This window comes from Micromonospora sp. NPDC051925 (assembly GCF_044548625.1).
In the GTDB taxonomy this organism is placed as follows: Bacteria; Actinomycetota; Actinomycetes; order Mycobacteriales; family Micromonosporaceae; genus Micromonospora.
In genome coordinates, this window is record NZ_JBIUCH010000014.1 from 1 (window position 1) to 49,867 (window position 49,867).

Sequence of the window (49,867 nt, forward strand, 5' to 3'; positions counted from 1 at the left end):
CCAGGTTTCGCCCGCTCTGCGCAACGCCTGGCATCCACCAGGCCACCCGAAACCCGGACACCCCGGCCCCGGACGACCCGCCGGCAAACGCCGCAAACGCCGCACCCGCTACCCAGTCATCCGCCGAAACGCCCTCCACAAGGGAAAGTAACCACCCACCCCCCACAGCACCACCAAACACCCACACCACACCCAAGACCACCCTGCCCAAAAACGGTCAAAACACGAGACGGGAGGGCCGGCACCGGGCGGGTGCCGGCCCTCCCGCACTTTGTCCGGCGTCCATCGTCATGATCGACTCTTGTGGGGCGAGGTAGCGGTATCGGTCCTACCCGGACACCGCTACGTCGCCCCCGGTGAGTGGATCAATCCGGCGGGCGCGCGGGACGGTCGGCACGGCACCGCGTGGGGCCGCACCGCACCGGACGGGCGCGGCGGGGATCATCGGGACATGACCACCGCTGATCGGTACGTCGAGTTCGCCACCCGGGAGGCGCACGGCGTCTCACCGTCGTACGAGCGGCTGGCCCACGCGGTCGCCCGGGACGACGAACTGTTGGCGCTGCTCGACACCCTGCCGCCGGCCAGGCGGCAGCCGCAACTGCTCTTCGGCGTCGTCCGCTGGCGTGGCGGCCCGGTCGACGACCCGGCCGCGTTCCGCGCCCACACGGTGGCGCACTGGCCGGCGGTGCGGGCGGCGATGCTCACCCGGGCGGTGCAGACCAACGAGGCCGGACGCTGCGCGGCCCTGCTGCCGGTGCTGGCCGGGTTGCCGCAGCCGCTGGCGCTGCTGGAGGTCGGCGCGTCCGCCGGCCTGTGCCTCTTCCCCGACCGGTACGCCTACCGCTACGGCGACCACCTGCTCGGCCAGGGGGAGCCGGTCCTCGACTGCGCGCTCGCCGGGACGGCCCCACCGGTCACCCGCCCGCAGGTGGTGTGGCGGGCGGGTCTGGACCTGAACCCGCTCGACGTCACCGACCCGGCCGACGTCGACTGGCTCGACGCGCTGATCTGGCCGGAGCACGCCCACCGTCGGGACCGACTGCGGGCCGCGGCGGCGGTGGCCGCCGCCGATCCGCCGGAACTGGTCCGCGGTGACCTGGTCGACGATCTGCCGGCGTTGGCCGCACGGGCACCGGCCGGCGCGACGCTGGTGATCCTGCACACCTCCGTGCTCTACCAGGTGCCGCCGCCGCGCCGGGCGGCCTTCGTCGAGCTGGTCCGTGCCCTGCCCGCGCACTGGGTGGCCGCCGAGGCGGCCGACGTGCTCGACTGGGGTCGGCTGCCGGCCCCGCCCGACGGGGCGCTGTACAACGTGCTCGGCCTGGACGGAACTCCGCTGGCCTGGATCAACTCGCACGGCCAGGCGGTGTACTGGTTCGGCTGACCGGGGTGCGCCGGCCGCGACCGGGGCCTCGTCCACCGGCGGTGCGCCCCGGGTCATTGCCGGTCACTCCGGCCGACGTGGCGGGACTCCGTGACGGTCCGTCGACGACCATGGGGCAGCGGGTGAGATCGATCATCGTTAGGCTGGCACCCCGACGACTCCGGTGAGGTGTCATGGCGAAGCCGTCGTTGCCCCGTCCTGCCTCGTCTACCCGACCTGTCCCGTTCGCCCGGCATGCCCGGTGGGGCGGCTCCGCTCGGTGGGCCGTCGCCGTGGTGGCCCCGCTCGGCTGGGGGCTGATCGTCGGCTGGTGGACCCCGCGCGGCCCCGGCACCACCGCCGAGGCGGTGACGTCGATCCTGGTCAGCCTCGCGGTCGGCGGGCTCGCCGGCTGGTCGGGCCGGTCCCGCTGGACGATGCTCGTCGCCCCGGTGTTCTTCGCGCTCGCCGTCGAGCTGGTCCGCTGGCCGCTGCGGGGGCCCACCGTGGACGCCCCGCACCTGAGCAGCTTCGGCATCGGCGCGCTGCTGCTCGGTCGGGGCGTGCACGGGCTGCTGTCCCTGCTGCCGCTGCTGGTCGGCGCGGCGTACGGTGCGGGACTGGCTCGGCGTGCCGCCCGGATGGCGGGCCGACGCCCGGTGTGGACATGGCTGGGGCGGGCCGGGGTGGGGGTGCTCGCCGCGCTGGTCGCGCTCGTGACGGTCGGGGTGGCCCTGCCGGCCGGAACGCCCGCCGTGCCGGGTGGGATCGCCGAGCTGACCACCGTGCGAGGCGGTGGCGATCGGGAGCTGGGGGTGTTGCTGCGGGGTGCCGACCGGCACGCCCCGGTGCTGCTCTTCCTGCCCGGCGGGCCGGGCAGTTCCGAGGTGGGGGCGATCCGCCGACATCTCGCCGGCCTGGAACGGCAGTTCGTGGTGGCGACCGTGGACCGGCGGGGCGCGGCACGGTCCTGGGCGGCGTTCGCGCCCTCGTCGTCGTTGACCCTCGACAGTGAGGTCGCCGACCTGCTCGCCGTCGCCGACCGGCTGCGGCAGCGCTTCGGTCGGCCGAACGTCTACCTGGTGGCGCACTCCGGGGGGTCGCTGGTCGCGGCCGTCGCCGTGCAGCGCCGCCCGGAGCTGTTCCGGGCGTACGTCGGCGTCGGGCAGGCGGTCGACCTGCTGGACGCCGACCGCAGCCAGTACACCGACACCGTTGCCTGGGCCGGCCGCACCGGGCGGACCGATCTGGCGAAGCAGCTGACCGACCTGGGGCCACCGCCGTATCCGGAGATGTACCACTACGAGCCGCTGCTGGCCAACGAGACCGCCGCCTTCGACTTCGACCGCACCGGCAACCACGAGGGCCTGGGCGGAGCGGGGGAGAACCTCGGCGTCGTCGAGTACACCCTGCTGGAGAAGGCGCACGTGCTCGGCGGCACCCTCGACGGCTGGGACGTGCTCTACCCGAAGGTCCAGCAGGTCGACCTGCGCACCCAGGTGCGACAGCTCGCGATCCCGGTCTACCTGGTCGACGGCGCGCACGAGGTGCCGGGCCGGCTGGCCCTGACCGACCAGTGGTACGCCCAACTCCGGGCCCCGCACAAGGAGCACGTGGTGCTGGACGACGCCGGCCACCGGTCGCTCTACCAACAGCCCGGCCCCTTCGTCGACCTGCTGACCCGGGTCCGCGCCGAGACCGGCGGCGCGGGAAGCTGAGTTCGCGGCTGTTCGTACCGTGGGCTCCCGCCGTCGGGCGGCCGACCAGCGCGGCCCTGGCGCTCGGTGTCGGTGGAGAAGCGTCGGGTGACCCGCTCGTCGACCCGGGGCAACTCGGACACCTCGAGCCGTGCCTGCGGAGCCGCCGTCCCCAGCCGCCCCAGGAAGGCCGGCGACCCCGCACGGGTCGCTGTTACCCCACCGGCTGGGCCGGCACACCGCCGTTCTCACCTGCCGACGGTCAGTAGACTCGTCGCGATGAAGGGCGAACGACGTCCGTTGGCGGACCGGCTGTTGACCGAGCCGCACCCGTCCCGGCTGCCGCCCGCGCACCCGGACCGGGAGCGGATACTGGCCGCGCACGCCGCCGCGCTCGCCGCCGGGGAGGCCGGCTATTCCGACCCGACCACCGGGCTGTTCGTCCTCAGTGCCGGCTTCCTGGCCCGGCGCGGCACCTGCTGCGGGCGCGGCTGCCGACACTGCCCGTACGTCGACGACTGATCCAGGTGGCCCGGCCACCCGGCCCACCCGGGTTGGTGCGGACCGACGGGGGACCGATGACGGCGCAGTCGGCCGACGACCGGCTGCTGCGCCGGCGGGTGTGGTTCGTGGTGCGGTATCCACTGTGACCACGTGCGCGACTTTCCGCCGACCTGACCGGGCGAAAAGGGGGCGTTCGAGGTCTTCCGTCCGGCGGGCCCAACCCGTACGGTTTCCGACGGACACCCGGCGGGTCCGTCGACCGGCCACCTGGTCGGTCCGTCGACCGGGCACTCGGCGGACTCCCGTCGACGATCACGGAGGTGTGCCCGTGCACGGGCGGATCTGGCTGGCCGGCGTGGGCGTGCTGTTGACCACGGGCTGTGGCGCGTCGGAGGTCGATCCGGTGCGGCTGCCGGCGGGGGAGCCGGCTGCCGTGGAGGTGGATGCCGCCTCGTCCGGCGGGGCGTGCACGTTGCTCGACTTCGCGGTGATCGAGGAGCACACCGAGATCCGCTTCGACGTGGCGGCGGCCAGCGACCGGGGCGACACCCGTACCTGCGTGGTCCGGGCCACCGACGCCAACTGGCCGGAGCTGACCCTGACGGTCACCGACACCTCGATCGACGTGCCCACCTTCACCGCCGACGTGCTGCCCGACGGGGCGACGAAGGTGACGAAGCTGGGCCAGGCCGCCTACCGACGGACCGGCGCGAAGACCGCCGGGCACGGCCCGACGGCCGAGGTGGGCTGGCTGGCCACCGAGGATCGGCTGGCCACGCTCCGGTGGACCTGCCCGCCGGACGACGACCGGGCGACCGCCGGTGAGGTGGCCGGCCGGCTGGTCGACCTGGCCAGGAAGCTCGACACCCGGTCACTGTGACGCCCGCGCCGTCGCCCCGGGCCCGGCGCAGGGGCGACGCCGACAGGCACGCAGCCGCCGTGGAACGAGGTGTGGCGGGCCAGGGTTCAGTGGGCGGCGACGAAGACCCGGGAGGCGACCTCGCGGGGCAGCCGGACCCGTTCGCCCGACCGGTCGATGAACACCCCGTCGCGTTCCTGGGCGACGGTGACCGTGGCGCCCGGGTCCACCCCGGCGGCGTGCAGCTGACGCAGCACGTCGGCGTCGGTCTGCACGCTCTCGCAGATCCGCCGGACCACCACCTGGCCGGTCAGCCCGGGGAAGGCGAGGTTCCGTTCGGCCTCGACGGTGTCGGTGGCCTCGGCCTCCGGTGAGCCCAGCTCCTCCAGCCCCGGGATCGGGTTGCCGTACGGCGAGCGGGTGGGGCGGTTGAGCAGGTCGTAGACCCGCTTCTCCACCGCGTCGCTCATCACGTGCTCCCACCGGCAGGCCTCCTCGTGGGCCTCCTCGTAGGGCATGCCGATCACGTTGACCAGCAGCAACTCGGCGAGCCGGTGCTTGCGCATCACCGACACCGCGCTGCCCCGGCCCAGCGCGGTGAGCGCCAGGTGCCGGTCACCCTCGACGGTGAGCAGCCCGTCGCGTTCCATCCGGGCCACGGTCTGGCTGACGGTCGGCCCGCTCTGCCGCAACCGCTCGGCGATCCGGGCACGCAGCGGTGGCACCCCTTCCTCTTCCAGTTCGAGGATGGTGCGCAGGTACATTTCGGTCGTGTCGACCAGGTCATGCTTCACGTCAGCGGCCTCCCGGTGGTCGATGCTACCCCGGCACACGAAGATCGACCTGCGCCGAATCGCGAGGTCGATGCCCTGATGGTGTTGACTGGACCTCATGTCCGGTACCGACGACCCGCTGATCGAGCCGGACCGGCTCGCCGCCGAGCTGGCCCAGCCCGACCCACCGACCCTCCTGGACGTCCGCTGGCGGCTGACCGGCCCACCCGGCCGCGAGGACTACACCGCCGGACACCTGCCCGGGGCGGTCTTCGTCGACCTGGACACCGCGTTGTGCGGTCCGCCCGGTGGTGCTGGCCGGCACCCGCTGCCCGACCCGGCCGCGCTCCAGGCCGCGCTGCGGGCGGCCGGCGTCCGCGCCGGTCATCCCGTGGTCGTGTACGACGGCGGCGACGGGCTGGCCGCCGCCCGCGCCTGGTGGACGTTGCGCTGGGCCGGGCACCGGCCGGTGCGGTCGCTGGCCGGCGGCTGGCCGGCCTGGCTCGCCGCCGGGCTGCCCAGCACCGGCGAGGTGCCCACCCCGCCGGCCGGCGACGTGACCGTCCGTCCGGGTGCGCTGCCGGTGCTGGACGCCGCCGACGCGGCCCGGCTCGCGGCGGCCGACGACGGGGTGCTGCTGGACGTCCGGGCCGCGCCCCGCTACCGGGGTGAGACCGAGCCGATCGACCCGGTCGCCGGGCACGTGCCGGGCGCGGTCAACCTGCCCGCCCCGGAGTACGTCACCGAGGGGCGTTTCCCGCCCGCCGAGGTGCTGCGCGACAGGTTCGCCGCCGCCGGGGTGAGCGCCGGCCGGCCGGTGGGGGCGTACTGCGGATCGGGAGTGACCGCCGCGCAGGCCGTGCTGGCCCTGCACCTGGCCGGTCGGCCGGACGCCGCGCTCTACGTCGGATCGTGGAGCGGGTGGGTCGCCGACCCGTCCCGTCCGGTGGCCACCGGCCCGACACCGGGCGGCTGACCAGCGCGTGCGGTGGGCGACCGGTGACTCACATGCGACGATGACCCCATGTCGGACGACACGCTGGTGGTGTGGGACGAGTCCCTGCTCGACTACGACATGGGGGAGCACCCGCTCGACCCGGTCCGGGTCGAGCTGACCGTGGCGCTGGCCCGGGAGCTGGGCGTCCTGGACCGGCCCGGGGTACGGCTGCTCAAGCCCGAGCCGGCCGACGACGCGACGCTGACCCGGGTGCACCTGCCGGACTACCTGGCGGCGGTCCGGCGCGCTCCCCGCGACCCGCTCTTCGCCGGCTACGGGCTGGGCACCTCGGACAATCCGGTGTTCGACGGGATGCACGACTCCAGCGCGTTGGTCACCGGGGCGAGTGTGGCCGCCGCCGAGGCGGTCTGGCGGGGCGAGGCCCGGCGCGCGGTCAACGTGGCCGGTGGGTTGCACCACGCCATGCCCGACCGGGCCGCCGGGTTCTGCGTCTACAACGATCCGGCGGTGGCCATCGCCCGCCTGCTCGACCTGGGCGCCGAACGGGTCGCCTACGTCGACGTGGACGTGCACCACGGCGACGGGGTGCAGGAGATCTTCTACCACGACCCCCGGGTGCTCACGGTGAGCCTGCACGAGACCCCGCTCGCGCTCTTCCCCGGCACCGGGTTCCCCGACGAGACGGGCGGGCCGGGGGCGCAGGGCAGCGCGGTCAACGTGCCGCTGCCGCCGGGTACCGACGACAGCGGCTGGCAGCGCGCCTTTCACGCGATCGTGCCGTCGGTGCTGCGGGCGTTCCGGCCGCAGATCCTGGTCACCCAGTGCGGCGCCGACGGGCACCGGATCGACCCGCTGGCGGACCTGCACCTGTCGGTGGACGGGCAGCGGGCCACCTACCTGACGTTGCGGGCACTCGCCGACGAGTTGTGCGACGGCCGCTGGGTGGCCACCGGCGGCGGCGGGTACGCCCTGGTGGAGGTGGTGCCCCGGGCCTGGACGCACCTGCTCGCGGTGGCCGCCGGCACCCCGATCGACCCGGCCACCCTCACCCCGCCCGGCTGGCGGGCCCTGGCCGCCCAACGGCTGCCCGGCCGGGACGTCCCGCTGCGGATGACCGACGACGTCGACCCGGACTACCAGCCGTGGCAGCCGACCGGTGAGCCGAACTCGGTGGACCGGGCCGTGGCGGCCACCCGCAAGGCGGTGTTCCCGCTGCTCGGGCTGGACCCGTACGATCCGCGCGACTGAGCCCGGCGACCTGGGGAGGGGACCGGACCCGGTGACCACTGTCGACCAACCGGTGGACGTGCTGCTCAGCGACGGCAGCACCGTCAGCCTGCGACCGATCCGGCCGCAGGACGCGCCGGAGATCGTCTCGATGCACGGGCGCTTCTCCGAGCGCACCCGCTACCTGCGGTACTTCTCGCCGTACCCACGGATTCCGGAGCGGGACCTGCACCGGTTCGTCCACGTCGACCACCGGGACCGGGAGGCGTTCGTGGTGCTGGCCGGCGCCCGGATCGTCGCCGTCGGCCGGTACGAGCGGCTGGGGCCGGCGGCCCCGGAGGCCGAGGTGGCCTTCGTGGTGGAGGACGCCTACCAGGGGCGGGGGATCGGCTCGGTGCTGCTGGAGCACCTGGCCGACGCGGCCCGCCGGGCCGGCATCGGGCACTTCGTCGCCGAGGTGCTGCCCACCAACGGCGTGATGCTGCGGGTCTTCTCCGACTTCGGCTACCAGGTGCGACGTCAGTTCGCCGACGGGGTGGTGCACCTGACCTTCCCGATCGCACCGACCGAGGCGACCCTGGCGGTGCAGCGCGGCCGGGAGCACCGTACCGAGGCCCGTTCCATCGCCCGGCTGCTCGCTCCGCGCGGGGTGGCCGTCTACGGGGCCAGCGCCACCGGGCAGGGCGTCGGCGCGGCCGTCCTCGGGCACCTGCGCGACGGCGGCTACCCGGGGGCGATCGTGCCGGTGCATCCGGGCGCGCGCACGGTGGCGGGGCTGCCCGCGTTCCCGTCGGCGGCGGATGCGGGCGTGCCGGTCGACCTGGCGGTCGTGGCGGTGCCCCCCGACGCGGCACCCGGGGTGGTGGCCGACGCGGCCCTCGCCGGCGCGCACGGCCTGGTGATCATCTCCGCCGGCTTCGCCGAGGCCGGGCCGGCGGGCGCGGCGGCCCAGCGGGCCCTGGTCCGGGCGGCGCACGCCGCCGGCATGCGGGTCGTCGGCCCGAACTGCCTGGGCGTGGCGAACAGCGACGCGCGGGTACGGCTCAACGCCACCCTGGCCCCGGTGTTGCCGGCCCCCGGCCGGGTGGGTTTCTTCAGCCAGTCCGGGGCGTTCGGGGTGGCGCTGCTGGCCGAGGCACAGCGCCGAGGGCTGGGCCTGTCCAGTTTCGTGTCGGCCGGCAACCGGGCCGACGTCTCCGGCAACGACCTGCTCCAGTACTGGCAGGACGACCCCGGCACCGACGTGGTCCTCCTCTACCTGGAGACCTTCGGCAATCCGCGCAAGTTCGCCCGGTTGGTCCGCCGGATCGGCCGGGACAAACCGGTGGTGGCGCTGGCCTCGCTGGCCCGCCCGGCCGGGCCCGGCGCCGGCCCGACACTCGACGAGGCCGCCGTCAGCGCGCTCTTCGCCCAGTCCGGGGTGATCCGGGTGGACACCGTCGCCGAACTGCTCGATGTCGGGGCACTGCTGGCCAACCAGCCGTTGCCCACCGGTGGCCGGGTCGGGGTGGTCGGCAACTCGTCGGCGCTGACCGGGCTGGCCGCCACCGCCTGCGCCGGGCAGGGCCTCACCGTCGCCGACGGTTATCCCCGCGACGTCGGCCCGCACGCCGGTGCCGCCGAGTTCACCGCCGCCCTGGCCGGGGCCGCCGCCGACGACGGGGTGGACGCGCTGGTCGCGGTCTTCGCCCCACCGCTGCCGGGGCAGCTCACCGTCGAGGAGGCCGACTTCACCGCGGCCCTGCCGGCGGCGTTGGCCGGCGGCAAGCCCACCGTGGTCACCTTTCTCGCCGGCCGGGTGCCGGTCGGGCTGCCCGCGTACCCGAGCGTGGAGGAGGCGGTCCGGGCGCTGGGCCGGGTCAGCCGGTACGCCGGTTGGCTGCGTCGGGATCCGGGCACGCTGCCCGAGTTGCCCCGGGTCGACCGGCTCGCCGGGCAGGCCGCGCTGCGTGGTGATGCCGCCGACCCGACCGCGTTGCTCGCCGCGTACGGCGTCGAGGTGGTCGAGTCGACGCCGGCCGGCACCCTCGACGAGGCGCTCGCCGCCGCCGGGCGGTGGGGTTGGCCGGTGGCGTTGAAGGCCGCCGCGCCCGGCCTGCGACACCGCCTCGACCTGGGCGCCGTCCGCCTCGACCTGACCGACCCGGTCGCGCTGCGCCGGGCGTACGCGGACCTGACGGCGGACTTCGGCGCGGACGTCCTGGTCCAGCCGATGGTGTCGCCCGGGGTGGCCTGCGTGGTGGAGCTGCGTGAGGACCCGGCGTTCGGGCCGGTGGTCGGCTTCGGGCTGGGCGGTGTCGCCACGGAACTGCTCGGTGACCGAGCCTGGCGGGCGGTGCCGTTGACCGACCGGGACGCCGTCGAACTGGTCGACGAGCCCCGGGCGGCGCCGTTGCTGCGCGGGCACCGGGGTGCCGCCCCGGTGGACCGGGCGGCCCTGGCCGACCTGCTGCTGCGGGTGGGTCGGCTCGCCGACGAGCAGCCCCGGGTGCGGTCGCTCACCCTCAACCCGGTGCTGGCCCGGCCGGACGGCATCTCGGTGCTGCACGTCGCGGTGGGCGTCGGTACGGCGGACGCCCGCCCGGACACCGGCCCGCGCCGGCTCTAGCGACGCGCAGGCCCCCGGCGAACCGCCGAGGGCCTGCCCCACCCGATCCCGCTCAGCAGGCGTACGCCTCCAGCCGCTGCGCCCGCTCCGGGTCGCGCAGCTTGAGCAGGGTGACCTTCTCGATCTGCCGGATCCGCTCCCGGGACAGGCCGAACTCCTTGCCGACCTCGTCGAGGGTGCGCTGCCGACCGTCGTCCAGGCCGAACCGGAGCCGGATCACCGCCTGCTCCCGCTGGGAGAGGGTGGCCAGCACGATCCGTACCTCGTTGCGCAGTTCGCCGTTGGCGGCGGCGTCGCCCGGCTCGGTGCGCGGGTCCACCGAGGCGACGAAGTCGCCGAGCGCGCTCTCGCCGTCCTCGCCGACGGCCTGGTCGAGGCTGACCGGCTCCCGGTCGTACGAGATCAGCTCGATGACCTGGAACTCGGGGATCTCCATCGCCCGCGCCACCTCGGAGACGATGGGCTCGCGGCCCAGCGTGACCGACAGCTCCCGGCGGACCCGGACCATCCGGTTGACCTGCTCGACCATGTGCACCGGGATGCGGATGGTGCGGGCCTGGTCGGCCATCGCCCGGGTGATCGCCTGCCGGATCCACCAGGTGGCGTACGTGGAGAACTTGTAACCCTTGGCGTAGTCGAACTTCTCGACCGCGCGGATCAGGCCGAGGTTGCCCTCCTGGATCAGGTCGAGGAAGGCCATCCCCCGCCCGGTGTACCGCTTGGCGATGCTGACCACCAGCCGCAGGTTCGCCTCCAGCAGGTGGTCCTTGGCGGCGCGGCCCTGCCGGGCGATCAGTGCGAGGTCGGCGTGCAGGTCGCCGGAGACGGGGGTGCACGTCGACAGCTTCTCCTCGGCGAACAGCCCGGCCTCGATCCGTTTGGCCAGCTCCACCTCCTGGGCCGCGGTCAGCAGCTTCGTCCGGCCGATGCCGTTGAGGTAGGCCCGGACCAGGTCGGTGGAGATCCCGCGCTCGTCGGTGGCGTCCAGGTCGGTGAGGGCGTCGGTGCCGTGCTCGGCGTCGGTGGTGGTGGCCGGGCGCGTCTGGTTATCGATCATCTGCAGGGCCATCTCTGTGTCTCCCCGTGTCCGCTTCCTGTGCCGCGTACCGGTGCCATCGGCTCCGGTGATGAACAGCTTTCCAATCAGGGCGTGAAACGGGGGTGAGGCGATCGGGGACCCGACAGCAGTTCGGTCGGGGTCGGGGTGTCGGCCGCCGCTGGTCTTGCCGGGTCCGGCTACCGTGCCAGCGGTCGACCACTCGGGTCGGCACGCGACAGGCAACGGAGGACGTGGTGGTCTTCAAACGGCTCATGCAGTCGATGGGGGTGGGCGGTCCGTCGGTGGAAACCGTGCTCGCCAACCCGAACTGCCGTCCCGGCGGGGTGCTGGAGGGGCGGGTCCACGTGGCCGGCGGCGACCACGCCGCCGACATCGAGTACGTGGCGCTCGGCCTGGTCACCCGGGTCGAGGTGGAGGGTGCCGACTCCGAGTACGAGACCACCCAGGAGTTCGCCCGGCAGCAGATCACCGGCCCGTTCCGGCTGGCGGCCGGACAGCGGTACGACATCCCGTTCCGGTTCGCCGTGCCGTGGGAGACCCCGCTGACCGACCTGTACGGCCACCGCCTGCACGGGATGACGATGGGGCTGCGTACCGAGCTGGAGGTGGCCCGCGCGGTCGACAAGGGTGACCTGGACGCGGTCTCGGTGCATCCGCTGCCGGCGCAGGAACGGCTGCTGGAGGCGCTGCTGCGGCTGGGCTTCCGGTTCGCCCGCGCCGACGTCGAGCGGGGCCACATCTACGGCGTACGGCAGAGCCTGCCGTTCTACCAGGAGATCGAGTTCTACCCCGCCCCGCAGTACGCCGGGGCGATCAACCAACTGGAGGTCACCTTCGTCACCGACCCCCAGCAGGTGCAGGTGGTGCTGGAGATGGACAAGCGCGGCGGCCTGTTCACCGAGGGCCGGGACGCCTTCGGCCGCTTCACCGTCGACCACGCCACCGTCGACCGCACCGACTGGGCCGCCCAACTCGACGGCTGGCTCCGCCAGTCCCTCCACCGCCGAGGCCTCTTCTCCTAACCCCACCCCAACCCCCTCCCCCCCCCGCTCCCCTCCCTGTGTCCGGTGATCAAGAGGTTTGCGTCAACCTGAAGATCGAACTTGACGCAAACCTCTTGATCACCGGGGCGGGAGGGAGCGCGGGGGAGAGGGGGACAGGGTTAGAGGTCTAGGAGGAGGGTGCGGGGGCCGGTGTTGGTGCTTTCGACGAGCATGTGGGTGCGGAAGCGGCCGGTCTCGACCTTTGCTCCCCGGGTGCGGAGCGCCTCGACGACGGCGGTGACCAGGGGTTCGGCCAGCTCGGCGGGGGCGGCGGCGATCCAGCTGGGGCGGCGGCCCTTGCGGGTGTCGCCGTAGAGGGTGAACTGGCTGACCACCAGGATCGGGGCGCCGGTGTCGGCGGCGCTGCGTTCGTCGTCGAGGATGCGCAGCTCGTGCACCTTGCGGGCCATCGTCCGGGCCACCTCGGGGGTGTCGGTGTGGGTCACGCCCAGCAGCACCAGCAGGCCGTCGGTGATCGCGCCGACCACCTCGCCGTCGACGGTGACGCTGGCCCGGCCGACCGTCTGCACCACCGCCCGCATCAGTCGGTCACCGGTTCGATGATGCCCCGCTCGACCAGGTGCGCCACGACCGGGCCGGCCGCCTCGGCCAACTCGTCCGGGGTGACGTCGTGCGCGGCGGCGAGCAGGGCGAGCTGGTCGCGCAGCGGCAGCCGTCCGTCACAGCCGCCGACCAGGGCGAGCACCAGCGGCTCGATCTCCTCGCTCCAGCGCAGCCCGTGCGGCATCGTCAGGACCTGCCGGTCCACCGCCCAACCCTCGTCGCCGATCGTCGCCTCCTGCCGCAGTTGCAACCCCCGGGCCGCCCGGTAGCGCGTGGCGAGCAGGCCGTCGGTGCCCCGGGCACGCAGGAAGTCCTGCCGGTCGAACCAGGCGGTGACCTGGTCGCCCAGCGGGGGCTCGATCCGCTGGCGCAGATCCTCCACCCGGATGGTCGGGTCGGCGTGGCCGCCCCGGCGCAGCGAGACGATGCCGAAGCCGATCGCCTCGACCTTGTGCGCGTCGAACCAGTCCAGCCAGGCCGCCATCCGATGTGGGTCGGCCGCCTCGCCGACGTCGGTCAGCCACAGGTTCACGTACGCCATCGGGTCGGCGACCTCGCGCTGGATCACCCAGGCGTCCAGGCCGGTGTCGGCGAACCAGCCGGTGACCCGCTCGCCCCAGTCCTCCCCGGCGACGTGCACCCAGTTGGCCAGGTACTGCATGGTCCCGCCCTCGGTGAGCAGGCCCGGCGCGGCGGCGGCCAGCTCTGCGCCGATCGCGTCGCCGACCCGGCCGGAGTCCCGGTAGACGTGGGTGGTGGTGCCCGGCCCGACCACGAACGGCGGGTTGCTGACGACCAGGTCGAACCGTCGTCCGGCCACCGGGGCGACCAGGTCCCCGCGCAGCAGTTCCCAGTCCTGCCCGTTGAGCGCGGCGGTGGTGGCGGCGAAGCGCAGCGCCCGTTCCGAGACGTCGGTGGCGGTGACCTGCCGGGCATGGGTGGCCAGGTGGAGGGCCTGTACGCCGGACCCGGTGCCCAGGTCCAGGGCGGTGTCCACCGGGTGGCGCACGGTCGCCCCGATCAGGGTCTGGGTGGCCCCGCCGATGCCGAGCACGTGTTCGCTGTGCAGCGGTCGACCCGGGCGGGCGCTGGCCGGCACGTCGGCGAGCACCCACCAGGCGTCCCCGTACGGCTCCAGGTCCACCCCGGCGCGCAGGCCGTCGCCGTACGGCTCGACCAGTCCGGCGGCGACCGCCTCGGCGAGGTCGAGCGGGGCGAGCGCGGCCGCCACCACCGGTGCGGGCTCGGTCTGGTCGCAGACGAACACCCGGATCAGGGTGGCCAGCGGGTCCCCGTCCCCGGTGGCGCGCAGCGCGGCCCGGAAGTCGTTGCGGGCCACCCCGCCGGTGGCCTGCGGGCCGAGCCGGCCGGCGATGCCGTTGGCGGTGAAGTCGGCGCTGGTGAGCGCGGTGCGCAGCGCGTCGACGCCGGCGGGGGAGAGCAGCATGTCGTATCGGTCCACCTCGTCATCCTGCCTGGCGCGGGGGCGCGGTCGGGCCGGCACCCGCGACATCCATAGCGCCGGTGCAATCATCAAACCATTATCTCTTTCACGTTTATCGATGTCTGGCTACCATTCCCACCAACATCCGTCGATGGGACGTTCGGACGGCCCCTGCCTGTCCGGTCGTACCCGGTAGGGAGTTCAGACGATGTCCGACGTGTCCGTTCCCCGGCGTCGCGCGATCCGCGCGGTCGCCGTCGCGGCCGCCGCCGCGGCGCTCTCCGTCGCCGCCGCCACCCCCGCCCTCGCCGCCCCCACCGGCCAGATCCGCTACGCCTCCGCCCCGGACGCGATCAGCGGCAGCTACCTGGTCGTGCTGAAGGGTGACGTCGTCGGCGCCGCCAACAGCCGCGCCGCCCACGCCGCGGTGCCGGACCGGGCCGCCAGCCTCACCAAGCGGTACGGCGGCAGCGTCGCCGACGTCTACAGCGCCGCGCTCACCGGCTTCAGCGCGAAGATGAGCGCCGGCCAGGCCCGCCGGCTCGCCGCCGACCCGTCGGTGGCCTACGTCGAGCAGGACCGGGTGATGACCGCGCAGGCCACCCAGGCCAACCCGCCCTCCTGGGGCCTGGACCGCATCGACCAGCGGAACCTGCCGCTGAACTCCAGCTACACCTACCCCAACACGGGCACCAACGTGCGGGCGTACATCATCGACACCGGCATCCGGACCACCCACAGCGACTTCGGCGGCCGGGCCACCTGGGGCACCAACACGGTCGACTCCAACAACACCGACTGCAACGGCCACGGCACCCACGTCGCCGGCACCGTCGGCGGCGCGAAGTACGGCGTCGCCAAGGGCGTCCAGCTGATCGCGGTCAAGGTGCTCAACTGCCGGGGCCGGGGCAGCACCACCGGCGTGATCAACGGTGTCGACTGGGTGACCGCCAACGCGGTCAAGCCGGCGGTGGCCAACATGAGCCTCGGTGGCGGCGTCAGCACCACCCTCGACAACGCGGTCGCCGGCTCGATCAGCTCGGGCGTCACGTACGCGCTGGCAGCCGGCAACTCCAGCGCCGACGCGTGCAGCTCCTCGCCGTCGCGGGTCGCCTCGGCGATCACCGTCGGCGCGACCACCAAAACCGACGCGCGGGCCTCCTACTCCAACTACGGCAGCTGCGTCGACCTCTTCGCCCCCGGCACCGACATCACCTCGGCCTGGAACACCAACGACACGGCCACCGACACGATCAGCGGCACCTCGATGGCGTCCCCGCACGTCGCCGGTGCCGCCGCCCTGGTCCTGTCGGCCAACCCCTCCTACACCCCGGCCCAGGTCTCCAGCTACCTGACCAGCAACGCCACCACCGGCGTGGTGACCAGCCCCGGCTCGGGCTCGCCGAACCGGCTGCTCTACGTCGTGAACTGACGCCCCGCGCCACCGGCCCGGTGGACACCAACCGGTGTCCACCGGGCCGCTCCGCGTCCCGGTGACCGCTCGCCGGGTCGACCGGCTGACCGGGCGTGCCGCGCCGGGGCGGGGTCGCCCCCAACCACCCGACGGCGATCCGGTCGGCCTCCGGGTGGTCCGCGTCACGACCGGATCCGGCGTCGAGAGGACGCCGGCCCCGGTGACCGGCGCAACCGGGCCGGGCACCGGCTCGTTGAGATCCGCGACGGCGGCGACGGGTGGGCGATGGCGGACGAACGGGGCGCGGCGCTGTTGCGTGGTGGGGTGAGTTCGCCCCGGGCCACCTTCCTGGAGCTCTTCTTCGATCTGGTCTTCGTCTTCGCCCTGACCCGGGTCTCCCAACGGGTCATCGACGACCTGGACAGCCCTCGGCGGGAGCTGCTCGTCGAGATCGCCCAGACCCTGGTGATCTTCCTGGCCTTCTGGATGATCTGGACCCTCACCGCCTGGGTCACCAGCCAGTACGAGCCGGAGCGCCCGGAGATCCAGCTCGTGGTGATCGGCTCGATGCTGGGCTGCATGGTGATGGCGGTCGCCACCCCCCGGGCCTTCGCCGAGCGGGCGGTGGCGTTCGCCCTCGGGTACGTGGCGGTGCAGGTGGGCCGGCCGCTCTTCATCACCCTGGCGCTGGGCAGGCATCCCCGCCGTCGGGTCACCGTGCGGGTCGTGGCCTGGGCGATGATGAGCGCGGTGCCCTGGCTGCTCGGGGTGCTGCTCCCCGGGCCGTGGCGGCTGGCCTGCTGGGCGCTGGCGGTCGCCGTCGACTACGTCGGACTGATGTCCGGTTGGCCGGTACCCCGCCTCGGGGCGAGCCGCGCCTCGACCTGGGGAGTGGTGGGCGAGCACCTGGCCGAGCGGTACCAGCAGTTCTTCCTGATCGCCCTGGGTGAGAACATCCTGGTCATCGGCCTGTCCTTTAGCGGTCAGAGCTTCTCCCGGGCCAGCTCCGGGGCCTTCCTGATCTCCTTCGTCATCACCGGGCTGTTCTGGCGGATCTACTTCCACCGGGCCGGTCACCTGCTCACCGAGGCGATCCGGGTGTCCCGCTCGCCCGGCCGGCTGGGCGAGTCGGCGAGCTGGACCCACCTGGTGATCGTCGCCGGGGTGCTGATGACGGCGGTCGGGTACGAGTTGGCCATCGTGCACCCGCACCAGCGCGTCGAGTTGGCCTGGGCGGTCTTCCTGGTGGGCGGGCCGGCGGTCTTCCTGACCGCGCGGGCCCGCTTCGAGCACGAGATCTTCGGGCGGGTCTCCCGATCCCGGATCATCGGGGTGCTCGTGCTGGTCGCCCTGGTGCCCGTCGTCACCCTGGTGTCGACCGTGGTCGCGCTGGCCGGGGCCGCCGTCGTGCTGGCGGCGATCACCGTCGCGGACTTCAGGCGGGCGTACGGGCGGCCGGCGGAGCATCCCACCCCTCGCTGAGCCCGGCCCCGGGATCGCCGCGGATCGGGTCGCCGTGGCCGGTGCCCACGCCCGGTTGACGCCGGCCACGGGGCCCCGGCCGGATGCCGGGTGCTCAGGCGGCGGTGGGGCGGGAGAGCGAGGCGAGCGCCCGACGTACGTCGGCCAGTGAGACGGTGGCCGAGTCGTCCAGGTCGGCCAGGCCGGCCTCGATCCACTGCCGCATCAACGTGGTGACTCCGATGCCGCGGGCCTCCGCCGCCGACCGGACCCGCTCGTAGGTGTCCATCGGCAGGCGTACCGAGCGGCTGACCATCGGCACGTCGGTGTCGGGGGTGGGTAGCTCCACCGGCTGACTGTCGTCGATCAGCTCGGCGAACGTGTCCTCGCCGCCGTGGAATCGCTTGATGGCTTCGTTACGGTTCATCGCCGTCGCCTCCTCATCGGCGTGTTCTCCGCACGGTCTCGTCGTAGCGCTTGGCCTCGACGTCGCTCAGTTCGCGGGCGGAAAGGACGTCCCAGTCGTGGTCGGTGCCGTCGGCCTCGGCGAGCAGGACGGCCAGTCGCCGGCCGCGGCGGTTCGCGGCGTAGACGACCGTCAGGTCCTCGCCGAGGTGCCGGATCACCCGGTGGGTGCTGTGCAGCGCCTCCCAGACTTCCCCGGGGGTGACGTCGTAGACCCGTAGGTTGGCCAACGCCTCGTCGGTGAAGCTGAATCGGCTACCCACGGAGGGCAGCGTACCACGTACGTAACACACAGTTCGGTATGGGGCGATTTTCGCTGATCAAGGGGGTGCGGTGACAGGATGGTGGAATCCCCTCGAGGAGGTCCATGGTGAAGCGTCAGGCGTACCAGCCGATTCTGATCACCGACGCCTCGCGCAGCCAGGACGACCAGCTCACCAGCCGACAGAAGCGCTACGTGCTGATGATGGGCATCCGGGTGGCCTGTGTGATCGCCGGTGCGATCCTGGTCGGCACGAAGGCCCCATTGCTCTGGCTCTGGCTGCCCCTGGTGGCGCTGGGCATGATCCTCATTCCCTGGCTGGCGGTGTTGCTCGCCAACGACCGTCCACCGAAGGAGGAACACCGTCTCGCCAGCAGGTTCCAACCCCGCCACCGCGACGAGACCCCGCCGATGAGCCTCACCGCCGAGGAGCGCCCGCACCGCGTCATCGACGTCGAGCCCTGAGGTGACGAGCCGGTCGAGCGCTGACGACAGGGAGCCCGTCGAGCCCCGACGGTGACGGGCCGGTCAAGCGCTGACGGCGAGCAGTCAACAGCTGTCATCCGGCGGGGCCCGGCGTCCCCGGAGCCCGGTTACCCGTTGACGGGCCGGGCCCCCACCGTGGAGACCGCCAGGGCACCGAGGTCGGCGGCGCGGGTCAGGGCGGCGCGTGGTGTCGCACCTGTCGTCCAGGCGGTGAGCAGGCCCGCCGCGAAGGCGTCCCCGGCACCGGTGACGTCCACCACGGCGACCCGCAGCGAGGGGGTCACCCCGACGGTCGCCCGCCGATCCACCCAGATCGCGCCCGCGCCACCGCGCTTCACCACCACCCGACGGGCCGCCGCCGACAGCGCCCGCGCCTGCGCCGCCGGGTCCAGCCCGCCGGCCAGCACACCCGCCTCGTCCGCGTTGACCAGCAGCAGGTCGATGTCGCGTACCCAGGAGAGGAAGGCCGCCGCGCCGATCCGCCGCAGTGGCGCGGCGGAGGCCGCGTCGACGCTGGTGGTCAGCCCCCGCTCGCGGGCGGCGGCCAACGCGCGCAGCCCCGCCGGTCGCGACCCGGCATCCAGCAGGCAGTACGCGGACAGGTGCAGGTGGGCGGCGTCGGGCACCGCCGTCAGGGCCCGGTCGACGTGGGTGGCGGTCAGGCGCAGGTTGGCCCCCCGCTCGGTGACCATGGTCCGCTCCGCGGCGGTGGCCAGCACGATCACCGTTCCGGTGGTGGCCTGCGGATGCACCTCGATCGCGCAGTCCACGCCCGCCCGCTCCAGCTCGGCCACCCGGTCCCGGCCGGCGCTGTCGTCGCCGATCGCGCCGACCAGCGTCACCGGCACGTGCTGGGCGGCGATCCAGGCGGCGGTGTTGGCCGCCTGACCACCGCCGGTGACCTTGATCGTCGCCGGGGTGTCCGAGCCGGTGGCCAACGGTCCGGCCAGCACCGCGACCACGTCGGTGATCAGGTCGCCGACCACCACGATCCGGCCCGGACCGGTCATGCCGCGGTAGGCCGGGCGGACGCGACCGCGATCCGGGCGGCCAGGTCGGCGTTGCGCAGGATGATCCGGATGTTGACCGCCAGGCTGGCGCCCTCGGTGGCCGAGTGGAAGTGGGCCAGCAGGAACGGGGTGACCGCCTTGCCGGTGACGCCGTCGCGGCCCAGCCGGGCCAGGCCCTCGGTGAGGGTCCGGTCGTGCAGCGCCGGGTCGAGCTGCTCGTCGACCGGAAGCGGGTTGGCCACGATCAACCCGCCGCCGTGCACGCCGTGCTGCTGCCGGGCGGCCAGCACGTCGGCGACCTGCTCGGGGGAGTCCACCGACCAGTCCAGGTCGAACCCGGCGTCGGTCAGGTAGAAGCCGGGGAAACGCCGGGTGCGGTAACCGACCACCCCGACGCCGAGGGTCTCCAGCCGCTCCAGGGTGGCCCCGACGTCGAGGATCGACTTGACCCCGGCGCAGACCACCGCGATCGGCGTACGGGCCAGGGTGATCAGGTCGGCCGACTCGTCGAAGGTCTGCGCCGCCTCCCGGTGCACCCCGCCCAGCCCGCCGGTGGCGAAGACGCCGATCCCCACGGCGGCGGCCACCGCGCTGGTGGCGGCCACGGTGGTGGCCCCGTCCGCGCCGGTGGCGGCGGCCACCGCGAGGTCGCGGACGGAGAGCTTGGCCACCGGGTCGACGGTGGCGAGGCGGGTCAGTTGGGCGTCGTCGAGGCCGACGACGAGCTCGCCGCCGACCATGCCGACGGTGGCGGGGACGGCGCCGGCGTCCCGTACCGTCTGCTCGATCTCCCGGGCGACCCGCAGGTTGTCCGGTCGGGGTAGGCCGTGCGAGACGATGGTGCTCTCCAGGGCGACGACGGGACGGCCGTCGCGAAGGGCGTCGGCGACCTCGGTGCCGGGGCGGATGTGGAAGGTGGTCACGTCGGCTACCGTAACGGGCCACCATCGGGGTGGGCTGCGGTGGACCGGACCCGATCGACCTGCCAGACTTGTGCAGTTGGAGGTGTGACTGTGAGTACAGAGGTTCTCGAGCGTCCGGAGTTGAAGGACGCCGACACCGGTCCCGAGATGTTCCATTACGTGCGCAAGGAGAAGATCGCCGAGAGTGCCGTGATGGGCACCTACGTGGTCGCGCTCTGTGGCGAGACGTTCCCGGTGACCAAGGCCGCCAAGCCCGGCTCGCCGGTCTGCCCCAAGTGCAAGGAGATCTACGACTCGTACCGCGAGTGATCCCGGGCGGCCCGGCGGGCCGCCCCCGTAACCTTCGGCGGTGTGACCACCTCCACCGCCCTGCTCCTGGCCGACCTGACCGGGGTGGCCGTCTTCGCCGCCTCCGGTGCCTCCGCGGCGGTGGCCAAACGGCTCGACCTGTTCGGCGTCGTATTCGTCGGGTTCGTCGCCGCTTTGGGCGGCGGGATCTTCCGCGACCTGGTCATCGACGAGGCCCCACCGCTGGCCTTCGCCGACTGGCGGTACGCCGCCACCGCCGCGGTCACCGCCACCGCCGTGTTCTGGCTGCACCCGCAGCTCGCCCGGCTGCGCACCACGGTGCTGGTGCTGGACGCCGCCGGGCTGGGCCTGTTCACCGTCACCGGCACCCTCAAGGCGCTCGACGCCCACGTGCCGGCGGTCGGTGCCGTGGTGATCGGCATGCTCACCGCGATCGGCGGCGGCCTCGGCCGGGATCTGCTCACCGCCGAGATCCCGGTGGTGCTGCGCCGGGAGATCTACGCCGTCGCCGCGCTCGCCGGATCGATCCTGGTGGCGCTGCTGGAGAGACTGGGGTACGCCGGAGCGGTCGGGCTGACCGCGGCGGCGCTGCTGGTCTTCGTCCTCCGCCTGGTGGCACTACGGCGGCGCTGGTCGGCCCCGGTGGCGACGATGCGTCCCCCGGAGACCGGCCTCGGCCGCCCCCCGTTCTGACTTGTCGCCGCCGGTGCGGGGCCTGACCGACTCCTGCTCGCGGAGGGGCCGGCGTCCGGGTGCCGCCGATGCCGCAACTGCGCCGGAACTGCGCTGCCTGGGGGCCTGGATGGCGGGCGGTGGAGATGGTCAGCGGGTGTCGGCTGGGGTTGCCGGCCCCGGCTGGTTATGCTGGGCCGGCCTTCGCGGCACTGACTGCGCGGAGGCGTTTTCATGGGCGGCGGTACCGTGGCCCTCGGCCCGGATCCGCCTCGGTGCGGTCGGAGAGGAGCCTCGGGTGGCACCCCGGTTGCCGGCGTTGGAGACGTTCCCGCCCCTGCGTGCCTGGCAGCGCAAGGCGATGGTGGAGTACCTGCGCCGTCGTACCGAAGACTTCACCGCGGTCGCCACCCCCGGTGCCGGCAAGACGACCTTCGCCCTGCGGATCGCGGCCGAGCTGCTGGTCGACGGCACCGTGGACGCGGTCACCGTGGTCGCCCCGACCGAGCACCTGAAGACCCAGTGGGCTCAGGCCGCGGCCCGGGTCGGCATCCAGCTCGACTCCGCGTTCCGCAACGCCGACCTGCACTCCGCCGCCGACTTCCACGGCGCTGTCGTCACCTATGCCCAGGTCGGCATGGCCCCGCAGGTCCACCGGCGGCGCACCATGACCCGACGCACCCTGGTCATCCTCGACGAGATCCACCACGCGGGGGACTCCCGATCCTGGGGTGACGGGGTCAAGAACGCCTTCGACCCCGCGGTACGCCGGCTGATGCTCACCGGTACGCCGTTCCGCTCCGACGACAACCCGATCCCGTTCGTCACCTACGAGCGGGGCGGCGACGGGCTGCTGCGCTCCCGCGCCGACTCGGTCTACGGCTACTCCGACGCGTTGCGCGACGGTGTCGTCCGGCCGGTGCTCTTCCTGGCGTACTCGGGGGAGACCCGGTGGCGTACCAACGCCGGGGACGAACTGGCGGCGCGGCTCGGCGAACCGATGACCCAGGACCTCGTCGCCCAGGCGTGGCGGACCGCCCTCGACCCGGCGGGTGACTGGATGCCGCAGGTGTTGCGGGCGGCCGACGCCCGGCTGACCGTGCTGCGCAACGCCGGGATGCCCGACGCCGGTGGCCTGATCATCGCCACCGACCAGCAGAACGCCCGTTCGTACGCCAAGCTGATCGAGCAGGTGACCGGCGAGAGGGCCACCGTGGTCCTCTCCGACGACCAGGGGGCGTCCGCGCGGATCGCGACGTTCGCGGCGTCCGAACAGCGATGGCTGGTGGCGGTCCGGATGGTCTCCGAGGGCGTCGACATCCCCCGGCTGGCGGTCGGGGTGTACGCCACCAGCGCCAGCACCCCGCTCTACTTCGCCCAGGCCATCGGCCGGTTCGTCCGGGCCCGTCGCTCCGGCGAGACCGCCTCGGTCTTCGTGCCGAGCGTGCCGCACCTGCTCGGACTGGCCAGCGAGATGGAGGCCGAGCGGGACCACGTGCTCGGCAAGCCCAAGGACCGTGAGGGCTTCGACGACGAGCTGCTGGAGCGGGCCCAGCGCGACGACCAGGCCAGCGGCGAGCTGGAGAAGCGGTTCACCGCGCTCTCCGCGACCGCCGAGCTGGATCAGGTGATCTTCGACGGGGCGTCCTTCGGCACCGCTGCCCAGGCCGGCACCCCGGAGGAGGAGGAGTACCTCGGGCTGCCCGGTCTGCTCACCGCCGACCAGGTGTCGCTGCTGCTGACCAAGCGCCAGGCCGACCAACTCGCCGCGCAGCGCCGCCGGGCGGCCACCCGGACCGCTGAGCCGGCTGCTGAGGCCCCCGCCGCGCCTGCGGTACCACTGAGTGCCGCTCAGCGCCGGGTGGCGCTGAGGCGTCAGCTGAACGCCCTGGTGGCCGCCCGGCACCACCGCACCGGCCTGCCACACGGCAAGATCCACGCGGAGCTGCGCCGGCTCTGCGGCGGACCGCCGAGCGCCCAGGCAACCATCGAACAGCTCGAAGAACGCATCGCCACCGTCCAAACCTTCTAACCCCACCCCCACCCCCACCCCCACCCCGGTCCGGTGATCAAGAGGTTTGCGTCACCGGAATGCGGGCGGGACGACGTAAACCTCTTGATCACCGAGGCGAGGCGGGGCGAGGCGGAGGAGAGGGAGGGGGCGGGGGCGGGGGCGGGGGAGGTAGCGAGAAGCCGGCCGGAGGCACCCACGGGTGCCTCCGGCCGGCTATGTCGTCGTTGTGCGGTTTACGGATTCAGTTCGCCATCAGATCGGCGCCACGCCAGCTGAACTCCGGGTCCGTCGCGAACTTCACCGTGATCTTCACGAGATCCTCGGCGTACTTGTTCGCGTGGTGCCCACAGAACACCAACTCGCTCCCACCCGCCAGAGTGATGCGGAGCTTGCCGGCAGCATTGCAGCGGTCGCACCGTTCATCGGCGGCTGGGGGAGCCACCGTTTCGGGCGGCGGCGTGAGGGTCGGGGTCATCGCCTTCCTCCTCTGGTCGTCACCGATGAACACTCTCTTCGGTCGTTGCTCACTCATCGTGCAACACCCTTACCGGGCCCCGCCTTCCCAGTGTGCCCGCGGGGGACCGAGGTCACACCTGGCGGGAAGGACAGTGTGCCGTGTACCCAGGGTGCCACGTCAACGATCACAAACACGTACCGGACCGATCACCTTCGGATGTTCTACGCCTGGTGATCAAACCGACACGACAGGTTGACGTGACCGGCTCAGTCCAGGTAGTCCCGAAGCACCTGGGAGCGCGACGGGTGCCGAAGCTTGGACATCGTCTTGGATTCGATCTGCCGGATCCGTTCCCGGGTCACCCCGTAGACCTGGCCGATCTCGTCGAGAGTACGCGGTTGGCCGTCGGTCAGGCCGAAGCGGAGCCGTACCACCCCCGCCTCACGCTCGGAGAGCGTCTGGAGCACCTGCTGGAGCTGATCCTGCAACAGGGAGAACGAGACCGCGTCTACGGCGACCACGGCCTCCGAGTCCTCGATGAAGTCACCGAGCTGGCTGTCGCCCTCGTCACCGATGGTCTGGTCGAGCGAGATGGGCTCCCGAGCGTACTGCTGGATCTCCAGCACCTTTTCGGGTGTGATGTCCATCTCCTTCGCCAGCTCCTCCGGGGTGGGCTCACGGCCCAGGTCCTGGAGCAGCTCGCGCTGGATGCGGCCGAGCTTGTTGATCACCTCGACCATGTGCACCGGGATGCGGATGGTGCGGGCCTGGTCGGCCATCGCCCGGGTGATCGCCTGCCGGATCCACCAGGTGGCGTACGTGGAGAACTTGTAGCCCTTGGTGTAGTCGAACTTCTCGACCGCGCGGATCAGGCCGAGGTTGCCCTCCTGGATCAGGTCGAGGAAGGCCATCCCCCGCCCGGTGTACCGCTTGGCCAGCGAGACGACCAGCCGGAGGTTCGCCTCCAGCAGGTGGTTCTTGGCGCGCTCACCGTCCCGGGAGATCCAGAGCAGATCGCGCTGCATGTCGCGGGTGAGCTTCTCCTCGCCCTCGTCGGCGGCACGCAGCCGCTCGGCGGAGTAGAGCCCGGCCTCGATCCGCTTGGCCAGCTCGACCTCCTGCTCGGCGTTGAGCAGCGGAACCTTGCCGATCTGCTTGAGGTACGCCCGGACCGAGTCGGCGGAGGCGGTGAGTTCCGCGTCCCGCCGCGCCTGCTTGAGCGCCTCGGACTCCTCGTCGTCCCACTCGAAGTCGTTGTCGGTGGCGGAGGCGGCGGCATCGGTCTCGGCAGCCCGGGCCAGCTCGGCCGGCTCCTCGACCACCACGTCCTCGATCTCGGCGGCCAGCTGCTCGGGGTCGATCTCCCCCTCGCCGCCCTCGCCCTTGGCCTTCGTGGCGGCCTTGCCGGCGCCGGCGGCGGCCACCGTCGCCTTGGTGGCCCGGGTGGACTTCGTCGCCTTGGCGGCGGGCGTGGCGGCCTTGGCGGCCACCCCCGCTGTGGTGGCCGTCTTCCGGGGGGCTGCCTTGCGCGGGGTGGGCGCGGTGGCCTCGTCGGCGGCGGGCGCCTGCTTCGGGGCCGGTGCGGCGGCCTTCTTGGTGGTCTTGGCGGTGGTGGCCCGCGAGGCCGGGGTGGCCGATCGCGCGGCGGCCACCCGGCGGGGACGGGTGCTGGCGGAGCCGTCGACCACCACGGTCACGCCCGCCTCGGAGAGCGCCCGCAGGATCTTCTTGGCCTGGGCCGGGGTCACCTCGGCGGACTCGACGGTGCGCGCGAGCTGGGCCGACGTCAACTGGCCGCCAGCGCTCTGGGCGTGGGCGATCAGGGTGTCGGTGAGCGAGCGAACGTCGGCGCCGGGCTGGCGGGGTTCTGTCACGAATGACCTTCCGGAGGCGAAGAGCGAGCACGGCCGGGGTCGTCCGGCGCAGCGTGGCGTGCCGTGCCGTGCGATGTCGTTTGAGTGACCCCCGTGTCCCGGGCCGGCTGTGCGGCGGCGGTCCGTGGCGCGTGGGCAGGGTGAATTGTAACCCCGCTTGCCGCGATCATCCTGCGGCGCACGGCAACCGGCCGTCTGTACCGCCGATTCAACACGGATGTCGGGTTTGTGAATGTCCTGTCGGCCCCGAGTCCGTGGACCCGCCCGGCACCCGTGGACCACGCCGCGACCTGCCCCGCGAGGCTCGCCTTGGACACCGTGGCCGCTCGCGGGGACCTGACACCGGGATCGCCCTGGTGCACCGGATCTTGCCTATGCTGTCCGGACGAGATCGGCGATGCGGGAGCCGGCACGCGTGTCACCTCGGGACGGCGTGTGTGTCCGTACCGGGGTGTCGTGCCGGTGGGCCGCGGGGTCTCGGTCCGGTACGTCCTGTGCTCGCAGGGCGGCGCGAAAGGGGCAGATCTGATGACCGGTTCGGTGCCGACCTCGCAGGAGCTGCTCGAGATCGCGATCAGGGTGGCCCGGGACGCGGCCGGCACCGCGGCCCGGATGCGGGCCGCCGGGGTCTCGGTCGCGGCGACCAAGAGCACCGCCACCGACGTGGTCACCGCCGCCGACCGGGCGGTCGAGCGGCAGGTCCTGGACGCCCTGCGCGCGGTCCGTCCGGGCGACGTGGTGCTCGGCGAGGAGTACGGCGGGGCGGCGGCCGGCTCGGTCGGGGCGGGTGGGGTGCGCTGGATCGTCGACCCGATCGACGGGACGGTGAACTACCTGTACGGGCTGCCGTACTGCGCGGTCTCGCTCGCCGCCGAGGTGGACGGCGAGGTGGTCGCCGGGGTGGTCCGCAACGTGGCGACCGGCGAGGAGTGGACCGCCACCGCGGGTGGCGGTGCCTGGCGCGACGGCGAGCGGCTGCGCTGCTCCACCGAGACCGACCTGGGGCAGGCGCTGGTCGCCACCGGCTTCGGCTACGACCCCGGCCGGCGCGTGCACCAGGCCCGGGTGGTCGCCGAGCTGATCCAGCACGTACGGGACATCCGGCGGATGGGGGCGGCGGCGCTGGACCTCTGCCTGGCCGCCGAGGGGCGGGTCGACGCCTACTACGAGAAGGGGCTGGCCGCCTGGGACCTGGCTGCGGGGGGACTGGTCGCCGCGGAGGCCGGGCTGCGGGTGACCGGGCTGAACGGCCAGCCACCCGGCCCTGACCTGGTCATCGCGGCCCCGCCGGCGCTGTTCGCGCCGCTGCACACCCGACTGGCTGCCCTGGACGCCTCCGGCGGGCCCTGATCGCCCAGCCCACAGGTCTCCGGTCGGCCCGCTGCCCCGGCCCGCCGTGTGCGGTGTGTCGGTCCGCCGATCCTGTGGCCCGACCCACCGGCCGGGCTCGTTCGACCCACCGGCACCGCTCGTTCGACCCGCCGGCCGGGCTGTCCGGCCCGGGGTTGAGGGCTACTTGTCCTCGACCGGCATCGGGCAGGTGCCCTCCGGGGCGACCGGGGAGCCCAGGTCGCCGAGGGACTGGTTGACCTCGGTGGTGGTGGCCAACTGCTGGAATCCGTCGCCCAGCACCACGTCGACCGTGTCGTCCTGGCGCTTCGGGTCGTAGTGCCGTTCGGCGTTGTTCAGGAAGAAGGCCCGCAGCAGGTGCGCGGAGCCGACTCCCTTGGGGCCGAAGCGCAGGAGCGCGACGCCGTTGAAGTGCGCGGCGTTGCCCTGCTTCTTGACCTGGAACTTCCGGTTGCGGAAGTCGTCCGCCACGCTGCTGGCCAAGCCCGGCTCACCGGTGCCGTTGAGGATGTTGATTTTGACATCCTTGTAGTTGCGCAGGGACAGGTCGGCCAGCGGCCAGCCCTCGGGACACCCCCTGGCGTTGGCCCCGCTGCCCTGGGTGTCGCGGACCACGGCGACGACGACGAAGACCAGGGCGACGACCGCCAGCAGGCCGACGACAACGAGTGCTCGCACTCGCGCAAAACTCATCTGGGTGCTCCCCGGACAGTGGGTGGTGGCGGCGAACGCCGGCGGCGGGCAGCGCCGTCGACCGTCGAGTACGCCGCTGAGGTTAACGGTTGTCCGGCAGTCGCGTGGAAACAGTCCGACATGCCGGCGCGCCAACCGGGAACGGGGTAGTACTACCCCTATCTTCGTGTCGCCTGAGTCACATTGGGAACATCTTGGGGCGCTGGGGCGTACATCTCTGCCGCGAGGGCGGTATACATGCCTCGCCTGGGAGGGGGGTAAGGTACCGCGCTCGTCGGTGCTCAGCCCGGAGACCTCGATCCAGAGGCCGTCGGGTCGGGCGACCGACACAACATTGGTGGCCGGCCAGTGGGAACCGAAACAGCGTCGCCCGGCGTTACAACCGGAAGCGACAACATCGATATGGGAGAGTGAAACCGATGGCCACCGACTACGACGCCCCGCGTCGCGACGAGGTCGACCTCGGCGAGGACAGCCTGGAAGAGCTCAAGGCCCGGCGGGTCGACTCACAGTCGGGCGCCGTGGACGTCGACGAGGCCGAGGTGGCCGAGAGCTTCGAGCTGCCCGGCGCCGACCTGGCCGACGAGGAGCTGACCGTGAAGGTCCTCCCGATGCAGCAGGACGAATTCCGGTGCGGACGCTGCTTCCTGGTGCACCACCGCAGCCAGCTGGCGGTCGAGCGCAACGGCGACCTGATCTGCCGCGAGTGCGTCTGAGCACCCACCACACCGGCGGCGGCCTCCTCGCGGGGCCGCCGCTGCCCGAGCCGCCGTGCGCATATGGCGGGTTGCTGCTTGACTCGTGGTAGGCGTCCACCAGGCCGGTGGGAACCTCGGGAGGGCGGGCGGATGAACGAGCACGGCGAGCGGCACGACAGGTCCGACCCGGACGGTCCGGTGTCCGGCGTCGTGCCGTCCGTCGCCGTTCCGGAGGGCGGTGCAGCGGCCCCGGCGGCCACCCGCTCCGAGACGACGCGTCCGGTGGCCCCGAGCCGACCGGACGTTGCCGCACGTCCCGCTGACGGCGTCCGTACGGACCTTCCCGGAGCCGGCGCGTCCGCAGACACCCCGGGCACCCTCTCGGGCTCAGGCGGGCCCACAGGCGCTCCGGGCGCTGCCGGTGGATCCATCGGGGCGGAGGGAGCGGAGCCCGGCTCTGCCGACAGCCCGTCCACCCGTTCCCGATCAGGTGCGGCCGGAGCCGACCGGGAGATCGAGCCGGCTGTCCGGGCCGGCGACGAACTGGGCGCGACGGTGGCGGCACTGACCGCCGACGACATCGCGCCCGCCCGCCGCCGGCAGCTGCTCACCCGGCTGGTGGGGCAGGCCCGCAGCCGGGGGCTCGCCGACCTGTTCAAGCCGAGGGCGGCGCTGCGCTGGATGACCGACACGGTCTCTGACGTCGCGCCGCACATCCCGGTCCGGGACCTGGCGACCCTGCGTCGGCACTTCCCCGGGCTGGACGACGAGGCGCTCGCGGACCGGCTCGTCCGCAACGCCACCCGGGCCACCGCCGGGGTGGGCGCCGCCGGTGGCGGAGTCGCCGCGGTGGAGTGGGCCGTCGCCCCGACCCTGCTCTCCGCGCCGGTGCTGCTCGCCGCCGAGACGGTGGCCGTGGTGTCGATCGAGTTGAAGCTGATCGGCGAGCTGCACGAGATCTACGGTGCCCCGCTGCCCACCGGCGGCACCCCCCGGACCGTCGCACTGGTCCAGTCCTGGGCCAGCCAGCGGGGAATCAACCCGATGATGCCGGGCGTCGGGGTGAGCGCGGTGCTCGGCACCGCCGCCCGCAAGGAGCTACGGGACACCCTGCTCAAGCGCTTCGGCCGCAATCTGACCACGCTGGGCCCGTTCCTCACCGGCGCCGCCGTCGCCAGCTACCTCAATCGCCGGGCCACCCGGTCTCTGGCCGACCAGCTCCGCCGCGACCTGCGCAGACAACGCCGGGAGCTGCCGGGCGGCCGACCCGCCCTGCCCTGAGGCCGGGACGGCGGTTACCGGCCGGGCCCCGGGAGGAGTGTTGGCCCGGCGGGTGGGCGGGGCTGTGCTCAGGCCGCGTCGCGGGCGGCCAGCAGAGCGGCGGCCAGCTCGGTCGGCCGGCGGGAACTCACCACCCAGAACGGGGTCGGGTCGTCCGGATCGTCGAGCACCACCTGCACCGCGCCGCCGATCCACGGCCGCTGCACCACGAAGGCCAGCGGGTCCGCGCCCACCCCGAGCACCTCACGCCGGCCCTCGGCGTCGAGCGGGACGGCGTCGGCGACGTGACGCACGGGCAGGTGGGCGTCGTCGACCCGCAGTTCACCACCGTCGACCGCGATCCGGACCCGGCCCAGCCACCACAGCCCGGCCCCGGCGGCCGGCAGCAGCAGCACGAAGGGCAGCCAGGCCCGCACCCCGCCGGCACCCATCCAGAGCTCGGCGGCGGCGAGCCCGGCCAGGACCAGGCCGCCCAGCCAGCACCACCAGGGCAGGCTGAGCCGCTCGGCGTACGCCGGGACGGGCGCGACGCGCGGCGTCGGCGAGGACGGGGAGGGTGACAGGCTCACACCTCGAAGGGTACGGAACACGACGGGCGGCCAACCCGGCAGGATGGCAGGGGCACCCCGCGAACGCCGACGGAAGAAGCAGATCGTGACCCACGTCGTACCCGTGCCCGTACGGCAGCTCGATCCGGAGCTGCCCCTGCCCGCGTACGCCCATCCCGGCGACGCCGGTGCCGACCTGGTGGCCGCCGCGGACGTCGAGCTGCCGCCCGGCGGGCGGGCCCTGGTCCCCACCGGCGTGGCGCTGGCCCTGCCGGACGGCTTCGTCGGCCTGGTCCACCCGCGCTCCGGGCTGGCCGCCAGGCTCGGCGTGACGGTGCTCAACGCGCCCGGTACGGTCGACGCCGGCTACCGGGGTGAGATCCTGGTCAACCTGATCAACCATGATCGGGACGCACCGGCGAAGATCTCCCGTGGCGATCGCATCGCGCAACTCGTTGTGCAGCGGGTGGAGCGGGCCGATTTCCAGCCGGTGGCGGTGCTGCCCGGGTCCCGACGGGGGACCGGCGGGCACGGGTCGACCGGCGGCCACGCCGGGCTCGTGCCTCCGCCCGGTGGCCCGACCGGGCCCGAGGGCACCGACCGGGCGGGCGAACGGACGGAAGAGGTGGCAGGGTGAGTGCGAACAGCGGAGGGTGGGCGCAGTGATCTTCTCCCGAAAGCGGGCCGACGGCGGGCGGCACGCCCGTGACGAGCGGGCCGACGTCCTCGACTCGTACGAGACGGCGGGCCCGGCCCGTGGCCCGTACGACCTCTCCGAGGCACCGGACGACGTGCAGCGGCTCGATCTGGGCAGCCTGCACATCCCCGCGGTGCCCGGGGTCGAGGTGCGGGTGCAGGCCGACCCGCAGGGCGTCGTCCAGCAGGTCGTGCTGGTGCACGGGGACAACGCGCTCCAGCTCGGCGTCTTCGCCGCGCCGCGCTCCGAGGGCATCTGGGACGAGGTGCGCGAGGAGATCCGGCAGTCGCTGCTCGGCGACGGCGCCACCGCCCAGGAGGCCCAGGGCGAGTACGGCGTCGAGCTGCACGCCCGGGTGCGTACCCCGGACGGCCCGACCGACCTGCGCTTCGTCGGCATCGACGGGCCGCGCTGGATGGTCCGTGGCGTCTACCAGGGCGCTGCCGCCACCGATCCGGCCGCGGCCGGCCCGCTCGCCATCTGCCTGGACGGCCTGGTGGTCGACCGGGGGCAGGAGGCGAAGCCGGTTCGCGAGCCGCTGCCGCTGCGGCTGCCCCGGGAGATGGCCGACCAGGCCGAGGGCGACGACGCCTCGACGCCCACCCCCCGCGGGGCCTGACCGACCGTAGGTCCGGGCCGCGGGGCCTGACCGACCCGCAGGTCCGGGCCGGACGCCGTCACCGAGGTGGCCGCGTCCGGCCCGGACGGCTGTCCGGCGGCCTCCGACCCGGGCGGCTGTCCGGCGGCACCCTGCGGCCGGACGGCGGTCCGGTGGCAGCTGCGGGCCGGCGGATGGTTCGCCGGGCGAAGCGGGCCGTACCGCACCGACGCCACCGGCCCGGATCGGCGTACGCTGGCGGCACGGTCCCGCTCCGGGGTCGGGGCAGCGCCGGTGCCGACCGGTCAGCGTGGAGAGGGTGACACGGAGGTCATGTCGACCGACGAGAGCCGGATGTCACTGCGGGGCATGCTGCGCCGATTCACCGCCAGCGAGGCCGAGATCGAGGCACAGGAACTGCGCCGGGAGAGCGCCGAGTCCGGCGGTGTGCTGGCCCGGCAGTGCATGCGGGGGCAGGTGGTCTCGGTCGCCGGGCGGCTCCGCACGGTGGTCTACACGCCGCGGACCAACCTGCCCACCCTGGAGGCGGACCTCTACGACGGCAGCGACGTGGTCACCTTGGTCTGGCTGGGTCGGCGGCACATCGTCGGGATCGAGCCGGGCCGGCACCTCACCGCGCGGGGCCGGGTGGCCGTCCGGGACGACCGCAAGGTCATCTACAACCCGTACTACGAGCTGGAGTCGCCGAAGTGACGACGGGACAGCCCCCGGCCACCGAGCCGCAGATCACCCCGGCCGACGACGAGCAGCTGCCCAGCCTCGCCGAGCAGATGGCCGACCAGTTGGGCGGCTGGCGCGGGTTGGTCGAGTCCAGCATCCCGGTGGTGGTCTTCGTGCTGGCCAACGTGGTCGGGGAGCTGCGGCCGGCGGTGATCGCCTCGGTCGGGGTGGCGCTGCTGATCGCGGTGGTCCGGCTGGTCCAGCGCCGTCCGGTCCGGCACGCCGTCAACGGGCTGTTCGGCGTCGGCGTCGGCGCGGCCATCGCCTGGCGTACCGGGGACGAGCGGGACTTCTATCTCCCGGGCATCCTCTACGGCATCGGCTACGGCGTCGCCCTGCTGCTCTCCGCGGTGATCCGGCAGCCCCTGGTGGGGTGGATCTGGTCGGTGCTGGTGGCCAAGGGTCGCTCCGAGTGGCGGGACGACCCCCGGCTGGTGCGCACCTTCACCCAGCTCACCGTGCTCTGGGGGGTGGTGTGGCTGGCCAAGGTCGGGGTGCAGGCCGGGCTCTACCTGGCCCACCAGGACACCGCGCTGGGGGTGGCCCGGCTCGCCCTCGGCTACCCGCCCTATGCGCTGCTGTTGCTGATCACGGTCTGGACGGTACGTCGGGTGACCCGGGAATCCGCCCCGCAGCCGCTCCCCGGCGGCTGACCCGGCCGGCTCAGCCCGCGCCGCGGGTCCGCTCCACGCTGTCCGGGCCGAGGATCACTCCGCGCACCTCGTCCTCCACCTCGGCGGTGCATACGAAGATCAGTTCGTCACCGGCCTCGATCGGGTCGTCGGGGCTGGGCACCAGCACCCGCTTGCCGCGCAGGATCGCCACCAGCGCGGCGTCCCGGGGGATCGGCACGGCGTGGATCGGCTGGCCGACGTAGGGCGCGCTCGGCGGCAGGGTGATCTCCACCAGGTTCGCCTCGCCCTGCCGGAACGTCATCAACCGGACCAGGTCGCCGACGGTGACCGCCTCCTCGACCAGCGCCGCCATCACCCGGGGCTTGCTGACCGCCACGTCGACGCCCCACTGCTCGTTGAAGAGCCACTCGTTCTCGGCCCGGTTGACCCGGGCCACCACCCGGGGCACCGCGAACTCGGTCTTGGCCAGCAGCGACACCACCAGGTTGACCTTGTCGTCGCCGGTGGCGGCGACCACCACGTCGCAGCCCGCGACGTTCGCCTCCTCCAGGCTGGCCAGCTCACAGGCGTCGGCCAGCACCCAGTCGGCGGTGGGCACCCGGTCCGGGCGCAGCATCCGGGGCTGCCGCTCGATCAGCATCACCTGGTGGCCGTTGTCGATCAGCTCCTGGGCGATCGACCGGCCCACGTTGCCGGCGCCGGCGATGGCGATCCGCATGGCTCAGTGCCCTCCTTCGGGCGGCGTCGCGGCCACCGCGGTGACCGGGGCGGCGATGTCGTCGGTGACCAGCAGGTAGAGCTGGTCACCCTCCTGTACGACGCTGGACGCGGTGGGCAGCATGCCGATCCCGAACCGGGTCAGGTACGCCACCCTGGTCCCGGCCGCCTCCTCCAGTTGGCGCAGCGGCCGGCCGATCCAGTCCTTGTGCACCGGCACCTCGATGATCGACACGGTGCTGGTCGGATCCCGGAAGATCTCCACGTTGCCCTCGGGGACCAGGTGGCGCAGCATCCGGTCGGCCGTCCAGCGGACGGTGGCGACGGTGGGGATGCCGAGCCGCTCGTAGACCTGGGCCCGGCGTTGGTCGTAGATCCGGGCCGCGACCCGGGAGACGCCGAACGTCTCGCGGGCCAGCCGGGCCGAGATGATGTTGGAGTTGTCGCCGCTGGAGACGGCGGCGAAGGCGTCCGCCCGCTCGATGCCGGCCTGGCGCAGCACCTCGCCGTCGAAGCCGGCACCGGTGACGGTGATCCCGGCGAAGTCGGGACCGAGGCGGCGGAAGGCGTCGGCGTCCTGGTCGATCACCGCCACCGAGTGCCCCCGGGACTCCAGGCTGTGGGCCAGCGTCGAGCCGACCCGACCACAGCCCATGATCACGACGTGCACGGTGTCCCTCCCAAGGTGCGCCCCCGTCCCAGCGGCTGTCGTCTGCGAGCCTGCCACGTCCACCCCGCCGACGGGGGACCGAACCGTACCGCGCGGGGGCATGGCGGCGGGATCAGGCACCCCCGGGCGACCACCATCCGGTGGTCGTACCCTTAGCGCTTGTGGCCAGTCCCACCTCGCTGCTGAAGCGACTCCTCGTCGGTCGACCGTTCCGGTCCGATCGGCTCCAGCACACCCTGCTGCCCAAGCGCATCGCTCTGCCGGTCTTCGCCTCCGACGCGCTGTCCAGCGTGGCGTACGCCCCGGACGAGATCCTGCTGACCCTCTCCATCGCCGGGGCGTCGGCCTTCCTGTTCTCCCCGTGGATCGCCCTCGCGGTGGTCGTGGTCATGCTCACCGTGGTCGCCAGCTACCGGCAGAACGTGCACGCCTACCCCTCCGGCGGCGGTGACTACGAGGTGGCCACGGTCAACCTCGGCCCCCGGGCCGGGCTGGCGGTGGGCAGCGCGCTACTGGTCGACTACGTGCTGACCGTCGCCGTGTCGGTCTCCTCCGGGGTGGCCAACCTCGGCTCGGTGCTGCCCTTCGTGGCCACCCACAAGGTCATGATCGCGGTCACCGCGGTGGCGCTGCTGACCGCGATGAACCTGCGCGGGCTGCGCGAGTCCGGGACCGCGTTCGCCATCCCGACGTACGGCTTCGTGATCGTCATGGGTGGGATGATCATCACCGGCCTGGTCCGGTACTTCGTCCTCGGCGACGACCTGCGCGCCCCCAGCGCGGGGCTGGAGATCCAGGCCGAGCACAGCGTCGCCGGCTTCGCGCTGGTCTTCCTGCTGCTGCGGACCTTCTCCTCCGGTTGCGCCGCGCTGACCGGCGTCGAGGCGATCTCCAACGGGGTGCCGGCCTTCAAGGCGCCGAAGAGCCGCAACGCGGCCACCACGCTGCTGCTGCTCGGCACCATCTCGGTCGCGATGCTGGTCGGCATCATCTGGCTGGCCCGGCTGACCGGCCTCCAGTTCGTCGAGGACCCGAGCACGCAGATCCTCTCCGGCCCCGAGGGGTACGTGCAGAAGACCGTCACCACCCAGCTCGGCGAGACCGTCTTCGGCAACGGTTCGGTGCTGCTCTACGTGGTCGCCGGGATGACCGCGCTGATCCTCTTCCTGGCCGCGAACACCGCGTTCAACGGCTTCCCGGTGCTCGGCTCGATCCTCGCCCAGGACCGCTACCTGCCCCGGCAGCTGCACACCCGGGGCGACCGGCTGGCCTTCTCCAACGGCATCGTCTTCCTCGCCGTCTTCGCGATCGTGCTGATCGTCGGCTTCCAGGCCGAGGTGACCAAGCTGATCCAGCTCTACATCGTCGGCGTCTTCGTCTCGTTCACGCTCTCCCAGGCCGGCATGATCCGGCACTGGAACCGGCACCTGAGCCACGAACGGGATCCGGAGGCCCGCCGCCGGATCCACCGCTCCCGGGCGATCAACGCGTTCGGCATGGCGATGACCGGCACCGTGCTGGTCATCGTGCTGATCACCAAGTTCCTGCTCGGCGCGTGGATCGCCATCGCCGCGATGGCGGTGATCTACCTGCTGATGCTGGCCATCCGCCGGCACTACGACCGGGTCGCCGCCGAGCTGGAACCGACCGAGGTACGCGGTGTGCTGCCCGCCCGCAACCACGCCATCGTGCTGGTCAGCAAGCTGCACCAGCCGACCCTGCGGGCCATCGCGTACGCCCGCGCCACCCGGCCGGACACGCTGACCGCGGTCACCGTCAACGTGGACGAGAAGGACACCCGTCAGCTTCAGCAGGAGTGGGAGCGGCGCGAACTGCCGGTGCCGCTGACCGTGGTCGACTCGCCGTACCGGGAGATCACCCGGCCGATCCTGAACTTCGTGGCCAACACCCGCCGGGAGTCGCCCCGCGACGTGGTCACCGTCTTCATCCCCGAGTACGTCGTCGGCCACTGGTGGGAGAACCTGCTGCACAACCAGAGCGCGTTGCGGCTCAAGGGTCGACTGCTCTTCGAGCCGGGCGTGATGGTGACCAGCGTGCCCTGGCAGTTGGCCTCCACGGCGACGAAGAACCTCGACCGGCTGGACGAGACGCTGAGCCGTACCCCCGCCCGGGGGCCCCGGGTCGCGCCGCGCAGCACCCTGCCCCCGCCCGTCCCGCCGGTGGTTGCCGCCGTCCCGCCCGGCGAGCCCGGCCCATCGAGTGGAGACCGCCCGTGACCGCCCACACCGGCCCTGCCCACCCCGTGACCACCGACCGCGCCGACCCGGGCCGGCCGGGCGGCGTCGCGTCGGGCGGCGTCGCGTCGGCGGTCACCGCGTCGGGCGGCGTCGGGGAGGACGGGCGGCCCGGCCTCGAGGAGGCCGAGCGGGTCGAGTTGACCGTCGACGCGGTCGCCCCCGGCGGACACTGCGTGGCCCGGGTCGACGGTCAGGTGGTCTTCGTCCGGCACGCGCTGCCCGGCGAGCGGGTGGTCGCCGAGGTGACCGAGCTGCACCGGGGCTTCGCCCGAGCCGACGCCGTCGAGATCATCGAGGCGTCACCGGACCGGGTCACGCCGCCCTGCCCGTACGCCCGGCCGGGCGGCTGCGGCGGCTGCGACCTCCAGCACGTCGCCCCGGCCGCCCAGCTCGGTTGGAAGACGGCCGTGGTCCGCGAGCAGCTCACCCGCCTGGGTGGGCTCACCGACGCCGAGATCGACGGGTTGCGGGTGACCGTCGAGGCGCTGCCCGGCGGCCCGCTGGGCTGGCGCTCCCGGGTCCGCTACGCGGTCGACGCCGCCGGCCGGGCCGGGCTGCTCAAACACCGGTCGCACGAGGTGGTGCCGATCGACCGGTGCCTGATCGCCCACCCGGTGATCCAGGAGCTGCCGGTGCTCGGCCGGTCCTGGCCGACGGCCGAGGCGGTGGAGACCGTCGCCTCGACCGGCGGGGACGTCGCCGTCACCGCCCTCGCCGACGGGGTGGCCACCCGGATCGACGTCCCGTCCCGGCCGGCCTCGGCTCAGGTCGACGGGCCGGCGCTGGTACGTGAGGTGGCCGCCGGGCGGGACTGGACGCTGCCCGCCGGCGGTTTCTGGCAGGTCCACCCGGCCGCCGCCGACACCCTGGTCGACGCGGTCCTCGACCTGCTCGCCCCGCAGCCCGGCGAGTCCGCCTGGGACCTGTACGGCGGGGCTGGCCTGTTCGCCGCGGCGCTCGCCGGCCGGGTCGGCCCGACCGCCCGGGTCACCATGGTCGAGTCCGCCGCCGAGGGGGTCGCCGCCGCCCGGCGGAACCTGGCCGACCTGCCCCGGGTGGAGGTGGTCGCCGCCCGGGTGGAGACCGCGCTGGCCCGCCGCCGGATCACCGGCCCGGTCGACCTGGTGGTGCTCGACCCGCCCCGTACCGGTGCGGGCGCGGCGGTGGTCCGGGACATGATCGCCGCCAGTCCACGGGCGATCGCGTACGTGGCCTGCGATCCGGCCGCCTTCGCCCGGGACGTGCGCACCTTCACCCGGGCCGGCTGGCGGCTCGCCGCACTGCGCGGCTACGACCTGTTCCCGATGACCCAGCACGTCGAACTCGTCGGACTGTTCCTGCCCCCGGCTGACTAGCCTGGTCCGATGAAGATCGTCGGACTGATGTCGGGCACCTCGTACGACGGGGTGGACGTGGTCGCCGCCGAGTTCACCGTCGCCGGGGACACCCTGCGGATGCGTCCGTTGGGGCACCGGGAGTTGGGCTACGACGCGGAGTCGCGGGAGCGGATCGGGGCGCTGCTGCCACCGGATCCGACCACGGTCGAGGCGGTCTGCCGGCTCGACAACGCCCTCGGCGAGGTGTTCGCCGACGCCGCCGCGCTCGGCGTCGAGCTGGCCGGCGGGCACGCCGACGTGGTCGTCTCACCCGGGCAGACCGTTTACCACTGGGTCGACGGCGGCACCGTGCGCGGCACCCTCCAGCTCGGTGCGCCGGCCCGGGTCGCCGCCCGGGTGGGCGTACCCGTGCTGTCGGACCTGCGGTCGGCGGACGTCGCCGCCGGCGGGCAGGGCGCCCCGCTGGTCCCCGCCTTCGACGCCCTGCTGCTCGCCCCGGGCGACCCCGACGAGAGCGGGCGGCGCGACGCCGACGGCGGGCCGCGCGGGTCGGGCGGCGGGGTACGGGCGGCGCTCAACCTGGGCGGCATCGCCAACCTCACCGTGGTCGCGCCGGGCGCACCCGTGCTCGGGTACGACGTGGGCCCCGCGAACGCCCTGCTCGACGCGGCGGCCCGTCGGTTCCTCGGCCGACCGTGTGACGTCGACGGGGTCCGGGCGGCGGCCGGCCGGGTGCACCCCGGGTTGCTGGCGCTGCTGCTCGCCGAGCCCTACTACGCGGCGTCGCCGCCCAAGTCGACAGGCAAGGAGCTGTTCCACCCCGGCTACCTCGACGCACGGTTGGCCGCGCTCGGGGAACCGGTCGCCCCGGACGACGTGTTCGCCACGCTGACCGAGCTGACCGCCCGGACGGTGGCCGACGCCTGCGACCGGCACCGGGTGACCGAGGTGGTGGCGGCCGGCGGCGGGGTACGCAATCCCACCCTGTGGGGTCGACTGGCCGCCCTCGGGGCCGGGCGGTGGGTGCTGCGTACCACCGACGAGCTGGGGGTGCCCGCCCAGGCCCGGGAGGCGTACGCGTTCGCCCTGCTCGGGTGGCTGTCCTGGCACGGGCTGCCCGGTGCGGTGCCCTCGGTGACCGGGGCCCGGCGGGCGGCCGTGCTGGGTTCCTGGACCCCGTCCGGGCCGCCGTACGGGGTCGCCGTGCCGACACCACCGCGTCGGCTGGTCGTGGTGCGCTGAACCGGGCCCCACCTGCGATGATCCACGGCCGAACTGCGGAGTGTGCGGCGGCCGATAGACTCTCTCGTCATGAGTGTTGAAGAGGACACGGCCAACCACGGTCGGCTGCTGGGCACCGTCCGTGGTCCGCAGGACGTGAAGCGGATGACCGGCGAACAGCTGGACATCCTCGCCGCCGAGATCCGTGACTTCCTGATCGCCAAGGTCTCCCGCACAGGTGGGCACGTCGGCCCCAACCTGGGTGTGGTGGAGCTGACCCTGGCCATGCACCGGGTCTTCGACTCCCCGCGCGACCGGCTCCTGTTCGACACCGGCCACCAGTCGTACGTGCACAAGATCCTGACCGGCCGGCAGGACGGCTTCGACAAGCTCCGCCAGCGCGGTGGCCTCTCCGGCTACCCGAGCCAGGCCGAGAGCGAGCACGACCTGATCGAGAACTCGCACGCCTCCACCGCCCTGTCGTACGCCGACGGGCTGGCCAAGGCGTACGCCCTGCGCGGCGAGCAGCGCAGCGTGGTGGCCGTGGTCGGCGACGGGGCGCTCACCGGCGGCATGTGCTGGGAGGCGCTGAACAACATCGCCACCTCCGGCAACCGGCTGGTGATCGTGGTCAACGACAACGGCCGGTCCTATTCGCCGACCATCGGCGGCCTCGCCGACCACCTGTCGTCGCTGCGGCTCAACCCCGGCTACGAGAAGGTCCTCGACACCGTCAAGGACGCCCTCGGCAACACCCCGTTCGTCGGCAAGCCGATGTACGAGGTGCTGCACGCGGTCAAGAAGGGCATCAAGGACGCGGTCGCCCCGCAGGCGATGTTCGAGGACCTCGGCATCAAGTACGTCGGCCCGGTCGACGGGCACGACATCGTCGCGGTCGAGTCGGCGCTGCGCGCCGCGAAGAACTTCGGCGGCCCGGTGATCGTGCACGCGGTGACCCGCAAGGGTTACGGCTACCGCCCGGCCGAGGAGGACGAGGCGGACTGCCTGCACGGTCCGGGCGCCTTCGACGCCGAGACCGGCAAGCTGCTCGCCGCCCCGTCGGTGAAGTGGACCCAGGTCTTCGCCGACGAGCTGGTCGCGATCGCCGACGAGCGGCCCGACGTGGTGGGGATCACCGCCGCGATGGCCGAGCCCACCGGCATCGCCACCCTGGCCCGCAAGCACCCCCACCGGGTGTACGACGTGGGCATCGCCGAGCAGCACGCCGCCACCTCCGCGGCCGGCCTGGCGATGGGCGGGCTGCACCCGGTGGTGGCCGTCTACGCGACCTTCCTGAACCGCGCCTTCGACCAGGTGCTGCTGGACGTGGCGATGCACCGGCTGCCGGTGACCTTCGTGCTGGACCGGGCCGGCATCACCGGGCCGGATGGCCCGAGCCACTACGGCATCTGGGACATGTCGGTCTTCGGGGTCGTGCCGGGCCTGCGGATCGCCGCGCCCCGCGACTCCGCCAGCCTCCGTGAGGAACTACGCGAGGCGATCGCCGTCGACGACGGCCCGACCATCGTCCGGTTCCCGACCGGGACCGTCGCCGCCGACCTGCCGGCCGTCCGCCGGGTCGGCCCCGTCGACGTGCTGGCCGAGTCGGCGCGTACCGACGTGCTGCTGGTGGCGGTGGGCTCGTTCGGCCAGCTCGGCATGGAGGTGGCGACCCGCCTCGCCGAGCAGGGCTACGGCGTCACCGTGGTCGACCCGCGCTGGGTCCGCCCGGTCCCGGCCGAACTGGTCGAGCTGGCCGCCGGGCACCGCCTCGTGGTCACCGTCGAGGACGGCGTCCGGGTCGGCGGCGTCGGTGACGCGCTCGGCCAGGCGATGCGCGACGCCGACGTCCGCGTTCCGCTGCGCGACCTGGGCGTACCGGCCGACTGGCACCCGCACGGCACCCGCGCCCAGATCCTCACCGACCTGCGGCTGACCGCCCAGGACGTGGCCCGCGACGTCACCGGCTGGATCACCGGCCTGCACAGCGACGCCCCCTCCATGGAAACGGTCCGCCTCCCCACCCCCGACACCACCCCCAACTAACCCCCCACCCCCACCCCCCACGCCCAGCCCGGTGATCAAGAGGTTTGCGTCATGGGAAACGTCCGCCATGACGCAAACCTCTTGATCACCGCCGGGACAGCGGGGGGAGGGGGGAGGGGGAGGGGGAGGGGGTTAGCGGCCGCCGGCGGAGCGGTAGTAGGTTTTTTCGGCGGTGGCGAGGCTGAAGGTCTGCCTGGCGGCGGGCATCGGGACGACCACCAGGCCGGGGCGGTCCACCAGCCGGGGGGTGCCGGGCGGCACCGACAGGGACGCGTCCCGGTTGCCCCGCCAGGTCAGCACCACCAGCGGCTGCCCTGGCACCGGCAGCACGTACGTCTGGAGCGGGTTGGACCGGTCGGCGGGGGAGACCACCGGCTTGCCGTCGGCGGCCGGGCGGTAGACCACCGCGGTCATCGGCCCCGCGTCGGTCTCCCAGGTCAGCTGCTCCAGGTCACCGGGGTCGTCCCCGCCGCCCAGCGTCATCTCACCGATCGCCCGGACGGTCACCTTCTCCAGGGGCCACGACTCGGGGACCGAACGGGGTGCGTCCCGGTCGCCGATCCGGCGCGGAATGCTCCCGAACGGCCCCTGCTCGTCGGCGAGCACGCAGGTGTCCAGCCCGTCGAGGGCCCGTCGGCCGGATCCGGTCTCGTCCCGGACCAGCGGATACCTCGGGTCGGCGGTGGCGGTGCCCAGGTCCAGCAGGCGATCGGCGGCCCGGCCCCGGGGCAGCGACTCGGTGGCCCGCAGCGTCACCGTCACCGGCACCGCCCGGCAGTCGGGCACCTTCACCGGGGCGGTGATCCCGTCGGTCAGCAGCAGCGTCCGGCCGTCCGGGCCGAGCAGTCGCTCCACCCGGCCGGAGGTCAGGTAGCGCCGGCCGTCGGGCAGGTGCAGCGGGAGCACGTCGGCATAGACGAGGTAGCCCGGATCGGTGTACTCGCTGGCCCGGGTGACCTCGTACCGGCCGTCGCGGCCGGTGAGCTGGAGCAGCCAGGACGCGCTCTCCCCGGGCACGTCGGCGGCGACCAGGGCCAACGGGACGTCGTCTACCTCGCCCGACCAGAGAATGCCGGAGGACGGCAGGTGTGCGCGGTCGTCGATCGGCGAGCGCCAGGCGCGGACCGCCTCGGTCACCGCCGTGGTCGCCGTGGCGTCCCCGGCGAGCGAACCACGCGGCGGCCAGACCGCGCGGGTGCCGTCCAGGCTGTCGTAGCCGACCCGCAGCTCGCCGGCCTGACGTTCGGCGACCGGGCCGCAGGCCGGGACGGCCAGCAACACGCCGAGCAGCGCGCTGGCCGTCGTGCCGCGGCGGCGGACTGAAGCCATCTGTACGCCCCCGATCGCGTCGCCGTCGTTGTCGGAAGCCCACATGGTACGCAACGCCCGGTGACGCCCTGCAGCCGTGTCCCCGATGACCACAAGGGACACCAGAGTGAATTTCGGGCTATTTTCCGGCTCCGGTAGACTCCGCCGACTGTGACGTCTGCCGAGCCCCGTGGCGCCTCCGCACCGGCCCCCGACGACTCCGAGGGCTCGGCCCGAGGCAGGACGGCCACCGCGACAGCGCCCTCGCCCGTGACCCGCACCACCCCCGCCGACCTGCGCATCATCGGCGTACCGACGCCTGTCGACCGGACGGTCGAGGCGTCGCCGGTCGAGGCGTCGCCCGTGGGGACGGCAGCCGTCGAGGCGGCCCCGGAGCCGGTGACCGACGGCGGCGGTGTGCAGGCTGCGGTCGTACCGGAGAAGGGGTCGGCGGACACGGACGGTGACGGCGCGACGCCGGCCGCGTGGTGGCGGCGCTGGCGCTGGACGGCCCGCCGCAAGGACCTGGTGGTCTACGGGATATTCCTGTTCGTCGCGCTCTGGGTGACCAGCCGGATCTGGGCCGACCCGGCCGGCCGGGTGGCCTCGCTCTACAGCAGCGACCCGGCGCAGGTGCAGTTCTTCCTCGCCCACTCGGTGCGGGTGGTGCTGCACGGGGAGTTCCCGTTCTACACCGACCAGTTCAACTATCCCGACGGCGTCAACCTGATGGCCAACACGGCGGTGCTGGCGTTGGGCATCCCGATGGTGCCGATCACCCTGCTCTTCGGGCCGGCGGTCTCCTTCGTGGTGCTGGTCACCCTCGGTCTCGCCGGCACCGCCGCCGCCTGGTACCACGTGCTGTCCCGGCACCTCGTGCGGCGGCGGCTCGCCGCGGCGGTCGGCGGCTGGTTCTGCGGGTTCTCCCCGGCGATGCTCTCGCACGCCAGTTGGCACCCCAACATCATCAGCCAGTTCCTGCTGCCGTTCATCGTGTGGCGGGTGATGGTGCTGACCCGCTCCACCCGGCCGCTGCGCGACGGGCTGCTGCTCGCCCTGCTGGTCACCGGCCAGGCGTTCATCAACGAGGAGATCCTGCTCTTCACCGCCCTGGCCTGCGGCATCTTCCTGATCGCCATGGTGGCCCAGCGTCCGGCGCTCTGGTCGGCCGCGTGGCGACCCCTGGCCAAGGGGCTGGCCGCCTGCGCGGTGCTCGCCGGGGCGCTGCTGGCGTACCCGCTCTACATCCAGTTCGCCGGGCCGATGGCGTACCACGGGCTCAGCGACGCGGTACAGGACTACGGCAACGACATCGCCGCCTTCTTCGCCCCCGGCTCGCCCACCTTCGGCGGCAACGAACGGGCCAACGTCAACCTGGCCCCGAACTACTCCGAGGAGAACGCCTTCTTCGGCTGGAGCCTGTCGCTGATCGCCGTCGGCATCGTGCTCTGGCTGCGCCGTGAACGGCTGGTCCGGGCGCTCGCCGTCACCGGCGCCTTCTTCGCGTTGCTCTCCCTCGGCGAGCGGATCTCCTGGTGGGGGCGGGACCTGTTCACCGGGCCGTGGGAGCTGCTGGTGCGGATGCCGCTGCTGGACGCGGTGGTGCCCACCCGGTTCGCCCTGATCACCTCCGTGGTGATCGGCATGCTGCTGGCGCTGGCCGTGCAGCGGGCCTGGACGCTGCGCGGCGCGCAGTGGCAGCACACCAAGACCGTCACGGTGGCCGCCCTGGTGCTCGCCCTGCTGCCGATCGTGCCGATGCCGCTGAAGGTGACCTCCCGTCCGCCGGTGCCGGACTTCATCACCGCCGACCGCTGGCGGGAGTACGTCGGCCCCGACCAGACCCTGGTGCCCGTGCCCGTGCCCAGCATGGGCAACACCCACGGGATGCGGTGGGCGGCGGCCACCAACCTCGACTTCAAGATCCCGGGCGGCTACTTCCTCGCCCCGCGTAACGGCAACACCGGCGATCCGGGTCGCTTCGGCGGCCGGCCCAGCGGCATCGGGCAGCTGCTCGACGAGGTCGCCACCACCGGCCGGACCACCAAACTGGACGACCGGCAGCGTCGGCGCAGCCTGGACGAGCTGCGGCACTGGAACGCCGCCGTGCTGGTGCTGCCGGTGAGCCAGCACAACGCCGAGCCGCTGCGCCGTACCGTCGAGCAGTTGGTCGGCCCCGCCCGCAGGGAACTCGACGTGTGGGTGTGGGACGTCCGGCCGCTGTCGGCCCGGACCGCCTGACCCACTCCCGCCGGCCCGACCGCAGGTCGACGGGGGCCGATTCAGCCGCCGACCAGCGGGCGGACGTCCCAGAGCCAGACGTCGTCCACCCGCTGCGCCGGGCCGAGCAGCCCGGTCATCAGGTCCCGCAGCACCGCCTCGCGTGGATGGGCGCCGAGCACCACCACCGACGCCTTCCAGAACCGCAGGTCCGCCACTGCCTGGCGGCGGTTCTCCTCGGGCAGCGCGGGCACCGTGCCGGCGTCCATGGTGGCGTAGATCAGGGTGCTGGTCGGCCGGTTCGGGGCACCGAAGACGCCCTCGCCCAGCTCGTTCGGGCCGATGAAATAGCCTCCGGGCACCGCGAACTCGTGCCCGGTCAGCGCGCTCCAGCGCAGCGTGGGCAGGCCGTGTACGTTGCTCGGGATCGGCACCGGCACCAGGGTGCGCCCGGCCGGGACGTACGGCCGCCAGCCGCCGGCGGTGATGAAGTGCGGCGGCAGGTCCATGTGCTGCGCGGGCAGCGGACGGGGGAACAGCGGCAGCACGGCGAGCGCGATCGCCGCGTACCCGACCGGCCGGACCCACCGGCGGCGGTTCGGCGCGGCGGGCGGGGCGGTGGCCTCGGTCGCGGTGCCGGTCATGGTGTCGTCGGCGGCGGTGCGCGGCGCGGGCACCCGGGACCGGACGGGGCCACCGACCGCGTCCCAGGCCAGCGCGAGCAGGACACCGAGCGCCCCGGTCACCACCAGGGTCAACCGGGTCGGCATCATCATCTCGACCAGCGGCAGATCGTCCGGGATGTACGCCCACGGCCCGTCCACGGTGGTCTCCACCCCGTCGAACCGCACCTTCGGGCCGATCGCCGCCACGGTGAAGACGACCATCAGCACCCCGGCGATCCGGGCGGCCAGCGAGCGACGCCAGAGCAGCACCAGCGCGACCAGCGCGACCAGCACCAACGGCCAGCCGAACCAGGTGTTCTGCTCGGTCAGGCCGATGGTCTTCTCGACCGCCTCGTCACCGGCCACGGTGTCCCGGGCGAAGGTGACGAAGGCCATCAGGTCCTCGCCCCAGTTGTGGAACACCCCGCCCTGGAGCCCCCGGTAGGACTGCGGGCCGTTGAACTGGTACCAGATCGGATACGCGGTGATCAGCAGCGCCAACCCGCCGCCCACCCCGAGCGCGGCCAGGAAACCGCCGGCCCGCGCGCGGGCCGCCCGGGGCCGCTGCACCACGTACGCCGCCACCGCCACCAGGCAGGCCAGCGCGGTCAGCAGCAGCATCTCCTCGTTGATGAAGATCTGATACGCCACCAGCAGGCCCAGCACCACCCCGTCCCGCCGCCATCGGCCGGGCTGGCCGAGCCGCAGCACCCGGGCCACGATCACCGGGAGCAGGAAGTTGGAGACGAAGTTGGGCTGCCCGTTGGCGTGGTGCACGATGCCCGGGGCGAAGCCGAGGAACGCGCCGCCGACGAACGCGCCGGCCCGCGAGCGCACCAGGTGCCGGGAGAGCATCCAGTACGAGGTGGCGGCCGTCGCGGCGAGCGCCCCGCCCAGGTAGAGCGCGTACGTCACCTGCGGGCCGAACAGCAGGGTGATCGGGGCCAGTGGGATGGTCATGCCCAGCAGCGAGGTGTTCGCCATCATGTTCACCCCGTCCGGGGCGTTCTGCCGGGCGCTGAACAGCGGGTTCTCCAGGTGCCGCACCGAGTACGCGCCGTGGGTGAACAGCCACTCGAACCAACTGTGGTCGGTCGGCAGGTGGGACGACACCCGATGTTGCACGTCCACCCAGTAGTTCAGGCACACGAGAACACCGATCAGCACATAGGCTCCGATGGCCAGGGCGTCGGCCCGGCCCGGCCGTCGGCGGGGTCGCCCGTCGGGCCTTGCCTTGTCCGGCCCGGCCTTGTCCGGCTCGGCCACATCGGGCACGGACGTCGGGTTCAACGAGGGATCTACCACCGGCACAGCCACGACGGGCCATCGTACAGGCGGCGAGGCGTCCGATTCGTCGGGCCAGCGGGCGCGTCCGCGCCGTGGTCGGAGCGTGTGGCGGGGCGGTCAGGAGAGGGTGCGCGTGACGGTCATCGATCTGGGTCTGCTTCGTGACGACGTCGCGCCGGAGCCACCCGGTGGCCTGCCCCGCGCCGCCGGGCGTCCGCTGCGGATCGCGGTGGTGCTGGCGTTCGCCCTGCTGGTGCTGGCCGGTGCCGCACCGGCCATCCCGCGCATGGCCTTCGTGGTGCCGGCCCAGCCCGGCGCGTCGGCGCTGCTCCGCGGCGACCAGTTGTACCTGCTCGAACCGGGCGACGCCCCGATCGCCGACAGCCGGCTGAGCGCGTGGACGATCCCCGCCTCAGGGAAGGCACGCCCGACCGTGCGGTGGCAGGTGGTGGTGCCGGTCAAAATCGGCAGTGCCGACGGCATCAGCATGATGCAGGCCACCGCCGACCTGCTGCTGCTCAGCGGGGCGTCGCGGGGACCGGTGCAGACGTTCGCCTTCGAGCGGGGCACCGGGCGGCTGCGGTGGCAGCAGACCGGCTCCGGCACCCCGGCGGGGCGCGATCTGCTCTTCACCGAATACGGCGCGGAAGGGCAGCAGGTCGTCCGCTCCGTCGACCCGGAGACCGGCCGGGCCCGCTGGTCGGCGGCGATGTCACCGGGGATGACCGGCTACCGGTACGCCGCCGACGGCGTCGACCGGATCGTGGTCGCCCCGCCACGCGCCCCGGTCGAGGTCTGGGACGCCCGCCGGGGGGTACGCCTGCACACCGCCCAGATCGACTGGGGCGCGTCCGGCACGGGGCTGCAGATCGTCGGCGACCTGCTGCTGGTCAACACCGACCGGCTCGCCGGATACGACTTCGACAGGCTGGACCGTCGGTGGGACGTCACGCTGACCGAGTCGTCGTCCATCACCTCCTGTGGGCTGCTGATCTGCGCGACGGGGCAGACCGGTGGGGTCCGGGCGCTGGACCCGGCGACCGGGCGGACGGTGTGGCACGACACCCGCTGGGGTCTGGTCGGCCCCACCCGCGGCAGCCGGATGCTGGCCGACTCGCACGGGGGCATCTGGCAGCCGTTGGTGGTGCTCGACACCGCCACCGGCCGGACGGTCGCCGACCTGGGCATCTGGCAACTCGTCCCAGCGACGACGGTGGACGGGCCGCTGGTCGGGGTCCGTCCCGCAGGTGGGGGCCGGATGCTGGCCGCCGAGATCGACGTCGCCGCCGCCCGGGTCCGGGTGCTCGACGCGCTGCCGGCCGTCTCCGGTAAGTGCCGGGCCGACGGGGAACTGCTGCTCTGCCGCCTGGTCGACGGCGCGTTCGGGGTCTGGCGGCTGCCCCGGTGACCGTGATCGAGCTGGGGGTGGTGGGCCACGACGGGCCGTCCGAGCTGCCCCCGCGCCCACCCCGACCGCTCGGCCCGCCGTTGCGCGCCGTACTGCTCGTACTGCTCGTGCTGCTCACCATGGCCGGCGCGGCCCCCGGGCCGACCCGGCTGGACCGGCTGCCCGTGCCGGACGTGTTGGAGCCGGGCCACCGGGTCGTGGGCGACCTGCTGGTGCTCACCGAACCGGCGTCGCGCGCCCCGGATGCCTGGCAGCTCATGGCGGTCGGGCTGAGCGACGGGCGGGTCCGGTGGCGGGCCGAGCTGCCGGCGGGCGAACAACTGGTGGCGCTGGACGCGGTCGGTGACGACGTGGTGGTCAGCACCGCCCCGGGCGGTGAGCCGGTGTCGATGCTGCTCGACCACGCCGACGGGCGGGTGCGCTGGCGGCAGCCCGGCTCGGCGGTGCCGACCGGGGACGGCGGGCTGCTGCTGGAGGACGTGGACCCCGACCGGATCACCGTACGGGGTGTCGACGCGGCCTCCGGGGAGGTCCGCTGGTCGGTGGAATCCGCACCGGCCACCCCCGGGTACCGCGCCGGGGCGCGGGGCATCGAGGAGTTGGTGCTGGTCAGCCCCGCCGGCCGGGCCGAGGTGTACGACGTCGGCACCGGTGTCCGCCGGCTCACCTTCGCCGTGCCGCCCGCCCGCGACGATCAGCACCTGGCGCAGCCGGTCGGGGACGTGCTGGTGGTCGACGACGAGCCGGGCCGGGTGGCCGGCTACGACCTGGAGTCCGGGCAGCGACGTTGGGAGGCGTCGCTCGACTCACCGGGGCGGCCCTCGTTCGCCTACGACTGCGGGGGTGCCGTCTGCCTTCATACGCCCGCCGGCACGGGGACGAGCGACCTGGCCACCGGCACGCGGGTGCTCGACCCGGCCACCGGTCGGGTCCGCTGGGCGACCGACGAGTGGCGGCCGCTGTGGGCCGTCGGCGACCGGCTGCTCGGCGTACGCGGGGAGGTGCCGGGGCAGGAGCGGTTCGCCCTGCTCGACCCGGTGACCGGCCGGGTGCGCGCCGACCTGGGCCGGTGGCGGCTGGTCAACGACCGACTGTCGGCTGCCCCGTTCCTGGTCACCCAGCCGGTTGCCGCCGATCGGCACCTGCTGGCCGAACTGGACGTCGACAGCGGCGAGGCGCGGATCATGGACGTGCTGCCCGAGCGGTGGACGGTGTGCTCCCGCTACGGGCGGATACTGGTCTGCTGGCGGGAGGGGCACCGACTCGGGGTGTGGCGGCTGCCGGGCTGACCAGCCGTGCGGGTGGGTGTGCCCCGGCCACCCGTTTGGCCCTCGGCGCTAGGTTGTCGGACAGGTCGGCGAGGAGGTCGGGATGCGGGTGCTGGTGGTCGAGGACGAACGGAACCTCGCCGACGCGATCGCGCGTGGGTTGCGCAAGCGGGGGATGGCGGTGGACGTGGCGTACGACGGGGACGCCGGCCACGAGGCCGCCTTCGTCACCCGGTACGACGTGGTGGTCCTCGACCGCGACCTGCCGGGGATGCACGGCGACCAGATCTGCGCCGAGCTGGCCGCCTCCGGCACCCTCACCCGGGTGCTGATGCTGACGGCCAGCGGCACCGTCGCCGACCGGGTGGAGGGGCTGGGTCTCGGCGCGGACGACTACCTGTCCAAGCCGTTCGCCTTCGACGAGCTGGTGGCCCGGGTGCAGGCGCTGGGCCGGCGGGCCACCCCGGCCGCCCCGCCGGTGCTCCAGGTGGGCGACGTGGTGCTCGACCCGGCCCGTCGGGTGGTCACCCGGGCCGGCGCCCCGGTCGACCTGACGAACAAGGAGTTCGGGGTGCTCAGCGAGCTGGTCAAGGCGCGCGGCGCGGTGGTCTCCAGCGAGGAACTGCTGGAACGGGTCTGGGACGCCAACACCGACCCGTTCACCACCATCGTCCGGGTCACCGTGATGACCCTGCGCAAGAAGCTCGGCGATCCACCGCTGATCGAGACAGTGGTCGGCGCCGGCTACCGGACGGTCACCCCGTGAGCGCG

General features: G+C 73.4%; 45 protein-coding genes. 29 read left to right on the forward strand and 16 right to left on the reverse strand.

Annotation, left to right across the window (positions count from 1 at the left end; translation table 11 throughout):
- The first annotated feature begins 451 nt into the window (after nucleotides 1–451).
- From ACIG87_RS19780 to ACIG87_RS19795, 4 genes are all read left to right on the forward strand, one after another.
- Nucleotides 452–1,387, forward strand: a complete 936-nt coding sequence (locus ACIG87_RS19780) for a DUF2332 domain-containing protein (RefSeq protein WP_396852138.1) — start codon at nucleotides 452–454, stop codon at nucleotides 1,385–1,387.
- Nucleotides 1,388–1,659: 272 nt separating this feature from the next.
- On the forward strand, nucleotides 1,660–3,084 hold the full coding sequence (locus ACIG87_RS19785) for an alpha/beta fold hydrolase (protein WP_396852140.1): 1,425 nt from the start codon (nucleotides 1,660–1,662) through the stop codon (nucleotides 3,082–3,084).
- A 258-nt stretch (nucleotides 3,085–3,342) separates the two neighbouring features.
- Complete coding sequence (locus ACIG87_RS19790) at nucleotides 3,343–3,585, forward strand: DUF5522 domain-containing protein (protein WP_396852142.1); 243 nt, start codon at nucleotides 3,343–3,345, stop codon at nucleotides 3,583–3,585.
- A gap of 310 nt (nucleotides 3,586–3,895) precedes the next feature.
- Complete coding sequence (locus ACIG87_RS19795) at nucleotides 3,896–4,447, forward strand: hypothetical protein (RefSeq protein WP_396852143.1); 552 nt, start codon at nucleotides 3,896–3,898, stop codon at nucleotides 4,445–4,447.
- 86 nt (nucleotides 4,448–4,533) lie between these two features.
- Here the strand turns inward: ACIG87_RS19795 and ACIG87_RS19800 are convergent, their stop codons facing one another.
- The gene (locus ACIG87_RS19800; protein WP_396852144.1) at nucleotides 4,534–5,220 is read right to left on the reverse strand and encodes a metal-dependent transcriptional regulator; all 687 of its coding nucleotides are present in this window, start codon (nucleotides 5,218–5,220) and stop codon (nucleotides 4,534–4,536) included.
- A gap of 97 nt (nucleotides 5,221–5,317) precedes the next feature.
- Here ACIG87_RS19800 and ACIG87_RS19805 point away from each other — a divergent pair, with 97 nt between their 5' ends.
- From ACIG87_RS19805 to ACIG87_RS19815, 3 genes are read left to right on the forward strand one after another with little or no spacing between them, the layout of a single operon-like run.
- The gene (locus ACIG87_RS19805; RefSeq protein ID WP_396852146.1) at nucleotides 5,318–6,175 is read left to right on the forward strand and encodes a sulfurtransferase; all 858 of its coding nucleotides are present in this window, start codon (nucleotides 5,318–5,320) and stop codon (nucleotides 6,173–6,175) included.
- A 48-nt stretch (nucleotides 6,176–6,223) separates the two neighbouring features.
- On the forward strand, nucleotides 6,224–7,405 hold the full coding sequence (locus tag ACIG87_RS19810) for an acetoin utilization protein AcuC (RefSeq protein ID WP_396852147.1): 1,182 nt from the start codon (nucleotides 6,224–6,226) through the stop codon (nucleotides 7,403–7,405).
- A 31-nt stretch (nucleotides 7,406–7,436) separates the two neighbouring features.
- Nucleotides 7,437–9,992, forward strand: a complete 2,556-nt coding sequence (locus ACIG87_RS19815) for a GNAT family N-acetyltransferase (protein ID WP_396852149.1) — start codon at nucleotides 7,437–7,439, stop codon at nucleotides 9,990–9,992.
- A 52-nt stretch (nucleotides 9,993–10,044) separates the two neighbouring features.
- Here ACIG87_RS19815 and sigB read toward each other — a convergent pair whose 3' ends face one another.
- Entirely contained in the window at nucleotides 10,045–11,061 is a 1,017-nt protein-coding gene (gene sigB / locus ACIG87_RS19820; protein ID WP_396852151.1) for an RNA polymerase sigma factor SigB, read from the reverse strand.
- A 224-nt stretch (nucleotides 11,062–11,285) separates the two neighbouring features.
- Here sigB and ACIG87_RS19825 point away from each other — a divergent pair, with 224 nt between their 5' ends.
- Nucleotides 11,286–12,074 carry a sporulation protein gene (locus ACIG87_RS19825; protein WP_396852152.1) on the forward strand — a complete coding sequence of 263 codons (789 nt, stop codon included), beginning with the start codon at nucleotides 11,286–11,288 and terminating at the stop codon, nucleotides 12,072–12,074.
- 140 nt (nucleotides 12,075–12,214) lie between these two features.
- On the opposite strand, the gene dtd is transcribed toward ACIG87_RS19825, so the two are convergent.
- Both dtd and ACIG87_RS19835 read right to left on the reverse strand, forming a co-directional pair.
- Nucleotides 12,215–12,637 carry a D-aminoacyl-tRNA deacylase gene (gene dtd / locus ACIG87_RS19830; RefSeq protein ID WP_396852153.1) on the reverse strand — a complete coding sequence of 141 codons (423 nt, stop codon included), beginning with the start codon at nucleotides 12,635–12,637 and terminating at the stop codon, nucleotides 12,215–12,217.
- A complete protein-coding gene (locus ACIG87_RS19835; RefSeq protein WP_396852154.1) occupies nucleotides 12,637–14,121 on the reverse strand; it encodes a methyltransferase in 1,485 nt (494 codons plus the stop codon). Before ACIG87_RS19835 ends, dtd begins: the two co-directional genes overlap by 1 nt.
- A gap of 190 nt (nucleotides 14,122–14,311) precedes the next feature.
- On the opposite strand from ACIG87_RS19835, the gene ACIG87_RS19840 reads away from it, so the two are divergent.
- Together ACIG87_RS19840 and ACIG87_RS19845 are read left to right on the forward strand one after the other, a co-directional pair.
- Nucleotides 14,312–15,535 carry a S8 family peptidase gene (locus ACIG87_RS19840; RefSeq protein WP_396852156.1) on the forward strand — a complete coding sequence of 408 codons (1,224 nt, stop codon included), beginning with the start codon at nucleotides 14,312–14,314 and terminating at the stop codon, nucleotides 15,533–15,535.
- Nucleotides 15,536–15,802: 267 nt separating this feature from the next.
- Nucleotides 15,803–16,999 (forward strand): low temperature requirement protein A, encoded by a 1,197-nt coding sequence (locus tag ACIG87_RS19845; RefSeq protein ID WP_396852157.1) that lies wholly within the window; start codon nucleotides 15,803–15,805, stop codon nucleotides 16,997–16,999.
- 94 nt (nucleotides 17,000–17,093) lie between these two features.
- On the opposite strand, the gene ACIG87_RS19850 is transcribed toward ACIG87_RS19845, so the two are convergent.
- Complete coding sequence (locus ACIG87_RS19850) at nucleotides 17,094–17,405, reverse strand: hypothetical protein (RefSeq protein ID WP_396852159.1); 312 nt, start codon at nucleotides 17,403–17,405, stop codon at nucleotides 17,094–17,096.
- Between the two features lie 13 nt (nucleotides 17,406–17,418).
- A complete protein-coding gene (locus ACIG87_RS19855; RefSeq protein WP_396852161.1) occupies nucleotides 17,419–17,706 on the reverse strand; it encodes a hypothetical protein in 288 nt (95 codons plus the stop codon).
- Nucleotides 17,707–17,810: 104 nt separating this feature from the next.
- On the opposite strand from ACIG87_RS19855, the gene ACIG87_RS19860 reads away from it, so the two are divergent.
- Complete coding sequence (locus tag ACIG87_RS19860) at nucleotides 17,811–18,170, forward strand: DUF3099 domain-containing protein (RefSeq protein WP_396852162.1); 360 nt, start codon at nucleotides 17,811–17,813, stop codon at nucleotides 18,168–18,170.
- 128 nt (nucleotides 18,171–18,298) lie between these two features.
- Here the strand turns inward: ACIG87_RS19860 and ACIG87_RS19865 are convergent, their stop codons facing one another.
- Nucleotides 18,299–19,201 (reverse strand): carbohydrate kinase family protein, encoded by a 903-nt coding sequence (locus ACIG87_RS19865; protein ID WP_396852164.1) that lies wholly within the window; start codon nucleotides 19,199–19,201, stop codon nucleotides 18,299–18,301.
- Entirely contained in the window at nucleotides 19,198–20,124 is a 927-nt protein-coding gene (locus tag ACIG87_RS19870) for a pseudouridine-5'-phosphate glycosidase (protein ID WP_396852166.1), read from the reverse strand. Before ACIG87_RS19870 ends, ACIG87_RS19865 begins: the two co-directional genes overlap by 4 nt.
- Nucleotides 20,125–20,208: 84 nt before the next feature.
- Between ACIG87_RS19870 and ACIG87_RS19875 the strand changes: the two genes are divergently transcribed.
- From ACIG87_RS19875 to ACIG87_RS19885, 3 genes are all read left to right on the forward strand, one after another.
- Entirely contained in the window at nucleotides 20,209–20,433 is a 225-nt protein-coding gene (locus ACIG87_RS19875; RefSeq protein WP_176739083.1) for a DUF3039 domain-containing protein, read from the forward strand.
- A gap of 42 nt (nucleotides 20,434–20,475) precedes the next feature.
- Nucleotides 20,476–21,126: a trimeric intracellular cation channel family protein gene (locus ACIG87_RS19880; RefSeq protein WP_396852167.1), complete on the forward strand. Its 651-nt coding sequence runs from the start codon at nucleotides 20,476–20,478 to the stop codon at nucleotides 21,124–21,126.
- 277 nt (nucleotides 21,127–21,403) lie between these two features.
- Complete coding sequence (locus tag ACIG87_RS19885; protein WP_396852168.1) at nucleotides 21,404–23,137, forward strand: DEAD/DEAH box helicase; 1,734 nt, start codon at nucleotides 21,404–21,406, stop codon at nucleotides 23,135–23,137.
- Nucleotides 23,138–23,360: 223 nt separating this feature from the next.
- Here ACIG87_RS19885 and ACIG87_RS19890 read toward each other — a convergent pair whose 3' ends face one another.
- Both ACIG87_RS19890 and ACIG87_RS19895 read right to left on the reverse strand, forming a co-directional pair.
- The gene (locus ACIG87_RS19890) at nucleotides 23,361–23,594 is read right to left on the reverse strand and encodes a hypothetical protein (protein ID WP_088646450.1); all 234 of its coding nucleotides are present in this window, start codon (nucleotides 23,592–23,594) and stop codon (nucleotides 23,361–23,363) included.
- 248 nt (nucleotides 23,595–23,842) lie between these two features.
- Nucleotides 23,843–25,450: an RNA polymerase sigma factor gene (locus tag ACIG87_RS19895; RefSeq protein ID WP_396852169.1), complete on the reverse strand. Its 1,608-nt coding sequence runs from the start codon at nucleotides 25,448–25,450 to the stop codon at nucleotides 23,843–23,845.
- 528 nt (nucleotides 25,451–25,978) lie between these two features.
- On the opposite strand from ACIG87_RS19895, the gene ACIG87_RS19900 reads away from it, so the two are divergent.
- The gene (locus tag ACIG87_RS19900) at nucleotides 25,979–26,800 is read left to right on the forward strand and encodes an inositol monophosphatase family protein (protein ID WP_396852171.1); all 822 of its coding nucleotides are present in this window, start codon (nucleotides 25,979–25,981) and stop codon (nucleotides 26,798–26,800) included.
- 162 nt (nucleotides 26,801–26,962) lie between these two features.
- On the opposite strand, the gene ACIG87_RS19905 is transcribed toward ACIG87_RS19900, so the two are convergent.
- Nucleotides 26,963–27,478 (reverse strand): LytR C-terminal domain-containing protein, encoded by a 516-nt coding sequence (locus tag ACIG87_RS19905; RefSeq protein ID WP_396852389.1) that lies wholly within the window; start codon nucleotides 27,476–27,478, stop codon nucleotides 26,963–26,965.
- A gap of 434 nt (nucleotides 27,479–27,912) precedes the next feature.
- Here ACIG87_RS19905 and ACIG87_RS19910 point away from each other — a divergent pair, with 434 nt between their 5' ends.
- Both ACIG87_RS19910 and ACIG87_RS19915 read left to right on the forward strand, forming a co-directional pair.
- Nucleotides 27,913–28,209: a DUF4193 domain-containing protein gene (locus tag ACIG87_RS19910; RefSeq protein WP_067315205.1), complete on the forward strand. Its 297-nt coding sequence runs from the start codon at nucleotides 27,913–27,915 to the stop codon at nucleotides 28,207–28,209.
- A 495-nt stretch (nucleotides 28,210–28,704) separates the two neighbouring features.
- Nucleotides 28,705–29,472 (forward strand): hypothetical protein, encoded by a 768-nt coding sequence (locus ACIG87_RS19915; RefSeq protein WP_396852391.1) that lies wholly within the window; start codon nucleotides 28,705–28,707, stop codon nucleotides 29,470–29,472.
- A 68-nt stretch (nucleotides 29,473–29,540) separates the two neighbouring features.
- Here the strand turns inward: ACIG87_RS19915 and ACIG87_RS19920 are convergent, their stop codons facing one another.
- Nucleotides 29,541–30,041, reverse strand: a complete 501-nt coding sequence (locus ACIG87_RS19920) for a DUF3093 domain-containing protein (RefSeq protein ID WP_396852173.1) — start codon at nucleotides 30,039–30,041, stop codon at nucleotides 29,541–29,543.
- Nucleotides 30,042–30,084: 43 nt separating this feature from the next.
- Here ACIG87_RS19920 and dut point away from each other — a divergent pair, with 43 nt between their 5' ends.
- The 4 genes from dut to ACIG87_RS19940 all read left to right on the forward strand — a co-directional run bounded on the left by dut (nucleotide 30,085) and on the right by ACIG87_RS19940 (nucleotide 32,709).
- On the forward strand, nucleotides 30,085–30,657 hold the full coding sequence (dut, locus tag ACIG87_RS19925; protein ID WP_396852175.1) for a dUTP diphosphatase: 573 nt from the start codon (nucleotides 30,085–30,087) through the stop codon (nucleotides 30,655–30,657).
- A gap of 25 nt (nucleotides 30,658–30,682) precedes the next feature.
- Nucleotides 30,683–31,336, forward strand: a complete 654-nt coding sequence (locus tag ACIG87_RS19930) for a DUF3710 domain-containing protein (protein ID WP_396852176.1) — start codon at nucleotides 30,683–30,685, stop codon at nucleotides 31,334–31,336.
- Nucleotides 31,337–31,648: 312 nt separating this feature from the next.
- Complete coding sequence (locus ACIG87_RS19935) at nucleotides 31,649–32,029, forward strand: OB-fold nucleic acid binding domain-containing protein (RefSeq protein ID WP_396852178.1); 381 nt, start codon at nucleotides 31,649–31,651, stop codon at nucleotides 32,027–32,029.
- Nucleotides 32,026–32,709, forward strand: coding sequence for a DUF3159 domain-containing protein (locus ACIG87_RS19940; RefSeq protein WP_396852180.1), 684 nt, complete (start codon nucleotides 32,026–32,028; stop codon nucleotides 32,707–32,709). The genes ACIG87_RS19935 and ACIG87_RS19940 overlap by 4 nt, the downstream gene beginning before the upstream one ends.
- A 10-nt stretch (nucleotides 32,710–32,719) precedes the next feature.
- On the opposite strand, the gene ACIG87_RS19945 is transcribed toward ACIG87_RS19940, so the two are convergent.
- Nucleotides 32,720–33,409: a potassium channel family protein gene (locus ACIG87_RS19945; RefSeq protein WP_396852181.1), complete on the reverse strand. Its 690-nt coding sequence runs from the start codon at nucleotides 33,407–33,409 to the stop codon at nucleotides 32,720–32,722.
- 3 nt (nucleotides 33,410–33,412) lie between these two features.
- Nucleotides 33,413–34,078 carry a potassium channel family protein gene (locus ACIG87_RS19950; RefSeq protein WP_396852183.1) on the reverse strand — a complete coding sequence of 222 codons (666 nt, stop codon included), beginning with the start codon at nucleotides 34,076–34,078 and terminating at the stop codon, nucleotides 33,413–33,415.
- A gap of 161 nt (nucleotides 34,079–34,239) precedes the next feature.
- Here ACIG87_RS19950 and ACIG87_RS19955 point away from each other — a divergent pair, with 161 nt between their 5' ends.
- The 4 genes from ACIG87_RS19955 (at nucleotide 34,240) to dxs (ending at nucleotide 40,940) form a co-directional block, all read left to right on the forward strand.
- Nucleotides 34,240–36,315 carry an APC family permease gene (locus ACIG87_RS19955; protein ID WP_396852185.1) on the forward strand — a complete coding sequence of 692 codons (2,076 nt, stop codon included), beginning with the start codon at nucleotides 34,240–34,242 and terminating at the stop codon, nucleotides 36,313–36,315.
- A 158-nt stretch (nucleotides 36,316–36,473) separates the two neighbouring features.
- Nucleotides 36,474–37,691 carry a class I SAM-dependent RNA methyltransferase gene (locus ACIG87_RS19960; protein ID WP_396852392.1) on the forward strand — a complete coding sequence of 406 codons (1,218 nt, stop codon included), beginning with the start codon at nucleotides 36,474–36,476 and terminating at the stop codon, nucleotides 37,689–37,691.
- A gap of 9 nt (nucleotides 37,692–37,700) precedes the next feature.
- On the forward strand, nucleotides 37,701–38,915 hold the full coding sequence (locus ACIG87_RS19965; RefSeq protein ID WP_396852187.1) for an anhydro-N-acetylmuramic acid kinase: 1,215 nt from the start codon (nucleotides 37,701–37,703) through the stop codon (nucleotides 38,913–38,915).
- Between the two features lie 69 nt (nucleotides 38,916–38,984).
- The gene (gene dxs, locus ACIG87_RS19970; RefSeq protein ID WP_396852189.1) at nucleotides 38,985–40,940 is read left to right on the forward strand and encodes a 1-deoxy-D-xylulose-5-phosphate synthase; all 1,956 of its coding nucleotides are present in this window, start codon (nucleotides 38,985–38,987) and stop codon (nucleotides 40,938–40,940) included.
- A 132-nt stretch (nucleotides 40,941–41,072) separates the two neighbouring features.
- Here the strand turns inward: dxs and ACIG87_RS19975 are convergent, their stop codons facing one another.
- Nucleotides 41,073–42,269: a hypothetical protein gene (locus ACIG87_RS19975; RefSeq protein WP_396852190.1), complete on the reverse strand. Its 1,197-nt coding sequence runs from the start codon at nucleotides 42,267–42,269 to the stop codon at nucleotides 41,073–41,075.
- Nucleotides 42,270–42,665: 396 nt separating this feature from the next.
- On the opposite strand from ACIG87_RS19975, the gene ACIG87_RS19980 reads away from it, so the two are divergent.
- On the forward strand, nucleotides 42,666–44,489 hold the full coding sequence (locus ACIG87_RS19980; protein WP_396852393.1) for a hypothetical protein: 1,824 nt from the start codon (nucleotides 42,666–42,668) through the stop codon (nucleotides 44,487–44,489).
- Nucleotides 44,490–44,530: 41 nt separating this feature from the next.
- Here the strand turns inward: ACIG87_RS19980 and ACIG87_RS19985 are convergent, their stop codons facing one another.
- Complete coding sequence (locus ACIG87_RS19985) at nucleotides 44,531–46,399, reverse strand: hypothetical protein (RefSeq protein ID WP_396852394.1); 1,869 nt, start codon at nucleotides 46,397–46,399, stop codon at nucleotides 44,531–44,533.
- A 154-nt stretch (nucleotides 46,400–46,553) separates the two neighbouring features.
- Between ACIG87_RS19985 and ACIG87_RS19990 the strand changes: the two genes are divergently transcribed.
- The 3 genes from ACIG87_RS19990 (at nucleotide 46,554) to ACIG87_RS20000 (ending at nucleotide 49,862) form a co-directional block, all read left to right on the forward strand.
- Nucleotides 46,554–47,828, forward strand: a complete 1,275-nt coding sequence (locus ACIG87_RS19990) for a PQQ-binding-like beta-propeller repeat protein (RefSeq protein WP_396852191.1) — start codon at nucleotides 46,554–46,556, stop codon at nucleotides 47,826–47,828.
- The gene (locus ACIG87_RS19995) at nucleotides 47,825–49,117 is read left to right on the forward strand and encodes a PQQ-binding-like beta-propeller repeat protein (protein ID WP_396852193.1); all 1,293 of its coding nucleotides are present in this window, start codon (nucleotides 47,825–47,827) and stop codon (nucleotides 49,115–49,117) included. The genes ACIG87_RS19990 and ACIG87_RS19995 overlap by 4 nt, the downstream gene beginning before the upstream one ends.
- An 82-nt stretch (nucleotides 49,118–49,199) precedes the next feature.
- On the forward strand, nucleotides 49,200–49,862 hold the full coding sequence (locus tag ACIG87_RS20000; protein ID WP_396852195.1) for a response regulator transcription factor: 663 nt from the start codon (nucleotides 49,200–49,202) through the stop codon (nucleotides 49,860–49,862).
- Nucleotides 49,863–49,867: the final 5 nt, after the last annotated feature.

Bases quoted from the DNA above. Each gene is read 5' to 3' on its own strand.
- ACIG87_RS19780 (WP_396852138.1), top strand. From the start codon at position 452: ATGACCACCGCTGATCGGTACGTCGAGTTCGCCACCCGGGAGGCGCAC.
- ACIG87_RS19790 (WP_396852142.1), top strand. From the start codon at position 3,343: ATGAAGGGCGAACGACGTCCGTTGGCGGACCGGCTGTTGACCGAGCCG.
- ACIG87_RS19805 (WP_396852146.1), top strand. From the start codon at position 5,318: ATGTCCGGTACCGACGACCCGCTGATCGAGCCGGACCGGCTCGCCGCC.
- ACIG87_RS19810 (WP_396852147.1), top strand. From the start codon at position 6,224: ATGTCGGACGACACGCTGGTGGTGTGGGACGAGTCCCTGCTCGACTAC.
- sigB (WP_396852151.1), bottom strand. From the start codon at position 11,061: ATGGCCCTGCAGATGATCGATAACCAGACGCGCCCGGCCACCACCACC.
- dtd (WP_396852153.1), bottom strand. From the start codon at position 12,637: ATGCGGGCGGTGGTGCAGACGGTCGGCCGGGCCAGCGTCACCGTCGAC.
- ACIG87_RS19840 (WP_396852156.1), top strand. From the start codon at position 14,312: ATGTCCGACGTGTCCGTTCCCCGGCGTCGCGCGATCCGCGCGGTCGCC.
- ACIG87_RS19845 (WP_396852157.1), top strand. From the start codon at position 15,803: ATGGCGGACGAACGGGGCGCGGCGCTGTTGCGTGGTGGGGTGAGTTCG.
- ACIG87_RS19850 (WP_396852159.1), bottom strand. From the start codon at position 17,405: ATGAACCGTAACGAAGCCATCAAGCGATTCCACGGCGGCGAGGACACG.
- ACIG87_RS19860 (WP_396852162.1), top strand. From the start codon at position 17,811: ATGGTGAAGCGTCAGGCGTACCAGCCGATTCTGATCACCGACGCCTCG.
- ACIG87_RS19865 (WP_396852164.1), bottom strand. From the start codon at position 19,201: ATGACCGGTCCGGGCCGGATCGTGGTGGTCGGCGACCTGATCACCGAC.
- ACIG87_RS19890 (WP_088646450.1), bottom strand. From the start codon at position 23,594: ATGACCCCGACCCTCACGCCGCCGCCCGAAACGGTGGCTCCCCCAGCC.
- ACIG87_RS19900 (WP_396852171.1), top strand. From the start codon at position 25,979: ATGACCGGTTCGGTGCCGACCTCGCAGGAGCTGCTCGAGATCGCGATC.
- ACIG87_RS19910 (WP_067315205.1), top strand. From the start codon at position 27,913: ATGGCCACCGACTACGACGCCCCGCGTCGCGACGAGGTCGACCTCGGC.
- dut (WP_396852175.1), top strand. From the start codon at position 30,085: ATGGCAGGGGCACCCCGCGAACGCCGACGGAAGAAGCAGATCGTGACC.
- ACIG87_RS19935 (WP_396852178.1), top strand. From the start codon at position 31,649: ATGTCGACCGACGAGAGCCGGATGTCACTGCGGGGCATGCTGCGCCGA.
- ACIG87_RS19945 (WP_396852181.1), bottom strand. From the start codon at position 33,409: ATGCGGATCGCCATCGCCGGCGCCGGCAACGTGGGCCGGTCGATCGCC.
- ACIG87_RS19965 (WP_396852187.1), top strand. From the start codon at position 37,701: ATGAAGATCGTCGGACTGATGTCGGGCACCTCGTACGACGGGGTGGAC.
- dxs (WP_396852189.1), top strand. From the start codon at position 38,985: ATGAGTGTTGAAGAGGACACGGCCAACCACGGTCGGCTGCTGGGCACC.
- ACIG87_RS19975 (WP_396852190.1), bottom strand. From the start codon at position 42,269: ATGGCTTCAGTCCGCCGCCGCGGCACGACGGCCAGCGCGCTGCTCGGC.
- ACIG87_RS20000 (WP_396852195.1), top strand. From the start codon at position 49,200: ATGCGGGTGCTGGTGGTCGAGGACGAACGGAACCTCGCCGACGCGATC.